At 42.3% G+C, this 57,671-nt stretch carries 58 protein-coding genes (1 of these 58 only partly in view); 29 read left to right on the top strand and 29 right to left on the bottom strand.

Annotated elements, in window-relative coordinates:
• The 4 genes in view from H8B06_RS08490 to H8B06_RS08475 are tightly spaced (at most 22 nt apart) and all read left to right on the top strand, a layout consistent with a single transcriptional unit that may run on beyond the window.
• Nucleotides 1-1,197, top strand: partial view of a sensor histidine kinase gene (locus tag H8B06_RS08490; RefSeq protein WP_190993850.1) — the 3' portion only. The gene continues 183 nt to the left of window position 1, outside the view; 1,197 of the gene's 1,380 nt are visible here — the last part of the coding sequence; its start codon lies off the left edge, out of view; it ends in the stop codon at nt 1,195-1,197.
• Entirely contained in the window at nt 1,187-1,879 is a 693-nt protein-coding gene (locus H8B06_RS08485; protein WP_190993849.1) for a response regulator transcription factor, read from the top strand. The genes H8B06_RS08490 and H8B06_RS08485 overlap by 11 nt, the downstream gene beginning before the upstream one ends.
• A 22-nt stretch (nt 1,880-1,901) precedes the next feature.
• Nucleotides 1,902-3,074, top strand: coding sequence for a nicotinate phosphoribosyltransferase (pncB, locus tag H8B06_RS08480; protein ID WP_190993848.1), 1,173 nt, complete (start codon nt 1,902-1,904; stop codon nt 3,072-3,074).
• Nucleotides 3,074-3,778, top strand: coding sequence for a class I SAM-dependent methyltransferase (locus H8B06_RS08475; protein WP_190993847.1), 705 nt, complete (start codon nt 3,074-3,076; stop codon nt 3,776-3,778). The genes pncB and H8B06_RS08475 overlap by 1 nt, the downstream gene beginning before the upstream one ends.
• 7 nt (nt 3,779-3,785) lie before the next feature.
• Here the strand turns inward: H8B06_RS08475 and H8B06_RS08470 are convergent, their stop codons facing one another.
• Entirely contained in the window at nt 3,786-4,415 is a 630-nt protein-coding gene (locus H8B06_RS08470; protein WP_190993846.1) for a fibronectin type III domain-containing protein, read from the bottom strand.
• Nucleotides 4,416-4,777: 362 nt separating this feature from the next.
• On the opposite strand from H8B06_RS08470, the gene H8B06_RS08465 reads away from it, so the two are divergent.
• Nucleotides 4,778-5,407: a hypothetical protein gene (locus tag H8B06_RS08465; protein ID WP_190993845.1), complete on the top strand. Its 630-nt coding sequence runs from the start codon at nt 4,778-4,780 to the stop codon at nt 5,405-5,407.
• A 17-nt stretch (nt 5,408-5,424) separates the two neighbouring features.
• On the opposite strand, the gene serS is transcribed toward H8B06_RS08465, so the two are convergent.
• Nucleotides 5,425-6,696 carry a serine--tRNA ligase gene (gene serS, locus H8B06_RS08460; protein ID WP_190993844.1) on the bottom strand — a complete coding sequence of 424 codons (1,272 nt, stop codon included), beginning with the start codon at nt 6,694-6,696 and terminating at the stop codon, nt 5,425-5,427.
• Between the two features lie 596 nt (nt 6,697-7,292).
• Here serS and rsmI point away from each other — a divergent pair.
• From rsmI to H8B06_RS08420, 8 genes are all read left to right on the top strand, one after another.
• Complete coding sequence (gene rsmI / locus H8B06_RS08455; RefSeq protein WP_190993843.1) at nt 7,293-7,958, top strand: 16S rRNA (cytidine(1402)-2'-O)-methyltransferase; 666 nt, start codon at nt 7,293-7,295, stop codon at nt 7,956-7,958.
• 33 nt (nt 7,959-7,991) lie between these two features.
• The gene (locus H8B06_RS08450) at nt 7,992-8,654 is read left to right on the top strand and encodes a PH domain-containing protein (RefSeq protein ID WP_190993842.1); all 663 of its coding nucleotides are present in this window, start codon (nt 7,992-7,994) and stop codon (nt 8,652-8,654) included.
• Nucleotides 8,655-8,657: 3 nt separating this feature from the next.
• Nucleotides 8,658-10,277 carry an apolipoprotein N-acyltransferase gene (gene lnt / locus H8B06_RS08445; protein ID WP_190993841.1) on the top strand — a complete coding sequence of 540 codons (1,620 nt, stop codon included), beginning with the start codon at nt 8,658-8,660 and terminating at the stop codon, nt 10,275-10,277.
• 162 nt (nt 10,278-10,439) lie between these two features.
• Nucleotides 10,440-11,288, top strand: coding sequence for a M23 family metallopeptidase (locus H8B06_RS08440; RefSeq protein ID WP_190993840.1), 849 nt, complete (start codon nt 10,440-10,442; stop codon nt 11,286-11,288).
• A 6-nt stretch (nt 11,289-11,294) separates the two neighbouring features.
• Nucleotides 11,295-11,669 (top strand): bactofilin family protein, encoded by a 375-nt coding sequence (locus H8B06_RS08435; RefSeq protein WP_190993839.1) that lies wholly within the window; start codon nt 11,295-11,297, stop codon nt 11,667-11,669.
• 30 nt (nt 11,670-11,699) lie between these two features.
• Nucleotides 11,700-12,734 (top strand): ParM/StbA family protein, encoded by a 1,035-nt coding sequence (locus H8B06_RS08430; protein ID WP_130141303.1) that lies wholly within the window; start codon nt 11,700-11,702, stop codon nt 12,732-12,734.
• A gap of 1 nt (nt 12,735) precedes the next feature.
• Complete coding sequence (locus tag H8B06_RS08425; RefSeq protein ID WP_190993838.1) at nt 12,736-13,326, top strand: bactofilin family protein; 591 nt, start codon at nt 12,736-12,738, stop codon at nt 13,324-13,326.
• Nucleotides 13,327-13,351: 25 nt separating this feature from the next.
• Complete coding sequence (locus H8B06_RS08420; protein ID WP_190993837.1) at nt 13,352-14,488, top strand: cysteine desulfurase family protein; 1,137 nt, start codon at nt 13,352-13,354, stop codon at nt 14,486-14,488.
• A gap of 11 nt (nt 14,489-14,499) precedes the next feature.
• On the opposite strand, the gene H8B06_RS08415 is transcribed toward H8B06_RS08420, so the two are convergent.
• On the bottom strand, nt 14,500-14,916 hold the full coding sequence (locus tag H8B06_RS08415) for a copper resistance protein NlpE (protein WP_190993836.1): 417 nt from the start codon (nt 14,914-14,916) through the stop codon (nt 14,500-14,502).
• Between the two features lie 68 nt (nt 14,917-14,984).
• Complete coding sequence (locus H8B06_RS08410; RefSeq protein ID WP_190993835.1) at nt 14,985-15,320, bottom strand: tetratricopeptide repeat protein; 336 nt, start codon at nt 15,318-15,320, stop codon at nt 14,985-14,987.
• Nucleotides 15,321-15,480: 160 nt separating this feature from the next.
• Here H8B06_RS08410 and H8B06_RS08405 point away from each other — a divergent pair, with 160 nt between their 5' ends.
• The 5 genes from H8B06_RS08405 to H8B06_RS08385 all read left to right on the top strand — a co-directional run bounded on the left by H8B06_RS08405 (nt 15,481) and on the right by H8B06_RS08385 (nt 21,279).
• Nucleotides 15,481-16,218: an electron transfer flavoprotein subunit beta/FixA family protein gene (locus H8B06_RS08405; RefSeq protein WP_190993834.1), complete on the top strand. Its 738-nt coding sequence runs from the start codon at nt 15,481-15,483 to the stop codon at nt 16,216-16,218.
• Between the two features lie 22 nt (nt 16,219-16,240).
• The gene (locus H8B06_RS08400; RefSeq protein ID WP_190993833.1) at nt 16,241-17,215 is read left to right on the top strand and encodes an electron transfer flavoprotein subunit alpha/FixB family protein; all 975 of its coding nucleotides are present in this window, start codon (nt 16,241-16,243) and stop codon (nt 17,213-17,215) included.
• 522 nt (nt 17,216-17,737) lie between these two features.
• Complete coding sequence (locus tag H8B06_RS08395; protein WP_190993832.1) at nt 17,738-18,370, top strand: bifunctional nuclease family protein; 633 nt, start codon at nt 17,738-17,740, stop codon at nt 18,368-18,370.
• Nucleotides 18,371-18,380: 10 nt separating this feature from the next.
• Nucleotides 18,381-19,745, top strand: coding sequence for a nucleoside permease (locus tag H8B06_RS08390; protein WP_190993831.1), 1,365 nt, complete (start codon nt 18,381-18,383; stop codon nt 19,743-19,745).
• Nucleotides 19,746-19,893: 148 nt separating this feature from the next.
• Entirely contained in the window at nt 19,894-21,279 is a 1,386-nt protein-coding gene (locus H8B06_RS08385) for a mechanosensitive ion channel family protein (RefSeq protein WP_223857548.1), read from the top strand.
• 200 nt (nt 21,280-21,479) lie between these two features.
• On the opposite strand, the gene H8B06_RS08380 is transcribed toward H8B06_RS08385, so the two are convergent.
• Complete coding sequence (locus H8B06_RS08380) at nt 21,480-21,980, bottom strand: hypothetical protein (protein WP_223857547.1); 501 nt, start codon at nt 21,978-21,980, stop codon at nt 21,480-21,482.
• An 89-nt stretch (nt 21,981-22,069) separates the two neighbouring features.
• Nucleotides 22,070-22,621, bottom strand: a complete 552-nt coding sequence (locus tag H8B06_RS08375; RefSeq protein ID WP_190993830.1) for a C40 family peptidase — start codon at nt 22,619-22,621, stop codon at nt 22,070-22,072.
• Nucleotides 22,622-22,735: 114 nt separating this feature from the next.
• Here H8B06_RS08375 and H8B06_RS08370 point away from each other — a divergent pair, with 114 nt between their 5' ends.
• Nucleotides 22,736-23,641, top strand: a complete 906-nt coding sequence (locus H8B06_RS08370; protein ID WP_190993829.1) for an EamA family transporter — start codon at nt 22,736-22,738, stop codon at nt 23,639-23,641.
• A gap of 1 nt (nt 23,642) precedes the next feature.
• On the opposite strand, the gene mtaB is transcribed toward H8B06_RS08370, so the two are convergent.
• Both mtaB and H8B06_RS08360 read right to left on the bottom strand, forming a co-directional pair.
• Entirely contained in the window at nt 23,643-24,962 is a 1,320-nt protein-coding gene (mtaB, locus tag H8B06_RS08365; protein WP_190993828.1) for a tRNA (N(6)-L-threonylcarbamoyladenosine(37)-C(2))-methylthiotransferase MtaB, read from the bottom strand.
• A 73-nt stretch (nt 24,963-25,035) separates the two neighbouring features.
• Nucleotides 25,036-25,959, bottom strand: a complete 924-nt coding sequence (locus tag H8B06_RS08360; RefSeq protein WP_190993827.1) for an alpha/beta hydrolase — start codon at nt 25,957-25,959, stop codon at nt 25,036-25,038.
• A 276-nt stretch (nt 25,960-26,235) separates the two neighbouring features.
• On the opposite strand from H8B06_RS08360, the gene H8B06_RS08355 reads away from it, so the two are divergent.
• The gene (locus tag H8B06_RS08355) at nt 26,236-27,057 is read left to right on the top strand and encodes a thymidylate synthase (protein WP_190993826.1); all 822 of its coding nucleotides are present in this window, start codon (nt 26,236-26,238) and stop codon (nt 27,055-27,057) included.
• A gap of 59 nt (nt 27,058-27,116) precedes the next feature.
• Nucleotides 27,117-27,614 (top strand): dihydrofolate reductase, encoded by a 498-nt coding sequence (locus H8B06_RS08350; RefSeq protein WP_190993825.1) that lies wholly within the window; start codon nt 27,117-27,119, stop codon nt 27,612-27,614.
• Here H8B06_RS08350 and H8B06_RS08345 read toward each other — a convergent pair.
• Nucleotides 27,583-28,605, bottom strand: a complete 1,023-nt coding sequence (locus tag H8B06_RS08345) for a D-alanine--D-alanine ligase family protein (RefSeq protein WP_190993824.1) — start codon at nt 28,603-28,605, stop codon at nt 27,583-27,585. The two genes, H8B06_RS08350 and H8B06_RS08345, sit on opposite strands and share 32 nt — an antisense overlap.
• 146 nt (nt 28,606-28,751) lie before the next feature.
• Between H8B06_RS08345 and H8B06_RS08340 the strand changes: the two genes are divergently transcribed.
• The 5 genes from H8B06_RS08340 (at nt 28,752) to H8B06_RS08320 (ending at nt 33,521) form a co-directional block, all read left to right on the top strand.
• Nucleotides 28,752-29,507 carry a PASTA domain-containing protein gene (locus H8B06_RS08340; protein WP_190993823.1) on the top strand — a complete coding sequence of 252 codons (756 nt, stop codon included), beginning with the start codon at nt 28,752-28,754 and terminating at the stop codon, nt 29,505-29,507.
• Nucleotides 29,508-29,512: 5 nt separating this feature from the next.
• The gene (gene mltG / locus H8B06_RS08335) at nt 29,513-30,556 is read left to right on the top strand and encodes an endolytic transglycosylase MltG (RefSeq protein WP_190993822.1); all 1,044 of its coding nucleotides are present in this window, start codon (nt 29,513-29,515) and stop codon (nt 30,554-30,556) included.
• Nucleotides 30,557-30,566: 10 nt separating this feature from the next.
• Complete coding sequence (locus H8B06_RS08330; protein ID WP_190993821.1) at nt 30,567-30,971, top strand: acyl-CoA thioesterase; 405 nt, start codon at nt 30,567-30,569, stop codon at nt 30,969-30,971.
• Nucleotides 30,972-31,047: 76 nt separating this feature from the next.
• Nucleotides 31,048-32,982 carry a 30S ribosomal protein S1 gene (rpsA, locus tag H8B06_RS08325; protein ID WP_190993820.1) on the top strand — a complete coding sequence of 645 codons (1,935 nt, stop codon included), beginning with the start codon at nt 31,048-31,050 and terminating at the stop codon, nt 32,980-32,982.
• Between the two features lie 92 nt (nt 32,983-33,074).
• Nucleotides 33,075-33,521: a sensor histidine kinase gene (locus tag H8B06_RS08320; RefSeq protein WP_223857546.1), complete on the top strand. Its 447-nt coding sequence runs from the start codon at nt 33,075-33,077 to the stop codon at nt 33,519-33,521.
• A gap of 57 nt (nt 33,522-33,578) precedes the next feature.
• On the opposite strand, the gene gyrB is transcribed toward H8B06_RS08320, so the two are convergent.
• Entirely contained in the window at nt 33,579-35,537 is a 1,959-nt protein-coding gene (gyrB, locus tag H8B06_RS08315; protein WP_190993818.1) for a DNA topoisomerase (ATP-hydrolyzing) subunit B, read from the bottom strand.
• A 223-nt stretch (nt 35,538-35,760) separates the two neighbouring features.
• Between gyrB and H8B06_RS08310 the strand changes: the two genes are divergently transcribed.
• Together H8B06_RS08310 and H8B06_RS08305 are read left to right on the top strand one after the other, a co-directional pair.
• The gene (locus H8B06_RS08310) at nt 35,761-36,381 is read left to right on the top strand and encodes an OmpH family outer membrane protein (RefSeq protein ID WP_190993817.1); all 621 of its coding nucleotides are present in this window, start codon (nt 35,761-35,763) and stop codon (nt 36,379-36,381) included.
• A gap of 79 nt (nt 36,382-36,460) precedes the next feature.
• Nucleotides 36,461-37,363 carry a CorA family divalent cation transporter gene (locus H8B06_RS08305; RefSeq protein WP_190993816.1) on the top strand — a complete coding sequence of 301 codons (903 nt, stop codon included), beginning with the start codon at nt 36,461-36,463 and terminating at the stop codon, nt 37,361-37,363.
• On the opposite strand, the gene tsaB is transcribed toward H8B06_RS08305, so the two are convergent.
• The 5 genes from tsaB to mscL all read right to left on the bottom strand — a co-directional run bounded on the left by tsaB (nt 37,364) and on the right by mscL (nt 39,415).
• Nucleotides 37,364-38,065 carry a tRNA (adenosine(37)-N6)-threonylcarbamoyltransferase complex dimerization subunit type 1 TsaB gene (tsaB, locus tag H8B06_RS08300; RefSeq protein ID WP_190993815.1) on the bottom strand — a complete coding sequence of 234 codons (702 nt, stop codon included), beginning with the start codon at nt 38,063-38,065 and terminating at the stop codon, nt 37,364-37,366. It lies immediately after the preceding gene.
• Nucleotides 38,066-38,070: 5 nt separating this feature from the next.
• Nucleotides 38,071-38,325, bottom strand: a complete 255-nt coding sequence (gene yidD / locus H8B06_RS08295; protein ID WP_190993814.1) for a membrane protein insertion efficiency factor YidD — start codon at nt 38,323-38,325, stop codon at nt 38,071-38,073.
• The gene (locus tag H8B06_RS08290; RefSeq protein WP_190993813.1) at nt 38,288-38,698 is read right to left on the bottom strand and encodes a ribonuclease P protein component; all 411 of its coding nucleotides are present in this window, start codon (nt 38,696-38,698) and stop codon (nt 38,288-38,290) included. The genes yidD and H8B06_RS08290 overlap by 38 nt, the downstream gene beginning before the upstream one ends.
• Nucleotides 38,699-38,749: 51 nt before the next feature.
• Entirely contained in the window at nt 38,750-38,908 is a 159-nt protein-coding gene (gene rpmH, locus H8B06_RS08285; protein WP_130141329.1) for a 50S ribosomal protein L34, read from the bottom strand.
• 99 nt (nt 38,909-39,007) lie between these two features.
• The gene (gene mscL, locus H8B06_RS08280) at nt 39,008-39,415 is read right to left on the bottom strand and encodes a large-conductance mechanosensitive channel protein MscL (RefSeq protein WP_130141330.1); all 408 of its coding nucleotides are present in this window, start codon (nt 39,413-39,415) and stop codon (nt 39,008-39,010) included.
• A gap of 208 nt (nt 39,416-39,623) precedes the next feature.
• Between mscL and H8B06_RS08275 the strand changes: the two genes are divergently transcribed.
• Nucleotides 39,624-40,265, top strand: coding sequence for a response regulator transcription factor (locus tag H8B06_RS08275; protein WP_130141331.1), 642 nt, complete (start codon nt 39,624-39,626; stop codon nt 40,263-40,265).
• Between the two features lie 35 nt (nt 40,266-40,300).
• On the opposite strand, the gene H8B06_RS08270 is transcribed toward H8B06_RS08275, so the two are convergent.
• The 14 genes from H8B06_RS08270 to mraZ all read right to left on the bottom strand — a co-directional run bounded on the left by H8B06_RS08270 (nt 40,301) and on the right by mraZ (nt 57,541).
• On the bottom strand, nt 40,301-41,443 hold the full coding sequence (locus tag H8B06_RS08270) for a sugar phosphate isomerase/epimerase family protein (RefSeq protein ID WP_190993812.1): 1,143 nt from the start codon (nt 41,441-41,443) through the stop codon (nt 40,301-40,303).
• A gap of 91 nt (nt 41,444-41,534) precedes the next feature.
• Nucleotides 41,535-43,244, bottom strand: coding sequence for a cell division protein FtsZ (ftsZ, locus tag H8B06_RS08265; protein ID WP_190993811.1), 1,710 nt, complete (start codon nt 43,242-43,244; stop codon nt 41,535-41,537).
• 142 nt (nt 43,245-43,386) lie between these two features.
• The gene (gene ftsA / locus H8B06_RS08260) at nt 43,387-44,745 is read right to left on the bottom strand and encodes a cell division protein FtsA (protein ID WP_190993810.1); all 1,359 of its coding nucleotides are present in this window, start codon (nt 44,743-44,745) and stop codon (nt 43,387-43,389) included.
• Nucleotides 44,746-44,776: 31 nt separating this feature from the next.
• Nucleotides 44,777-45,607: a cell division protein FtsQ/DivIB gene (locus tag H8B06_RS08255; protein ID WP_190993809.1), complete on the bottom strand. Its 831-nt coding sequence runs from the start codon at nt 45,605-45,607 to the stop codon at nt 44,777-44,779.
• Nucleotides 45,600-46,955 (bottom strand): UDP-N-acetylmuramate--L-alanine ligase, encoded by a 1,356-nt coding sequence (gene murC / locus H8B06_RS08250; RefSeq protein WP_190993991.1) that lies wholly within the window; start codon nt 46,953-46,955, stop codon nt 45,600-45,602. Before murC ends, H8B06_RS08255 begins: the two co-directional genes overlap by 8 nt.
• A gap of 3 nt (nt 46,956-46,958) precedes the next feature.
• Nucleotides 46,959-48,065: an undecaprenyldiphospho-muramoylpentapeptide beta-N-acetylglucosaminyltransferase gene (gene murG / locus H8B06_RS08245; RefSeq protein WP_190993808.1), complete on the bottom strand. Its 1,107-nt coding sequence runs from the start codon at nt 48,063-48,065 to the stop codon at nt 46,959-46,961.
• A gap of 131 nt (nt 48,066-48,196) precedes the next feature.
• On the bottom strand, nt 48,197-49,390 hold the full coding sequence (locus H8B06_RS08240; protein WP_130142349.1) for an FtsW/RodA/SpoVE family cell cycle protein: 1,194 nt from the start codon (nt 49,388-49,390) through the stop codon (nt 48,197-48,199).
• A gap of 111 nt (nt 49,391-49,501) precedes the next feature.
• Complete coding sequence (gene murD, locus H8B06_RS08235) at nt 49,502-50,875, bottom strand: UDP-N-acetylmuramoyl-L-alanine--D-glutamate ligase (RefSeq protein WP_190993807.1); 1,374 nt, start codon at nt 50,873-50,875, stop codon at nt 49,502-49,504.
• 1 nt (nt 50,876) lies between these two features.
• Nucleotides 50,877-52,121, bottom strand: a complete 1,245-nt coding sequence (mraY, locus tag H8B06_RS08230; RefSeq protein ID WP_190993806.1) for a phospho-N-acetylmuramoyl-pentapeptide-transferase — start codon at nt 52,119-52,121, stop codon at nt 50,877-50,879.
• 9 nt (nt 52,122-52,130) lie between these two features.
• On the bottom strand, nt 52,131-53,585 hold the full coding sequence (locus tag H8B06_RS08225; RefSeq protein WP_190993805.1) for a UDP-N-acetylmuramoyl-L-alanyl-D-glutamate--2,6-diaminopimelate ligase: 1,455 nt from the start codon (nt 53,583-53,585) through the stop codon (nt 52,131-52,133).
• A gap of 5 nt (nt 53,586-53,590) precedes the next feature.
• On the bottom strand, nt 53,591-55,711 hold the full coding sequence (locus H8B06_RS08220; RefSeq protein WP_190993804.1) for a penicillin-binding protein: 2,121 nt from the start codon (nt 55,709-55,711) through the stop codon (nt 53,591-53,593).
• 19 nt (nt 55,712-55,730) lie between these two features.
• A complete protein-coding gene (locus H8B06_RS08215; protein WP_190993803.1) occupies nt 55,731-56,144 on the bottom strand; it encodes an FtsL-like putative cell division protein in 414 nt (137 codons plus the stop codon).
• A 13-nt stretch (nt 56,145-56,157) separates the two neighbouring features.
• Nucleotides 56,158-57,078 carry a 16S rRNA (cytosine(1402)-N(4))-methyltransferase RsmH gene (gene rsmH, locus H8B06_RS08210; protein ID WP_394370021.1) on the bottom strand — a complete coding sequence of 307 codons (921 nt, stop codon included), beginning with the start codon at nt 57,076-57,078 and terminating at the stop codon, nt 56,158-56,160.
• Nucleotides 57,065-57,541: a division/cell wall cluster transcriptional repressor MraZ gene (mraZ, locus tag H8B06_RS08205; RefSeq protein WP_190993802.1), complete on the bottom strand. Its 477-nt coding sequence runs from the start codon at nt 57,539-57,541 to the stop codon at nt 57,065-57,067. Before mraZ ends, rsmH begins: the two co-directional genes overlap by 14 nt.
• Nucleotides 57,542-57,671 lie beyond the last annotated feature (130 nt).

Here is a 57,671-nt window from a genome sequence, read left to right as displayed (position 1 = left end):
GGTGGGACGATTGTTTCCAATCCACGGTTCCATGAAGGAGATACATCTCGATATATTACCAAAACCATAACACTAATAGATACGTCTTTTCAAGTACAATTCGATCGCTACGATCCTTATGGCGATGTTAAGCTCAGCCAATTCATTCTAAAGGACCATCTCCCCATCAATATCACAATGCTAGACAGTATCTTTAAAAAAGAGCTTTCTAATAGAGGCGTAAAAGAAGCATCGACCTATATCGAATATATTGACTTAAAAAACGACGAAGTCTTACAACACTCCAAACCAGACAAAACAACGGCAGAGTATACCGCATCTGAACTAGTCATTATCGACATTTTTAACACATTAGGCGTCAAAGGATATATACAGATTTCGTCCACAGCTATCCTCATGACCATGGCTATACAACTGGTTCTAACAGCATTATTAATTCTCATTTGTAGCTTTTTCCTGACGATTATCATCCGAACATTCTTTATCCGGGAAAAAACGGAGAAAATGCGACAAGATTCAGTCAACACGATGACGCATGAATTCAAACGCCCCTTATCAGTCGCGGTCTCAAAGATGGCATTGATCCCTTATTATCTTCAAAAAGGGAATACAGATAGAGTTCAACATTATGCCGAGCAAAGTCTGCTGGAATTGCAGAAGCTCAATACCTATACCGAACGTATCCAAAAGCTGAGCAACAATGAGCGGGAAACCATCAAACTCCACAAAGAGCACATCGATATAGAAGATTTCTTCACGTCATTCGTTAAAAAATATGAAGCCGTAGAAGAAAAGACGGTGGTCATAAATCTTCTTATGAACACATCACAAACCAATGTTTACGCCGATTTGCTACATTTCGCTAACATCATGGATAACCTGATCGAAAATGCTATTAAATATTCAAGGGAAGATGGCGTACAGATAGATATCCGTGTGTCTGATGAACGGAATAAGCTGAGAATAAGTGTGAAAGATAATGGGCTGGGCATCGCCGAAAAAGATATTCCCCGGATTTTTCAGAAATTCTACCGCAGCGAAGATAAATCTATACGACATAAAACAGGCTTCGGGCTGGGGCTTACGTATGTGAAGGCTTTGATAGAAGCACATGCTGCGGAGATAAAAGTAGAAAGCAAACTTGGTATCGAAACAAAATTTACCGTATATTTCCCTATACAAAACGATGCGGAATAAAATTTTAATTATAGAGGACGACAAAGAGCTTGCGCTCACATTAAAGGATTTCTTTGAAGAAAATGCCTTGCAGGTCTGGCATGCATCCTCGGGAGAGGAAGGGCTATCTTTATATTATAAAGAGAACCCTGACCTGATTATACTGGACGTCGTGCTGCCCGATGAATCCGGATTTGACGTGATTGCAGATATCCGGGATAAAGATATCACAACGCCTATCATTATGATGACGGGGACGGAATTTGATGAAGATAATCAAATGCGTGGTTACGATGGTGGAGCCAATAATTACATGCAAAAACCGGTTTATCCGCAAGTGCTATTGGCGCAGATAAAAAACATACTCTCCCTCCCAAAGGATCTCCTGCACTATAAGATCGGCGGAATGAAGATACGCCTGCACACACAATACATTGAATTTGACGGGAAATCGCACCCGCTCCGGGAAAGGGATTTTGAGATACTAACCTTGTTGTTCCAGCATCAGGGCCAAGTGGTTGATCGATCCGTTATACTCAAACAGGTATGGAAGGATGACCGTGCCGATAACAATGGTCTGTTGGATGCTGCTATGTCGCGCATCAGAAGGATTGTCAAAGAATACCCTACGGTACAGATTAAGACCATTTATGGTGTTGGTTACATGTTAACAGACAAGATTAATTCCGTAACTTCACGCTAATTTTACATAAAACGGCTTTTACATGGCAACGCTCACCTCCATTCTCGACAACGATTTCTACAAGTTCACCATGCAATTTGCCGCTAGTAAATTGTTTCCGAAAGCACAAGCTAGATACCAGTTCATAAACCGGGGAAAGCACATTTTTCCCGATGGTTTCGACAAGTTGCTAAAAGACGCTATAAACGAGATGGCGGGACTCAAGCTTACCAAAGCAGAAAAAGATTTTTTGCGCACCCGATGCCCCTACATTGACCCCACCTATTTGGATTTCCTACAAGGCTACCGCTATGACCCCGAGGAAGTTCACGTGGCACAGACGGAGGGAGAACTATCGGTTACCATCGCCGGATATTGGTACCGTACCATTCTGTGGGAAGTGCCTATCATGTCGTTAATATGCGAATTATATTACGAAGTAAGCGGCGAATCACGTATTCCAAATGAAGAGGTTTGCCAAGTGGTAGAAGGCAAAATGGAAAAATACGATAAATTGAATATCACCATTGCCGATTTTGGTACCCGGCGTCGCCATTCTTATGAAGTACATGATCTGGTTATCCGCACGTTAAAAAACCATCCGTCCAAGACTTTTATCGGTACATCGAATGTACATTTTGCGATGAAATATGAAACCACGCCCATTGGCACCCATGCCCATGAATGGTTTATGTTCCACGCGGCTAAATATGGGTACAAGATGGCAAATTTGCTCGGGCTGGAACATTGGTCGGATGTATATCGCGGCGACTTAGGAATCGCCCTTTCCGATACTTATACAACGGAAGTATTCTTCAAACAATTCGATAAAAAATTATCCAAATTGTTCGATGGTGTGCGGCACGACAGCGGTGACCCGGTTAACTTCGCCGAAATGACGATCGCGCATTACAAAAAGCAGGGAGTCGACCCCCGCTCGAAGACGATCATTTTCTCCGACGGGCTGGACTATGATAAAGTCGAAAATATCGTTCGCTTTTGTGAGGGGAAAATCGGGTATTCGTTTGGTATAGGAACGGATTTCACGAATGATGTCGGCCTGTCTCGCATGAATATCGTGTTAAAAATGGTCGAGGCAAAACCCGAAGATGGCGACTGGACAGCTGTCATTAAACTCTCCGATGAACGGGGTAAACATACCGGAAATGCCCACGAAATAGCCATTGCCAAACAAATATTAAAAATAGAAGATTGATGGAGCGTGACGTATATGGAGAAGCCTTGTATGATTTCCACATACTTGGCGACTTGAAAGACACCTTATTGCTGCACAGTAGCTATGGCGATATAGAAGAGATGCCTATCGAGGTTTTCTATAGAGATGCAGAAGATTTCCCCGAATTGGAACATATTGCGCTGGCTCTTTGCGATGGACATGTATTGGATGTGGGAGCCGGTGTCGGTAGCCATGCGCTGTATTTGCAGGATCAAGGTTTAAGAGTGGATGCTTTGGAAATATCGGAATCGGCTTGCAGTATTATGAAGCAACGAGGCGTGCGGCATATTATTCAACATGATTTCTTTACGTTGCAGGAAGGAAATTATGACACGCTTCTTTTCCTCATGAACGGAATTGGTCTTGCCGGTACCATTACCGGATTACGGGAATTACTTCGTCATAGCAAAAAGCTGTTATCTGACAAAGGGCAGCTGCTCTTTGATTCGTCTGATATTTCCTATTTATATGAAGAATATCGTATCCCCAAACCGGAACATTACCTAGGCGAGATCCGTTTCCAGTATGAATATAAGGGCATTCTGGGGAAACCGTTCTCCTGGTTATATATCGACCAGCAGGAACTCATTAAAATTGCCCATGAAGAGGATTGGGTGGTACAGATTCTTTTTGAGGATGATAATGATCAATATCTGGTGCGGATGGAGCCGAGACAAAAATAATGTCTAGCTACCTGACCATAAACATAACGGTAGGTGTCCAGGGGCTGCAACCATGCTTGTTTCGCGCACGAACCCGGAAATAAATATACTGGCCGGGTTCGAAACCGTCTTGGTAGGCTTTGAATGAGCGAGATGTAGTTCGTTCCTCTTCCCATACGGGAATATTACTGCCGTCAACCTTTGTTGCAAAACAGTAATCGTACAACATATCCCGTCCAACGGGCTGGAAACCAAAAGCTACCTCACCACTTTTCCGGCCGTCCGTCAAAAAAGGAGAACCGGGCGTATTAGGCGGTTGCCCTTTACGCTTTCCCGTCAATACAGGAAAACCCGAGCTATAAAGTTTCACCAGGTCGCCATCACTTACTACGTTTACATAGAATACTAGTTCTTGCAAAAGGTTACTGAGCCGCTTCTTACTTGCTCGCTTTTCCACCTTCATCAGCCGACTGCCTCCGGCAGATTCTACTAGTTTTTGGTAATATTCCGCATAGGCTTCTTCTATTTCTACGATACTTGGCGTGGGATTGATAAAAATGGTAGATCTTTTCATACAGCGGATAATCCAGGAAGCGGCGACAACGAGCTTATCATCAGGATATCGAAAAAAATTAGCCTTGGCACGTATATATTTCATCTCATAATTCCTTTTCAGTGGTCATTAGCGTCCGTAAGATAGAAATTACAACGATACTATACAAATAGGTCGTGAAAAATTTGGCTGGAATATTTCTTTTCGCCTAATACATTTATGCGCCGAAGAGAGACAACATCAACGCGAACCACAACGACAACAACACAGACAGGTATGGCAACACACCGAAGAACAACGCTTGCAAGGCAAACACAAACGACAACAATACAAACAGTTACGACAATGTCCCAAAGAGCGACGATGTCAACGTAAACACAAACAGCAAGAACACAAACAAGTACGCCGGCGCGTCGAAAACGGGTATCTTTAATGTAAACACAAACGAAAACGACACAGACTAGTATGTGGACACGCCAAAGGGAGGCATGTTTGATGCAAACACAGACGACAACAGCACGGAGAGCTACGTCAACGCCCGGAAGAGAGACGTCGTCTACGCAGACAGTAACGGAGACGAAGCAAATAGAGCCGAGCTCAAGCTCATGCTACGTAACATGCCTTTAACGAAAGACAAACCAAACACTAAGCCGATGCTTTTTAACCTTAAATCAATCGTGGATGCGTTCAAGTTAAACACAGTCGCGATTTTTGCGTTTGCCGCCGCCGCAGTTTGGTTAGACATTTTAATACTTTCGCCTGTGTTTGTTGTGAATTTGGATGTGGAGGACGTCTATTTATTGCACTTTGGAGCAAAAAAGGATGAATACGCGAAAAACAAGGGTGTGCACGCGGAATTTCCGACCATATTCGCTAAAAAAATTAACTACTTTGATAAATTTCGTATTGAAGTTAAAGCAGACGCGGTTATGCCAAACATAAACGCGTCTGCTTCTGGCAAAAATCTGTTTGTGTTTGTTACGCAAATGTCCGTGTTTGTCGCTAATGTGTTTGTGTTCACACCCATGTTACGTAGCAATCCGAATAAGAAAAAGCCCTATAAAGCGGCGAGCTTTACAGGGCATTCGTATGGATAACCGCCGGCTATACCAACTTAATCAATCCACGCAAAACCGGTATAGGGAACCAAAACGGCCGGAATACGGATACCCTTCTCCGTTTGGTTATTCTCTAGAATGGACGCCACAATTCTGGGCAATGCCAACGCCGAACCGTTTAAGGTATGCGCTAATTGCATTTTGCCATTTTCATTTTTAAAACGAACTTTCAAACGATTGGCTTGATAGGTTTCAAAGTTGGATACCGAAGATACCTCCAACCAACGTTGCTGGGCAGCACTAAACACCTCCATATCATACGTCAGTGCCGACGTGAAGCTCATATCGCCGCCACACAGACGCAATACGCGATACGGCAGTTCCAATTGCTGCAACAGGCCCTGGATATATTGGCTCATCTCTTCCAATACTTCGTAGGATTTATCCGGATGGACGAGCTGCACGGTTTCTACTTTGTCGAATTGGTGTAATCTATTCAGACCACGCACGTGTGCACCATAAGAACCTGCCTCCCGACGGAAACAGGGGGTATATGCACAATGCTTGATAGGGAACTGCTCCTCTTTTACGATGGTATCACGGTATAAGTTCGTTACAGGCACCTCGGCTGTAGGGATCAGATAAAAGTCATCACCGCCAACATGGTACATTTGCCCTTCTTTATCTGGTAATTGCCCCGTCGCAAAAGCAGAATCTTCATTCACGAGAATCGGTACCTGCACCTCATTATAGCCCGCTTCAACGGCTTGGTCTAAAAAGAAATTAATCAGCGCGCGTTGTAAACGTGCACCTTTTCCTTTATATACCGGAAATCCCGCACCCGTCACTTTCACACCCAATTCCAGATCCACAATATCATATTTACTCAACAATTCCCAATGTGACAGCGCCGCCTCGGGTAATGTGGGCACCGCACCATGTTCTAAAACCACTTCATTGTCGTCTGCAGAGACGCCTGTGGGTACAGATGTATGCGGTAGATTAGGTAGCTGCACAATCTTGTCTTGCAAGGTTTGTTCAACTTCCGCTAGTTTTTCGGTCAATATTTTTACTTGTTCTTTATATCCGGACGACTTCGACTTTACCGCTTCCGCTTCTTCTTTCTTACCCTGGCGCATCAAATCTCCTATTTGTTTGGCAGCAGCGTTGGCCTCCGCAGCAATAGCATCCGACTCGTTCTGAATTTTACGACGTGATTCGTCTAGTTGAATGACTTCGTCTACCAACTCCACTTCTTTAAAATTCTTTACCGCTAATCGTTCGATGACGGCATCTCTGTTTTCACGGATATAATTTATTTGTAACATAAATGAATAAGTAATTAGAAGGACAAAGATAATAAGTGTTGACTGGTCTTTCTTTTTTTTCCGCAAAAAAGAACAAAAAACCGACCAACGGGAGCTCATGAACACCAAAAATAGACACATGTTCATAACCTCGTCACCTCGGATATTTGAGACAATGGATAGTGCTAAGAATGAATTTCTACAGACCTCAAAGATCCGGATGTGACATCCATCGTTAAAAAGAGGATAGTACAACCCAAAGATCTATCTTTAAAGAAAATATCAACAAAACAATCATAATATTGTAATTATGACACAGAATATTTTTAATTATTGAAAATATTGCATACTTTAGAAACATTATCAATCATATTAACAATTATTTGATATAAGCGTTATTATTAGTTCATACTGCAATGCTAAGTTTGTAGTGTAAAATATAATATAATAAGTATGTTAAAAGATTTAGAAATTTTCGAACAAGACCACTACGTAGATCTCCAGGAGTTTGCGTACGATGGTGACGACTTCATCGATTTTGAAGACTAATCCCCCTCACCCCGAGGGGGATATTTTTTTTATAACTTATCACTCATAACTATTTCTTACCTTTGATCATGCTGTATCTCGTACCTACGCCTATTGGTAATCTGGAGGATATGACCTTTCGGGCTATACGTATTTTGAAAGAAGTCGATATCATATTGGCGGAGGACACCCGTACGAGTGCTCCCCTTCTCAAACATTTTGGTATTGAGAAGAAAGTATTCGCACACCACCAACATAACGAGCATAAGGCCGTCGCCGAGATTATCCGGTTTTTGAAAGAAGGACAAGATATAGCCTTAATCTCCGATGCCGGAACACCAGCTATCTCTGATCCGGGTTTTTTATTGGTTAGGGAGGTGATTAAAGAGGGCCTGCAGGTGCAATGCCTACCAGGTGCCACTGCGTTCGTACCGGCATTGGTCAATTCCGGATTGCCTAACGACAGATTCTGTTTTGAAGGCTTCCTACCCGTAAAAAAGGGACGCCAAACTCGTTTAAAACAACTCGCCGAGGAGAAACGGACCATGATTTTTTATGAATCGCCTCACCGCATCCTCAAAACCATAACCGAGTTTATCGAATATTTTGGCGAAGAGAGAGAGGCTTCTATTTCAAGGGAACTTAGTAAATTGTACGAGGAAACGGTGAGAGGAACGTTGGCAACGCTAAAATTACATTTTGAACAACACCCTATTAAGGGAGAATTTGTATTTTGTGTAGCAGGGTGTTCGTGAAGAGTGAAGTTAGTTACGATTAAAAATAAAAACATGAGTGTAGATAAATTTATTCAGGATGGACAGGATGCCAAAGTGGCCGAAAGGATCCATGATAAGATAGTCGATATGCTGACCGCCGGTGAGTACATACAATACATCTCTCTACAGAAGAAACCTGCGGTGACTTTATTACCGGATAGCATCACGATTAGCAATAAGCGCATTTTTCTTTGCGAGTTTACCAAACTGGGTTTAGCGACCAACTTTGAGATCTATTCGTGGAACGACGTGAAGGATATTGCTTTCAAAGAGGAAATCTTTGGATCGAAGGTCACGGTGATACCCTTCACGGGGGAAAACCTGACGATCGATTATATTCCGAAGGTACAGGCGCGAAAACTGTATCAACTGATCAAAACAGCATTGGAGAATCCAACAGGCCATATAAATGAAGAACCTACTCCGGTTATTCCAGCGCAAAAACCGGTCGAGCACTTCAATCCACCGGTACAACCTGTCGTTGATGAACCAGCTACGCCGTCATTTAGGGAAGAAAACAAAGAGGAGGAAATCATAGAACAATCGGGTATGTCCGCTGTAGAAGATGATGAGCTTACCCAAAAGCTAAAGAAGCTTAAAACACTTTACAACCGACAGTTGATTACACAAGCCGAATACGAAAACAAAAAGTCAGAACTCTTATCGCAACTCTAATTCGTGAACCGAAATTACCTTTTAGCACTTTTAAGCGCCGCCATCCTATGGCTGGCTTGGCCACCTATACCTTATAGCAGTCCACTACTGTTTATTGGTTTCGTTCCCTTACTTATCGCCATAGAAAAAGTCATAAGAGGAGACTATAGCCAAAAAGGTAAAAAGATTTTCTGGTTGAGCTTCTTCACAGGATTTTTATGGAATACAGCTTCTATCTATTGGGTATATAATGCCATGAATGCCTATCTTCCATCCTATGTATCACTCCTCATATCGCTCATTCCGTTCGGACTGGCCCCACTACTCATGGCGCTCGTCTTTCGGTTATACTATCAGCTTCGCAAAAAAACAGCTATAGGTTACAGTTTTATCGGACTGGTTTCTTTTTGGTTGGGATACGAGTTTCTCCATCAGTGGTGGGATTTGGCCTTTCCGTGGATGACATTGGGCAACGGCTTTGCCAATTTCCATCAACTTATCCAATGGTATAGCTTTACCGGCGTCTTTGGTGGTACCGTATGGATTTGGGTCGTTAACCTTCTGGTATTTCTGTTGGTATGGCAAAAACGTGAAAAAATAACGGTATTCAGTACGAAAAAGCTGTCCGTGGCTATCACCACCGCGTTGGTGCTACCGGCTGCGACTTCCATTATACAATACAATACATACACCGAGCATATAAATCCCTCGGAAGTAGTCGTGGTTCAGCCGAATATCGATCCTTATGGAAAGTTTGGTTTTATTCCGGATGCGGAACAATTGACGACGTTATTAGAACTATCAGAAAGGGTTGCCAAACCGAACACCGAATTTTTCTTATGGCCGGAAACGGCTATCTCTTCTGACCGGGGCGGTATTGACGAAGAGCAGTTTAGGAGCTATCCAGCTTACGAACGTGTTATTAATTTTTTAGATAGATATAAGAATGGCAATGTATTATCGGGGATCGAAAGCTATCAAATTTACAACGAGCCGAAAACCCTAACCGCCAGAGATTTTGGAAACGGTGTGTTTCTGGATCCTTTTAATGCAGCGGTTTTGATAGATCAATCCAGCAAACTTCAGTTTTACCATAAGTCTAAGTTAGTTCCCGGCGTGGAGCAGCTTCCTTTCGGCGAAACATTGAGTTTCATGAAACCGCTTTTTGCACATTTTGGCGGCTCTACAGGAGGGTATGGCAGTCAAGAAGAACCATCCGTGTTCTATTCCCAAAGCGGTATCGGAGCAGCTCCTATTATTTGCTATGAATCCATTTGGGGCGATTATGTAGCCGAATATATCCGAAAAGGCGCACAATTTATCGCCATCGTGACCAACGATGGTTGGTGGGGCAATACTTCTGGAAAAGACCAGCATCTGCTCTATGCCAAGCTACGCGCCATCGAAAACCGGCGGTGGGTAGCACGCTCCGCCAACACCGGGATTTCCGGTTTTATTAACCAACGGGGAGATATCATCCAAAAAACAACTTGGTGGACTTCCGACGCCCTGGCACAGGAAATTAACCTAAACGAAGAATTGACTTTTTACACCAAAAACGGCGATTTAGCACTGTATCTGGCGTTATTCGGCGGCCTACTTTCCTTATATTTTCTTTTTAGGATAAAAAAGAACGCGGTATAATGTGTATTATCTCCGTCGTTTTCTCAAAATGACCTTGCTACTCTGTAATCAAGGTAAGACTTGGATTAAAATAGCATTTTCTGAACATTAATTATTAATAGATTTATTTGTAATAAAGAAATACATACGTATATTTGCTGTCGTTGACAACAATCTACCTGTATGACATCACCGAAACCTACAAAATGTACTATCATTATTGTAGACCCCGAGAAAGGGAGTAGTCGTTCCATTAGTATCCCTGCATTGCATTTGTATAACATGCGGTATTATATACTCATTATAGCGGTCGTTACCGGTGTATTGATTACTGCCTGTAGCGTATTGTATACGTCCGTTGGGCAGCAGAACGAAGAACGGGAAAAGCTCCTCTCCGAAATTAATATACTGCAGCAGCAGATACCGGCACCAGACGATACCCTGAATGCACGAAATTATGTGGAGCGTATGGAAGCTAAACTTTCCAAAATCAGCGAATATCTCCAAAAAAGAGGTGTGAAGAGCTTTGTATTAGACGGTGCCGGCGGCCCAGAGTACAAGGATCTCAAGTTGGCTCCAGTAGAATATTATAGCGTGTACGACGAGTACATGGAACAGCTTTTCGAAGGATTGGTGTATACGCCTACCGGTTTCCCAGCCAAACCTAAACTGACCTCCAATTTCGGATATCGTCGCAACCCTTTCCACGGGAAAACGACAGAATTCCATTCCGGAATCGATTTTCGAGGGAACAGAGGCGATAAAATCCGCAGTACAGCCAACGGCGAAGTCGTTTTTTCCGGAAGGAACAGTGGATATGGGATCTATGTACTCATCCGGCATCAAAACGGCTTCGAGACACTCTACGGGCATTTATCGAAGGCTTTGGTCAAAAAAGGGGATAAAATAGCAGCCAACCAAGTTATTGGCGAAATGGGCTCCACCGGGCGCTCTACAGGCCCCCATCTCCATTACGAAGTACGAAAAAACGGCAGGCCCATTAATCCGGTCGATTTCCTAAATTTAGATTAGGTCGTTGTGACAGTATCCATAATAAACAAAAAAGCAAACAGCAAGGGGAAGAAAACGGATTCCAGGATCACCCCCACGTTAATTGACAGACACTGCTTGATAAAAGGGAATATCTCCCAAACGTCTGCTATCCGGATAGAGGGGGTACTGGAGGGCGACATTCTAGAAGTCGGAAATTTGGTAATCGGCGAATCGGGCACGGTAAATGGCAACGTCCATGCCAAGACGATCACTATTTTCGGACAGATCAATGGCGATGTTGTCGCGACGGAATCCGTTGAAATAAAAAATTCGGGCAAGGTAACCGGAAAAGTAAACACCATAAGCCTTACAATAGAACGAGGAGCCACATATGATGGAAGTATCACCATGGGCAAATAAAAAAATAATATCATTTAAAATTATCAACATATGTATTTAATACAATCTTTCTCCAGTCTAGTAGAGAACAACAATACAGTTCTCATCAACACTTCAAAAGATTTGCTCCACGGGCTTAAGATTCTGCACAATGACAAATGGTATATCTGTGGCGACTTAGCCCTAAACGAAGGGCAATCACCCCATAAGCTCATTAATTCATCACCAGATGACACAGACTATCAGTTGCTGGCCAAAGCGGCCCTGATTGTATCCCAGGAAAATCTCGAGCAGCCTATTTCCATTACTACAGGCTTCCCTTACGCAACGTACCATATCCACAAGGAAAAAGCAATCAATTTTTTCAAACGGACACACATATTGGATTTTGACGGTTCCACCTATGGGGCAGGCGGCAAGAAGAAAAATGTCCTTGAAGTACAGCAAGTTGAAGTAATCCCGGAAATCGTAGGCTGTACCATCGGCATCAGAAGAGGAGAACTGCAGGCAACGGGTAGCTTTTTTGTGCTGAGCTGTGGTTTTGGCACGTTTGAATCTATTCTCAGTACTGACTCGGGTATCATCGAACAAAGTATGGTGAGTACGCACGGTATCCGCTATGCGGTTAACATCATGATTAATGAGTTAAAAAGCAAATATTACCTGGAATTTCGGAATGCACACCAGTTTGACGACGCGTTCCAACGCGGATACGTCTATCTCAACCGGCAGAATATCGATCTACGGGAAATCCGTCGCAATGCAATCCGTACATACTATGAAGACATTGTCTCGCCCGTCTTACGAAATATTATCACCGACAAGAACCTCATGAAGACCAACCACATCTATCTATGTGGAGGCGCGATGTATTACCAGGACCTGGTAGAGTGTTTTCGGGAAGAATTTGAAGGCATTGCACAGTTAGAAGTGGTGGAAAATCCCGAAACCATGGCCAGCAAAGGTTACGCACTAAATTCGCTGCGTATCGCACACGGAAAAAGAAAATCTGCGCTGGGGATCGATATTGGTAATGCCACTACTATCGTTACAAGTTTTGATGAGGAAGAAGTAAAAAATTATTAGATTGATCCGTTTTCTAAAAAAAAGAATTACTGACACGTCAAGTACACAGCCGAAGCCACAACCCGCTGGGAGAAATGAGATTATCATCCACGAACAGGATACCATATGCCTGTCGACTATGGTTCTATCCGATAGCAGAAAGGGTAATTTTTTTATCCAGGGAGACGCTATCGTAGAAAAGAACAGCTTTATCACCGGTACTATCGTATCCGCTAACGCGATCATAGGGGGACGCGTAGATGGAGAAATTATATGTACCGGTGAAGTTGTGTTAGCTGCATCTTCGATTGTAGAGGGAAATGTGAAAGCCAGCACCGTGGTCATATCTCCTCAGGCGATTTTCAATGGCGATTTGGTGGTTTCGGGGCAGACAAGTACTACCGCGGAATCTCGGTTATCTGAAAAAATCAACCTGGCTCAACAATTATTGAACAAGGGATATGTCCCCGAAGTAGAGATCTTAAAAGAGCCTGATCCTCCACAAAACGAGATAACAACCTTTACCAAAAAAACAGAAAAAAAGAATAAACATAGCCAAAAAGGAGATGAAAATGCGTCGCCTTCGGGTGATACCATAAGTTCTTGGTGGTAGGTTTAAATTTCCTTAATTTTGCCGCATGCAAGTATATTTTGATAATGCCGCTACTACGCCATTAGATCCGGAAGTGATAAAAGTCATGACGGAGACCATGCAAGAACATTTTGGCAATCCCTCTTCTATCCATGCGCATGGTCGTCAAGCCAAGACGATCGTGGAAAAGGCGAGAAAAACAGTAGCGGGTTTATTAAAGGCTTCTCCATCCGAAATCTTCTTTACGTCAGGCGGTACCGAAGCAGATAATATGGCTATTGTTAGGTCCATCACGGATTTAGGCATTACACACGCTATTACCTCCCCTTTGGAACATCATGCGGTTTTGCATACGTTGGAGGATCTGGCACAACGGAGTGTTATACAGTTGGATTTTGTACAAGTAGACGAACGAGGTCGCGTAGATTTGGATCATCTGCAGGCGTTGTTATCCCAAAATCCACGCACCTTTGTATCCCTGATGCACGCCAATAATGAAATCGGCACATTAACCGACATCCATAAAGTTTCCGAAATATGTCAGACGTTTGATGCCATTTTTCATTCGGACACGGTACAAACCATGGGACATTATGCGCACGATCTTTCTACTTTGCACATCGATTTTCTTACGGGTGCGGCTCATAAATTCCATGGTCCGAAAGGAATAGGTTTTATCTACATCAACGGTAAAAACAAAATCCGCCCCTTGTTATATGGCGGCGCACAAGAGCGTAATATGCGCGGCGGAACGGAAAATGTTTACGGTATCGTGGGATTAGCAAAAGCTATGGAATTGTGTTATCAAGAGATGGAAACGCATCGGGTTTATATTCAAGGGTTAAAAGATTATATGCGTACGGAACTGCAAAAAAATATTCCGGACATCGCATTTAACGGAAACATTACCGCTGAAGACTCCCTTTACACGGTCTTGAACGTATCACTTCCTTGTACAGAAATTGCAGATATGTTGTTATTTAGCCTAGATATTGCGGGCATTTCCGCATCAGGGGGAAGTGCATGTAGCTCTGGCTCGCAGCTCGGCAGCCATGTGCTGCAAGCATTAGGTGCAGATCCCGATAAACCATCTGTCCGATTTTCTTTTAGTAAATACAACACCAAGGAAGAGATTGATTTTGTCGTTAAAAAGCTGAAAGAGCTTTGTGAAGAGCATCGCTAAATATAGGCGTCTCAATTTGCATAATGGAGCAAGTAACGCTCGGCTAATTCGCCTCGAATTTCTTTTCCAGATAGATCAAGCTGCCTTAATTGGTCAGGCTCCACTTTATATTTGTAGTCTAACCCCTCCAAATTAAGTTCCCCATCTTTCAGCTCCCAAGTTCCGGTTTTAGAAAAAGGTTCGGCACTTTTTCCCACGTATATATATTCAAGGGTATAGGCTTTGTCGTTTGCCAACGTTAAAGCCGTTGCAATAGCATCACAATCCGTACAGGGGAGATTCCCTCGATAAGTTCCTACCAACCGGCCCTCCGTTATTTTGCTAACTTTGTGGTTTTCTATACTAGCGTTCGTTCGGGTGTTCACACAACTGATGATGAGGAATAACCCCAACAACAATAGTCCACATATATATACAACCAAACGCATGATATCAAATTTTGTTAAGAACTACAAAAAAGATACCACAAAGCACGTCGTCTACTTTATTTAACGTTTTAGTCCCAATCGTCCTCCTCTATTCCCATCGCCAGATTATAGGCGCTCAGCAACTCTCCGTATGCATGGCGATTTCGCAACCGCTGCGCAACCTCCATCCCTACTTGATAGATTTCCAATGCTTCTTCTTTCCTTCCCTGCTCTTCCATAAATTTAGCAAAATGGTAATATGCACCGACGTAATCCGGATGATTTACGCGCAAATCTTGAAAACCGGCAAGCGTGTTTTCCGTATCGCCCATTTTTTTATACTCCGTCGTTATCGCGTATTTTAAAAAAGGATCATTTGGGCTCTCTTTTAAAAATTGTTGTAATTCTTCTAGTCTGTTGCTCATGATAACAACAAAAATAGGAAATTCCAATTTCAATACACTACCCTATATTACTATGCATGCATAGAAAAATGACAGTTTACTGACCGCTTATACGATTTCCGCTCTTGTTTTTAGCTTTTGAAATTGATAGGTTTGTGTGAAGGCTAAAAAATATACTCCAATGAAGATACTTGTATGTATAAGCAATGTGCCCGACACGACATCGAAAATCACATTTACGGATAATAATACAGCATTCAATACCACTGGTATTCAATACATTATCAATCCCTATGATGAGATTGCTTTGGCACGGGCTGTTGAACTTTCCGGCAATGGACAAGGTACGATAACGGTTATCCACGTCGGTGATGCTTCCGCAGACCCCACTATTAGAAAGGCTTTAGCGATCGGTGCAGACGATGCCGTTCGCATAGATGCCCCTCCACGTGACGCGTGGTTTGTGGCGCATCAAATCGCTTCTTATGCGAAAGCTCAAGATTTCGACTTGATCTTAACCGGACGCGAATCCATCGATTATAATGGTAGTCTAGTGCAGGGCTATATCGCGGAACTGTTGGGTATACCGTCTATTTCTATTGCCAAAAAACTGGACATCAACGGTACAAATGCGACGGTAGAGCGTGAAATAGAAGGCGGCAAGGAAGTTATACAGGTTCCGCTGCCCGTTGTCGTCGGAACAGCCGAGGGCGTAGCAGAGCCGAAAATTCCAAATATGCGCGGAATTATGAGCGCACGGTCCAAGCCGCTCGACGTTATTGCGGCCACTGATATACCTGCATTATCACATATTACCCATTTTGACACGCCTGCTCCTCGGGGCAATGTGAAACTGGTGGATAAGGACGATGTTGCTCAATTGGTGGAGCTGTTACACAGCGAGGCAAAAGTTATATAAATCTTCATAAAAGCGCTTAGTTATGGCCATTTTAGTATATATTGAAAATATTGCAGGAGCATTTAAAAAATCCGGATACGAGGCGGTGTCCTATGCGAAAACTATCGGAGACGCCACCGGTCAGCCGGTGACTGCACTCAGTATCGGAAAGGTAGACGCCACATCCTTAGAAAATATAGGTCGCTACGGTGTAAAAAAAGTAATAGCGGTAAATACCGAACAGTTGCACCAATTCGTTAATCAAGCCTATGCAGCTGTTATCGCAGAGGTCGCCAAGAGCATACAGGCAACGACCATCGTGCTATCCAATTCCTTTAGCGGGAAGGGACTAGCTCCACGTATCGCCGCCAAATTGAATGCCGCACTTGCCGACGGGGCAATCACTCTACCCACCATCACCGGCGAAGCTTGGCAAATTAAAAAGTCTGCCTTCTCCGGCAAAGCTATTGCAACGCAGGAACTCACCGCGCCTATCAAAGTTATTGCATTGACGCCGAATACGGTGGAAGCTGTGGAAGCACCAACAGCTATAGCGTTCGAAACGTTCGAACCACAAATTGCTGCGACGGATTTAACTTCCGTCGTTCAAGATATTGTTCAAGCGACGGACAAAATACCGCTACCCGAAGCTAATATTGTCGTATCTGCCGGGCGGGGGCTAAAAGGCCCTGAAAACTGGGGAATGATAGAAGAGCTGGCCGACGTATTAGGCGCCGCTACCGCTTGTTCTAAACCGGTATCTGATGCAGGCTGGCGCCCGCATGAGGAGCACGTCGGGCAAACAGGATTGGCAGTAAGTCCAAATCTCTATATCGCTATCGGTATCTCCGGTGCGATTCAGCACCTCGCCGGTGTAAGCTCGTCCAAAACCATTGTGGTCATTAACAATGATCCCGAAGCGCCATTTTTTAAAGTTGCCGATTATGGCATCGTTGGAGATGCTTTTGATGTTATCCCCAAACTCATCGATGCATTCAAAGCATATAAGAATCACTAAACAGAAACAATTGAAACAACGTAAAATGGTCGGATTGTAACAGATTACATCTGACCATTTTTTCTTTAATCTTTTTTCCTTCTTCATTTTTTCTTGATAAAAAACGAAGCAAAAACCGAACGGAGTGAGTTCATGGATACCAAAATAAACACAAATCTATAAATCAAGACTGAGTACGTTTCTGCTATTTTTATATTTTCTATTCCTAACAGAATGAAACTCGCTAACGCTCATACAGCATTCTGTTTTAACGGAATATCCATCATAAAAAATGGACGCAGAAAAGCACAAGGTCGTTTTAGTCCGCATTACCGCTATCAGACATTGATCACTTTTGTTTACGCAATTGCACGATCCCTTCCTTAACACTAAAATGCCGCATCCGAATGTTTTACAATTGTACAAACTCATCCCCAGTACTATCTCAAAAGTAAAACATTCGAAGCGGCGACTTTTTTTGATTACTTTTTTTGAGAGAAAAAAAGTAATCTATATGTTTGTAGTATAGTTTAGGCATAAAGAATGAAGAAAATCAAATTAGATATCGTGGGGTTGTCGTACAGTCAAACACAATCTGGTGCTTACGCATTGGTTTTGGGGGAGATGGGAGGTAATCGCCGATTGCCCATTATCATTGGCGGTTTTGAGGCGCAGGCAATTGCTGTAGAAATCGAGAAAATGCAGCCCAGCCGTCCGTTGACGCACGATCTCTTCAAGACTTTTGCCGACAACTTTCAAATCAATATCCAGGAAGTTCTGATCTATAATTTGATCGATGGCATCTTTTTCGCCAAACTGATATGCTCCAACGGAGACAAAACTTTTGATATTGACTCCCGAACTTCCGACGCTGTGGCCCTAGCGGTACGATTCGGTGCTCCGATATACGTATACGATTTTATTATGGATGCTGCCGGCATCGTGATTGAAAGCAATGACTTTGCTTTTTTAGAAAATCTGGAAGGTCTTCCTAAAGAGAATACCATGAGCAGTACTACACCTCCGCCTACGGAAAAAGAACATACGCCTAAATCGCCCTATTTTAATATGAGCGACGACCAGCTGGAGATAAATCTCAACAAGGCAATCGAAGCAGAGCAATATGAGACGGCTGCTAAAATTCGCGACGAAATAGAAAGAAGAAAAAACAGGTAATACCTTCTCCATGCCTATCAAACTTCGGTTGACCATTGTAAGCTTCTTCCAATTTTTTGTTTGGGGAACTTGGTTGATTACCATCGCTAACTATTGGTTTGGCACCAAACAATGGGATGGCACACAATTCGGCGCTATTTTTTCGACCATGGGCATTGCGGCAATCTTTATGCCGACACTCATGGGAATCATTGCTGATCGATGGATAAATGCCGAAAAATTATATAGCATATTGCATTTACTATATGCTGCGACTCTTTTTTATCTTCCTCAGGTCGACAATCCGCAGACATTTTTTTACGTCATGCTATTGGCTATGTGCTTCTATATGCCTACGCTTGCGCTATCCAATTCCATTTCTTATACGACATTGGTCGCTAATGAATACGATGTTATTAAGGTTTTTCCACCAATACGGGTATGGGGTACGATAGGGTTTATCATGGCGATGTGGGTGGTGAATCTCACCGGTAATAAAGCAACGGCCTATCAATTTTATATTGCGGGAATAGCTGCCGTAGGACTAGGTCTATATGCTTTGACATTACCGAAATGTCCTCCTAAAAATCGACAGCAGCAAGAAAAGCAGTCTTGGACGAAAGCACTTGGACTAGATTCTTTTCAGCTGTTTGCCGATTATAAAATGGCTGTTTTTTTTATCTTTTGCATGTTTCTGGGGGGCGCATTACAGCTAACTAATGCTTATGGAGATGTGTTTTTGGACGAATTTAAGTTTTATCCGAAATATATCGATGCTTTCGCCATTAAATATTCTACACTTATCATGTCCATTTCACAAATTTCGGAAACGCTTTTTATCTTGGCCATCCCGTTTTTTTTGAAACAGTTCGGCATCAAAAAGGTGATGCTCATCGCGATGTGGGCATGGGTCGCTCGATTTGGATTATTTGCTTTCGGCGATCCGCAAACAGGCCTATGGATGATCATCCTTTCTTGCATTGTTTACGGAATGGCTTTTGACTTTTTCAATATATCGGGATCGTTATTTGTAGAAAAATCTACAACTCCTTACATTCGTAGTGCAGCTCAAGGCCTCTTCATGATGATGACCAATGGTTTTGGGGCAATACTCGGCAGCCTGATCTCGGGATGGGTGATAGATCACTATTTCACGCTACAATTTTCTTCCTTAGAAACGTTGGCTTCCTATCTGCAAACCGAAACCTCCAATAATACCCTCCTCCAATTTATCCAGTCGCGTGGCATATCGGTAATGTCAAATGGCTTGCTTAGCGAAAATCTTTTATTAAAAGATTGGCATCATATCTGGCTAGCTTTCGCGGCTTATACATTTATAATCGCTATTTTATTCAGCTTTTTGTTCAAACATAAACATGTTAGAAATGCCGATTGAGCTGGTAAAAGCAGCCTAAAACGTCGATTTTCGTTCCATTTTCCCTATATTTGTCTGTTGATATGGAACCATCATGATTTATTCACGACGCAGGGAGTGAATAACCGAACGAAGTGGGCTCATGAATGCCACTTAAAACATATGCTTTATGAATAAACTTGATAGCTCCATTGCCATTAAAGGACAATTTACTAGAATGGAAAAAACAGACATCATTAACATTACCGCACAGCAAACCAGTGCACTTTACAATTGGACATTTAGTATCATTCAAAACGTTGGACTATCGGATCGACACGCACATATCGTAACTTCTGCCAGCTTACTAATTACTACTTTTTTAGTTCTTTACGTTATTCATTTTATTATTAGTGCCATTTTTAATTCTGTCTTAACGAAAATCATCAAAAAGACAAAAACTACCTGGGACGACTTTTTATTAAAGAATAAGGTATTAAATAAGCTTAGTCAGCTTATTCTGGTGATCATTGCCCAACAAATAATACCTTTCATCTTTGTCGGCTTTCCTAATTTTACCGCCGGACTTAATAAATTTCTGAACGTTATTGTCATTTTTGCGGTATACGCCTTTATCAACAGTTTATTAAAGACCGTACGGGATATTTTACGCACCTCCAAAGCCTTTGTGGACAAACCGCTTGACAGCTATCTACAGGTTGTACAAATATTTTTAATATTTATTATTGGTACGCTTATCGTATCTATCGTAACGGGCAACTCTCCTTGGTCATTCCTGGTATCATTGGGAGCCGCATCAGCGATTTTAATGCTGGTATTTAAGGACACCATCCTTGGTTTTGTCGCCAGTATACAAGTGTCGGCCAATGATTCTGTCCGGGTAGGCGATTGGATCGAAATGAGCAAATATGGAGCAGACGGCGATGTGTTGGAAATCAATCTCAACAACGTTAAAATCCAAAATTTTGACAAAACAATCGTGACCATACCAACTTATACCCTTCTTAGCGATGCTTTTAAAAATTACAGAGGTATGCAGGATTCGGGTGGTAGGCGAATTAAGCGCTCCATCAATATCAAGATTTCTTCTATTCGGTACCTTACCGAAGCCGAAATTGCCGAATTAAAGAAAATTGAGCTATTGGCTCCTTACATTGCACAGCGGGAGGAAGAAATTCAGACATACAATCAGCGTACAGGGGTGGATGAATCGGTATTAGTAAATGGTAGGCGGATGACCAATGTTGGCTTGTTTAGAGCATATATCAATGCATACGCCAAGCATAATCCCGATATTCATAAAGGGTTGACCTTTATGGTTCGTCAATTAGCACCAAATGAGCATGGTTTACCACTTGAGCTGTATATGTTTACGAATGGTACACAATGGGCATTTTTCGAAAACACGATGTCCGATGTATTCGATCATTTATTCGCTGCGATAAAATACTTTCACCTTGAAGTATTTGAATTACCCGCCTCCGATGATTTGCGTCATCTTCTGGCGGAAACGGACTTTAGATCAATTGGAAAAGATAAAGATAAGCAAGATTAATCGCACGAAGGTTGACATAAAACAAAAAAGGGTTATCCTCCGGGACAACCCTTTTGCTTTCGGCGTATTTCACAACAAGCCTCAACATAAACACTAACCATTAATTAAACCATTAATGACGAACAAAAATTACTCATCACAAAGGTGAGGTATTCATATGAAGTAAAGATTAGCGTTTTGTTAAAAGAGAAATTATTTCTTTAACGTGCATTGGCGATATTGATTCGTTCCAAAACCGTTTCTATTGTCGTTTTGGCAGCATCCATCATTTTTTGATTTCCCGGATAATCAGCGTCCATCGTCACCGTTTTCCCTTTTTCTTTATACTTGTATTCGAGTATATAACGTGGAACCGCTCGTCCGTCAACGGAGTCTGTTCTCGGTGTTGTCAGATCATCATCTACATTCCAGAATCCCATTTCCATCGCTTTCCGGTGTAGAAAAAGTAGATCGTCATTCGTCAGCTTCAATTTCTTTTTCACAATTTCATTTTCCCGATTCAGATATTGGTAATCTTGTGTCGCCGAATGATAACTGTTCAACATGGAATCGCGTAAACCGTATTGGATGGAAATATATTCAAAATCGGAATAACGAAAAGGTGCATTCTTGATCATATTGGAATAATAATAAACACAATAGATAAAAAAGGAACCGATAATACACAGTGCCAAAAAAATGGCCTTCGCTCTTTTACTCATGACAAATCAATTTGTCGCAAAAATACACATTAGATGGAACTTAAACACCAAAGGCAGACGCTTATTAGAACCGTTTTGTAATTTGAATGTTAGATTTTTGGTGTACCGGCGCGCACAAAGTATTTATAATACCAACTATCTTTTATGTCGGAGATAATAACTCCTCTTCTCGTGGATACATGTACAAATTTATTATTATGCAGGTATACGCCGACGTGATCGATGTTTCTTCCACCAAAAGAGAAAAAGACCAAATCACCTTCCCGTAATTGTCTTTCATATTTTCGCTTGACCTGATCTCCCATATCCCGTGAAGTACGGGGTAGATCTTTACCGTATACCTCACGATATAAAATTCCCACAAAACCAGAACAGTCTATTCCGGAAGGTTGCGTACCACCGAGACGATGCGGACTCCCCAACCATTTATCAATAAAAGAATAAAGTGATTTGTTGTCCAGATCACGTGCAGAAACGCCTAATATAGCAGCATAATTATCTATTCCAGAACCAGACAAAGATTTGTCACTTGCATCACTTGCATCGGTAGGGATGCTGGTATGGGGTTTGCCAGGATGTGAGCCGGCTCCATAGAGTACTTTTCTTTTAGCGCCACAAGATGCCAATAGAAAAATGGCCATAACCCACGATAATAACGTAATATACCTATACGATCGGTGCTGCATAACACAAAAATAAACATCACAAGGCGTTTAACAAAGTTTGCGGAATGATTTTGTATCTTGCGCGCCAAAATGGACAAGGAACAAGTAAAAGGTATTATTGCTGTTGTATTAGGTGCTGCCAGTTTCGGTATATTATCCACCTTTGTTAAAAAAGCCTATGCGCAAGGTTTCACGCTGGGCGAGGTAACCGGAATCCAAGCTTTTTTTGGCATGCTGTTCTTATGGATGCTCATCGGAATAATGTTTATCGTAAACAAAGGTTATTTTTCCAAATATCCTTCCACTTCTCCGAAATGGCACATCGTCGTCAGTGGATTATCCACCGGCGCCGTCAGTATTCTGTATTATAAAAGTGTCCAGCTTCTTCCAGCATCCTTAGCTATCATTCTATTGATGCAATATATTTGGATCGGGCAACTGATCGAATTTATTTTCTTCAAAACAAAGCTTACAAGACGACAAACCATTGGTATCGCCGCCATCTTAGGAAGTACCGTTCTCGCAACCGGTTTAGTAGAACATGACTTCAAATCGGTCAGCGTGGTAGGCATCGGCTATGGACTTCTTGCGGCTACCGCCTACGCCATATTTATTATTGTCAGCGGACGTGTCGGCAACGATCATCCCCCTCTTCAAAAAAGTGCCTATATGATTATTGGGGCATTTCTGTTGGTGTTTGTGTTGTTACAACCGCTTACTCTTTTTACGTCTTCGGTTTTTTCTTCTCTATGGCGTTATGGATTGTTACTCGCCATTTTCGGGACCGTCCTCCCCCCTCTTTTATTCTCGTTTGGAATCCCAAAAACAGGGGTGTCACTCGGAAATATCCTGAGTTATATTGAATTGCCAGTAGCGGTTTGTATGTCTTACCTAGTTTTGAAGGAACACGTATCCTTATTACAGTTTATGGGTGTAGCTGGTATATTGGTCGTGGTGGTATTACTGAATATCCAGAAACGCCGAACGCCACACTAACTTAGTGTACCAAAAGCTCCGGTAATTCTTCAATCTCTACCTCGCATTGATCGGTAATGGTCATGAATTTGACCGGCACGATTTCGTTGACCAATAAAGGATCATACAACGAGCGTACTTTTACATAATTTTTAGAGAAGCCGTGCATATAACCGTCTTTAACATCACTTTCAAACAATACCTCTCCGACTTTCCCTAACTGTTTTTCATAAAATGCTCTCCGCTTTTTCTCGGAAAGGATATGTAACATTTTACTTCTATCGCTACGCTGTGCTCCCGGAACAGCTCCTTCCATCTGTGCGGCAATGGTGTTTTCTCGTTCGGAGTAGGTAAAGACGTGCAGGTAGGAAATATCCATTTCGTTCAGGAAATTGTATGTATCGAGGAAGTCTTCCCGCGTCTCGCCCGGAAATCCAACGATAACATCGACACCGATACAGCAGTCCGGCATCAACGATTTTATCTTCGCGACGCGTTCCGCATAAAGCTCGCGTTTATAACGTCGACGCATTTTCGACAACACATTATTACTTCCCGATTGCAAAGGCATGTGGAAATGTGGTACAAACCGCTTAGACTGTGCTACAAACTCAATGATTTCATTCGCTAGTAAGTTCGGTTCAATAGAGGAAATACGTATACGGTCTATACCTTCCACCTCATCTAACGCTTTCACCAAATCTAAAAAACGATCTTGCCGCTTCCCATCCCGTATACCGTAATCACCAATATTGACGCCCGTCAGTACAATTTCTTTCACGCCCGAGGCCGCAATTTCTTCAGCCTGTCGCACAATATCTTCAATCTTACCCGAACGGCTTGCTCCACGTGCCAACGGAATCGTACAGAAGGTACACGAATAGTCACAACCATCTTGCACTTTTAAGAAGGTACGGGTGCGATCACCGATAGAATAAGCCGAGACAAATTGGTGTGTCTCGTCAATTGGTGCATTATGAACAACCGCTTTTTCCTGTTTCGTCAGGTCGTTGATGTGTTGAATGATATTAAATTTCTCCGCAGCCCCCAGCACCATATCGACCCCCGGAATTTCCGCTATCTCCCTCGGTTTTAACTGGGCATAGCACCCTACGATGGTAATATAAGCGTTGGGCGAATGCTTTAGAGCTTCTTTCACGACCTTACGACACTTTTTATCGGCATGATCCGTTACCGAACAGGTATTGATGACATAGACGTCTGCTTGGCTATTAAATGGAGTGGTTTCATAGCCTGCTTCCTTGAAAATCCTGCCGATAGAAGACGTTTCTGAATAATTCAGTTTACATCCCAACGTATAAAAAGCTACTTTTTTGTTCATGATAATGGTGCAAAGTTACTAAAAAATATATTGTTCTTTTTATACGCGAATGCTTCTAGGTTTTATTATACGGCTAACGTTCGTTGAAAAATGTGAGTGTATTCACCAGTACTTCGTCCCATTTTCCAGGTTCGCTGAATCCATGTGACGCCCCCGAAACTAATACATACTGGCTTGCAATCCCTCTTGCGTCCAGCAAATCTGTCAGTTCTTTATATTGTATTTCACTTACATCGGGTAAATCACCGATGGTATTATCGTTCGGCTTGATGTTAATGGTGGGTATTCCACCATTGTTGTGAGCCACCCAATATGGACTTGCGGCCATATAAGCCAATTTATTTTCATTTGTGGCTTCTGCCCCAATCAATCGGAAAAATAATTCGCGAAACCGAGGGTCAAGCTGATCGACTTCGGATTCGTCATTAAAAGCAAACGTTGTTACACCTGCCCAATTTGCCACCGCTTTTACCAAACCATCTTCATTGTTTTTTCCATAGGCATAAAGCATGGCCAATGTGGCGCCCGCACTGTGTCCAGCAATATACCACTTGCTGTTGCTAATAGCCAATTCTTCACTTCTGGCTAAACCCACCTGAATAGCCTCGTGCACATCTTCCAATTGATGATGGATGGTAATCGCGCTTGGTTGATGTTTTGGAGGATTATCCAGGAGCCCTGTGATATCTACGAAGCGATAGTTCATATTCACAACGGCAAAGCCTTTTTCGGCTAGTTTCGTTGACACTTCGCTGAAATAGGATTTATCCCCCGCCACGAACCCTCCGCCGTGGATGACGACGATCACATTTGTATTGACCGAAGATCTTCCTTTTGGCAGGTACAAATCCATCTTCTGACGTGCATGATTTCCGTAAGAGATGTTCGTCAACACCTCTACCTCATATTTTTCCTGCTCGCTGGGTTCTTTTTCGCAAGCAACCATTGCGATGATCAGGAACAACAATGTTACTTTCCTACATAATTTCCACAACATGAATCCTCCTTTTTTATACTGGTTAGTACATAAGTCTCAAGAATCGCGCCACCAAGATATTATTCGTGACGTTTTATTTTTTGTCATATACATAGAAACAAGTATCTTCGTAGCTGCACTTTTTAGGCATTTCTTTTATGAAATATCCATGAATACGGAGCACAAACCCGAATTGAAAACAATCTGGATATTCCATATGGCCTTTAAAAGACAAACCGAGTGTAACGAGCTCATTTATATAAATGAATACTTACAATTATAAATAATTGTATACATATGAAACAATATTTGAATTTATTGAAGCATGTTTATGAAAACGGGGTTGATAAAACCGATCGTACGGGTACAGGGACGCGCAGTGTCTTCGGTTACCAGATGCGCTTCAACCTAAAAGACGGCTTTCCGTTGGTGACCACCAAAAAATTACATCTTCGTTCTATTATACACGAGCTGATCTGGTTTTTAAAAGGCGATACGAATATCCAGTATTTAAAAGAAAATGGGGTAAGCATTTGGGATGAATGGGCGGATGAAAATGGTAATTTAGGCCCTGTATACGGTTCACAATGGCGCTCTTGGCCAACACCGGACGGCCGTCATATCGACCAAATAGCGCAAGTTTTGGAGCAGCTTAAAAAATCTCCCGATTCTCGTAGGATTATCGTGTCTGCATGGAATGTTGCAGAAATAGAAAACATGGCACTGCCGCCTTGTCACGCTTTTTTCCAATTTTATGTTGCACCTGCTCAACCTGAAAAGGGTATATTGAAGCCACAGCTTTCTTGCCAACTTTACCAGCGGAGCGCAGATATTTTCCTAGGCGTACCTTTCAATATTGCTTCCTACGCTTTGCTGACCATGATGGTTGCCCAGGTATGCGATATGGAAGCAGGCGATTTTATACATACATTGGGAGACGCCCATATATACAGCAATCATTTTGAGCAAACGGAACTGCAGTTGAGCAGAGAACCTAAATCACTGCCAACGATGAAAATAAATCCAGATGTGCACCATATTTTCGATTTTAAGTTTGAAGATTTTGAACTGGAGAATTATCAGTTTCACCCCCATATCAAGGCACCTGTTGCCGTATGAGTAATGAGTAACTATAGAGTTACTGATCACTGGTTACTAGTCACTGATCACTAAATAACATGAACAATCTAAAAATAACATTAATTGTAGCTGCGGCAGAGAACAATGCCATTGGTGAAAACAATCAGATGCTGTGGCATCTACCGGATGATTTTAAATATTTCAAACACCACACCTTAAACCATTCGATCGTCATGGGTCGAAAAACATATGAATCCATAGGCAAACCGTTGCCACAACGCCGTAACATTGTCCTGACAAGAGATTTGAATTGGTCCACGGAAGACATTGATGTGGCGAACTCACTAGATGAGGTACTAACATATTGTCGGGATGAAAGAGAAATCTTCATCATTGGTGGTGCCAAGATTTATCAACAGGCACTTCCACTTGCGCAAAAAGTGTTATTAACACGGGTACATACCACCTTGAACGGCGACGCCTATTTTCCGGAGCTCCCTCAAACAGCGTGGAAAAAAGTCAGTGAAGATAAGCACCCGAAAGATGAACGTCACGCCTATGATTTTACTTTTGAAGTTTGGGAGCGGGCGATATAGCTGCCTCAATTAATTCTGCGTAAAAATCACCCTCTTTCATACCCAATGCGCGAACCTGCTGTGGAATAAAACTCTGTGCTGTCTGGCCGGGAATGGTGTTGATTTCAATAAAGTAAAATTTATCCGTACCAGTTTCTAAAAAGAAATCCACACGCACCATCCCTTTGCAATTCAGACGGACATAGATATCCCGAATAATCCCGGACGCTCGCCTGTGCTGCTCGTCCGTTAAGTCAGCAGGCGTGATTTCTTCCGTTAAGCCGGCCACATACTTCGCTTCGAAATCGAAAAACTCACGTGTCGTACGAACTTCAGTAGCAGGCAATACAATCAACTCCCCTTCCGTATTTCGAAAGATACCTTGCGAAAATTCACGGCCTGTTACAAATTCCTCAACAAGGACTTGCGCACCTGTATTCGCCGCATCAAAAGCCTTATCCAATGCAACCTGTAAGTCAGACAACGCTTTCACTTTAGACATTCCTATGCTGCTTCCACCCGCATTGGGTTTTACAAATAGGGGTAAGGTCAGGTTGTGTTCTACGATATCCACCGCCTCACTTCGATGTGTCTCAAATAACAATACAGAGTTCGCCACATAAAGACCTTGGATATCTCTTACAATAGCTTTCGTGTAGCCTTTGTTCATCGTTAATGCTGACGTCAAAGCATCACAGGAGGTATAAGGCAGTCCAATCATATCAAAATAGCCCTGCAATCGGCCATCCTCCCCCGGCGAACCGTGCAAGATGATAAAAGCGACATCAAATGTAACGATGTGTCCATCAATATCCAACGAAAAATCCTCTCTGCTTACCGAAATCTTAATACCAGCTTCTGTTACGTAGAACCAAGCCTCCAACGTAATCGTTATCGGATATACCTCATATTTTTCTTTGTCGAGCTGCGCCTGTACAAATGCGGCACTCTTGAAAGAAACCTCTGCCTCTCCCGTATACCCCCCGGTAATTAAAGCTATTTTTTTTTTCATTTTTATTTTTGTTAGAGGGTAATTGCAAATTAATGTTAAACGAACGCAAATATAACTTGTGTTACGGGGAAAAAAGAATAATTTTGTCTATTATATTGCATGTTCGCGCATGATATAGATGTGCTTTATTATATTAGGAACAACACATGTCGAAATTATTACTGTATCTAAGAACGGATACGTTTAGAAAAAATTTAATTGGAGCGCTGATTGCACTCGCACTCTTATTTTTAGGCATTTATTTCGGACTTCAATGGTATACGAAGCATGGGGTTTCGATTGAAGTACCGCAGGTAAAGGGATTACATATCGATGATGCCATTCAAACATTAGAGAAAGCCGATTTAGAATATTCGATTGATTATGTATACCAGATGGATGCAAAACCGGGACTTGTCATGGAGCAAGATCCAGACCCAAAATCACAGGTAAAAACGGGAAGGACAATCTATTTAACCATCATCACCGAAACACCACCTGAAGTTGCCTTCCCCGATATCATTGACAAAACGTTTATAGAGGCCTCTGCTATTTTGAGAAATCAATCGCTTAAAATCGCGGACACTGTCTATATCGCAGATATCGCACGAGACGTCGTACTAGATGTTAAATTTGGGGGGCAGCCGCTGAAAGCCGGACGACTTATCCCGAAAGGTTCCCAGATAACCCTTGTGCTCGGTAACGGGCAAGGGGCAGATGATATCGAAGTGCCCAATCTCATCGGTTTATCATTACGTGAAGCACGATTTGCACTTTCAGGAGTGGGATTAAGCTTAGGCAATATCACGTATTCTGGTGTGATAACAGATTCATTATCCAGTACCATCGTTTCTCAACAACCGGATACCACCGCAGGGTTTATCAGCATGGGTAGTGCGGTGAATGTAACGTTAGCGAACTAAAAAACATGGCAGCGAAAAAAAAACGTTTTCGGAAGGTATTTGGCATTGTACTCCTGTTGTTATTCTTTGTAGGAGCTGTAGCGGCATGGATAGGTTATCAGGCTTTTATGGGGCCAAGTGTCACCGATAAGCAGGAATATCTGTATATCAAGACAAACGATACTTTTGAAGATGTACTACACACGGTGACCGAACAACAAATCGTAAAGAATCCAACATTTTTTCGCTATATCGCGGATGCAATGGAATATCCAGGCAATGTAAAGCCGGGACGCTACAAACTTACCGAAGGCATGTCTAACAGGCGTTTAATCGGAAATCTTAGGGGAGGCTATCAAGAAGCGGTCAAGTTTAGGTTTGAAAACATCCGTCTCAAAGAAAACTTCGCCGCCTTGCTCGGAAAAAATTTCGAAGCGGACTCCACGGCTTTTATCGAAATCCTCGGTAATGAAGAGGTCGCCGAGTCATACGGATTTACTTCGGAAAATTTCTTCACCATGTTTGTTCCGAACACTTACGAGGTTTATTGGAATACCGCACCCAACAAAATTATTGCACGTTTTCACGACGAATACAACAAATTTTGGACGCCCGAACGTAAAGAAAAAGCAGCGGCTATTGGTTTAACACCACAGGAAGTGAGTATCCTCGCTTCTATTGTAAAGGGAGAGGCATTGCATACCGATGAGATGCCAGATATTGCAGGACTCTACCTCAATCGTCTGGAAAAAGGGATGTTATTACAAGCAGATCCTACCGTCATCTTCGCGAACAACGACTTTACAATTAGACGTGTACTCAACAGGCATCTCACCATCGACAATCCCTACAACACATATCGATATGGCGGACTGCCTCCGGGACCGATTATGCTTCCCAGCATTGCATCTATAGACGCTGTCCTTAACCATAAAAAACATGATTACATTTATATGTGTGCCAAAGATGATTTTTCCGGTTACCATAATTTTGCGAGAACACAGGCCGAACATTTAGTAAATGCACGAAAGTTTCAGCGCGCATTGACGGAACGGAATATTATGCGATAGGAGGAACAAAATGTTTACACACGAAACCACGCTACGTATACGCTATGCAGAGACCGACCAAATGGGGTATGTGTATTATGGAAATTATGCATCATTCTATGAAGTTGCCCGTACGGAAATGCTGCGCAGCACAGGGATTTCCTATAAGGAATTAGAGGATATCGGTGTTATGCTACCTGTTACCGATTTGGTCTGTAAATATTATCAACCCGCCCGGTACGATGACTTGATAACGATTAAAACCACTATTAAAGAAAAACCGCTGGTGCGTATTCAATTTGACTATGAAATATACAACCAAAATGGTGTGTTGCTGAATACAGGCTATACACAACTTGTATTTGTCGATATGAAAAAGAATAAACCTTGTCGCGCTCCTCAAATTTTCCAAGAAAAGATGGCGTCTTTTTTTTAATATAATCTATTGTAAATAAAAGTTTTTCGTATCTTTGCAGTCCTTGCAACGCAAGGAAAAGGAGAATTAATAATTAATGGCAAAAAAACAAGAAGCAGAAAAAGAGTTAGCGGCGAAAAACGCAGAGCTACAAGGTGCTGACACTAAAGTAGTGAAAGACACTGAACAAATCGAGTCTGAAGCAGATTCAAAATTAATCGAAGACATCAAATCTACCACTTGGAGTACACCTGAAGGTGACTTTGACTGGGATTTAGATGAAAAAGCGTTCGGTAACTACAGCGACACAGAGCGTGCTAAATTAGAAGAGCAATACGCTGGAACGTTCAATCAAATCAACCAAGGTGAAATTATTGAAGGTACTGTGGTTTCGATCAACAACAAAGATGTTGTATTGAACGTAGGTTTCAAATCAGACGGCCTTGTAGCATCATCGGAGTTCCGCGACTTACCTGACTTGAAAGTTGGTGATAAAGTAGATGTGTTTGTAGAATCTCAAGAGGATGCAAACGGTCAGCTTGTATTATCACGCAAACGTGCTAAAACACAAAAATCTTGGGAAGCTATCAACGAGGCATTGGAAAACGATGCAATTATCGATGGTTTCGTTAAATCTCGTACAAAAGGTGGTTTAATTGTAGACATTAAAGGTGTAGAAGCTTTCTTACCTGGTTCACAAATCGACATCAAACCTATCCGTGATTACGACGTATACGTAGGTAAAACTATGGAATTTAAAGTGGTTAAAATTAACCATGAGTTTAAAAACGTTGTTGTATCACACAAAGTATTAATTGAGGACGACTTAGAAAACCAAAAATCTGAAATCGTTGCTAAATTAGAAAAAGGACAAGTATTGGAAGGTACTGTTAAAAACATTACAGATTTCGGTGTATTCATCGATCTAGGTGGTGTTGATGGTTTACTTCACATTACAGATATTTCTTGGGGCCGCATTGAGCATCCGAAAGAAGTATTGGCTTTAGACCAAACAATCAACGTGGTTGTATTAGATTTTGACGATGAGAAAAAACGTATCGCTTTAGGTCTTAAACAACTATCAGAGCACCCTTGGGAGTCTTTAGATACGGAACTAGCAGTAGGTTCTAAAGTAAAAGGAAAAATTGTTACCGTAGCAGACTACGGCGCATTCCTTGAAATTATCCCTGGTGTAGAAGGCTTAATTCACGTATCGGAAATGTCTTGGTCTCAAAACTTACGTTCTCCACAAGAATTCTTAAAAGTAGGGGATGAAATCGAAGCGGAAATCTTAACGTTAGACCGTGAAGAGCGTAAAATGAGCTTAGGTATCAAACAATTGACACCTGATCCTTGGAAAAACATCACAGAGCGTTACCCAATCGGGTCTAAGCAGTCTGCAGTTGTTAAAAATATGACCAACTTTGGTGTATTTGTAGAGCTAGAAGATGGTATCGATGGCTTAATCCATATCTCGGATCTTTCTTGGTCTAAGAAAATCAACCACCCTAACGAATTTACTAAAGTAGGTGAAACATTAGAGGTTGTTGTTCTGGAACTTGATGAAGAAAACCGTAAGCTTTCTTTGGGACACAAACAATTGGAAGAAAACCCTTGGGATACATTTGAAACGATCTTTACAGAAGGTTCTGTTCACGAAGGTACTGTAATCAAAGTTGGCGACAAAGGTGATATCGTTGCATTACAATATGGTGTTGAAGGCTTCTGTCCGAACAAACACTCTATCAAAGAAGACGGTAACCCATTGAAAGTAGATGAAGTTGCGGAATTCAAAATTATTGAATTTAACAAAGAGAACAAACGCTTAGTGATATCCCACTCTCGTATCTGGGAAGACCAAAAAGCAGAAGCTCGTATTGAAGAATTCAATAATCGCAAAAAAGAAGCAAAAGCTGCTAATTCAGCTGTGAAAAAAGTAAAAGACTCTGTTGAGAAATCTACATTAGGTGACTTAGACGTTCTTGCACAATTGAAACAGCAAATGGAAGGTGACGAAAAGAAATCTAAATAATTTTAGGTTATCTGTATACTTCAAAGCCCCGATTGGAAATCAATCGGGGCTTTTTTTGCATTGATGTATCCCGTTTTCAAAAAGCCATTGGTATGCTCGACGATTCCATACAGGAACTGCGTCGTGTAGCACACCATATGATGCCCGAGTCGTTGCTACGTTACGGCTTAAAGGCTTCCCTAACTGATTTCTGTGCGGCGATCCCCATCGCCGACTTTCATTATTTTGGTAATGAAACCCGCCTGTCGGAAAAAATGGAGATCATGATCTATCGTTGTATCCACGAACTGGTCAATAATGCGCTCAAACACGCCCAACCAAGTCATATCAATGTACAATTGGTGCAGGAGGAAAACCGCATATCCTTCACGGTACAAGATGACGGGATCGGGTTTGACCAAGAACAGGTCACCGAAGGCATGGGGCTACAGAATGTACGACAACGTGTGGATGCCTTCCAAGGCAAGATGAATATCTATTCGTCGGGTCAAGGTACAGCCGTATTGGTCAAAATGGCGATTGAACAAAAGCTAATATAAAATCAAAAAAAATCCCGACTTATGATAAGTCGGGACTGTCTTGATAACATCATTTCGTTATACGTCTATCTTCGCATATTTTGCATTTCGTTCGATAAATTCTCGCCGTGGCGCAACCTCATCCCCCATTAACATGGAGAAAATACGATCACACTCCGCAGCATTCTCGATAGTCACCTGACGTAGCGTACGTTGGTCGGGATCCATGGTAGTTTGCCATAACTGCTCGGCGTTCATCTCTCCTAGACCTTTATAACGCTGTACATGGACGGAATCCTCCTTTCCTGCACCTTTCAAACGTTGAATAGCAGCCAAACGTTGATCCTCGTTCCATGCGTATTCAAACTCCTTCCCTTTCTTAACCTGATAAAGCGGTGGCGTTGCAATATATACGTACCCCTTCTCTATCAACTCTTTCATATAACGGAAATAGAAAGTCAAAATCAACGTAGCAATGTGCGAACCATCGACATCGGCATCCGTCATGATAATAATTTTATGGTAACGCAGTTTATCCGTATTCAACGCTTTGGAGTCTTCTGCCGTTCCTACGCTTACACCCAGCGCCGTAAACATATTTTTTATTTCCTCGTTTTCATAAATCTTATGTTCCATGGCTTTCTCCACATTCAGAATCTTACCTCTCAACGGCATAATGGCCTGAAAACGACGGTTACGACCTTGCTTCGCCGTTCCACCCGCAGAATCTCCCTCGACAAAGAAAATCTCGCATGTTGCAGGATCGCTATCCGAACAATCTGCTAATTTCCCCGGAAGTCCAGAACCTCCCATCACTGTTTTTCGCTGCACAAGTTCACGTGCTTTGCGTGCAGCAGCACGAGCTTGAGCGGCAATGATAACTTTCTGTACAATGGTCTTTGCCTCTTTGGGGTTTTCTTCCAAGTAGATGCCCAAGATCTCCCCTACGGCCATATCCACTGCACCCATCACCTCATTATTACCCAATTTGGTTTTGGTCTGCCCTTCAAACTGCGGCTCGGCAACTTTAACCGATACGACAGCCGTTAATCCTTCACGGAAGTCATCCCCCGTAATGTCAACTTTGAGGTTTTTCAACAAACCGGATTTATCGGCATACGCTTTTAGCGTACGCGTCAATCCACGACGAAAACCAGCCACATGTGTACCACCCTCAATGGTGTTGATATTGTTAACGTAGGAGTGCACATTTTCCGAATAAGTATCATTATATTGCAAAGCAAGCTCTACGGGCACACCTTGCTTAATTCCTTCGACATAAATAGGTTCGGGAATAAGCGGTTGGCGGGTACCATCCAGGAATTTCACAAATTCACGTAGGCCACCTTCCGAAAAAAACTCATCCGACTTACGCGAGCCATCTTCATTGATCTCCCGTTCATCTATTAACGATAAGCGTACACCCTTATTCAGGAACGCTAATTCACGCAAACGATTTGCCAACGTATCATAGTTGTACGTGGTCGTCATCGTGAAAATTTCGGAATCTGGACGGAAAGTGACTATGGTTCCGGTGATATCACTTTCGCCAATTTCCTTCACATTATACAAAGGCTTACCCTTTTCATATTCTTGCTGAAAAACCTTCCCCTCCCGGTGCACGACAGCAGATAAATGGGTAGATAGCGCGTTCACACAAGAAACCCCCACCCCATGCAAACCACCAGATACTTTATAGGTATCTTTATCAAATTTACCACCAGCATGCAACACCGTCATCACCAATTCCAAAGCCGATTTGTTCTCTTTCTTGTTAATACCGGTCGGGATACCACGTCCGTTATCCTTAACAGAAATTGAATTGTCGCTGTGAATCGTAACGACAATATCCGAACAATACCCTGCTACAGCTTCGTCAATAGAGTTGTCAACCACCTCATAAACTAAATGGTGCAAACCTTTAACACCTGTATCGCCAATGTACATGGAAGGTCTCTTACGTACTGCTTCCAGACCTTCTAACACCTGAATATTATCCGCCGAGTACGTTGATGAATTCTTATTTTCTTCGCTCATGAAATTAATTTAAAATGAGTATCGTTAAACATTCAAAAATACGATTTTTTTCCCTAAAAATCAAGAGATAATATACGTGCGATAGCTCCGTATTCAAATGATGGATAACCCTAAAATATTCGTAAATACACCACTTTTTAGCGTATAATTTGCTAAGAAATAACAAAGAACTTCTAAAATTTGATTTTTTATCTTAGGTTTGTTTTCTGAAAACTATATTAGAATGAATAAACTATTTAAAACAGTATCAAACGTATCTTTAGGATTGGTGGCCATTCTGGCCGTAGCTTCCTGTAACCAAAATGCAAGCACCGGAACTGCACCTGAAACTGATTCTAGTGCATCCGTTGCGGCTGCCAACGAAGGAGAGAAAATCGTTTATATAAACGCTGATACTTTATCCGAAAAATACGAATACTATAAAGACATTAGAAGTAAACTCGAAGCGAAGGTAAAAAAGGCACAGAGTGATTTACAAAGTAAAGGCCAGGCCTTCCAGCGTGAGGTAGCCGAATATCAACAGAAAGCAGCTACCATGAGCGCTTCTGACCGTCAGGCAACAGAAGAAAGACTAGCCCGTAAACAAGATGAACTGGGACGCCTAGACCAAAATGCATCCGCATCTATTGCACAGGATGAATCAACTGAATTCAACAATGTATATAATACGATCTCGGAGTATTTGAAAAAACATGCCGAAGAAAAAGGTTATGAGTTGGTATTAACGTACTCCGTTTCCAATCCTACGGTGTTGTATGCAGAAAAGAAAAAAGATATTACCACCGAAGTGGTAGCTGCCTTGAATAAGGAATATCAAGACAAAAAAGCCAAAGAAAAGAAATAAGAAAATTCAAACAAATAAGGCTATTCTTGGAATAGCCTTATTTGTTTTTGTGATTTCTCGAATATATTGTTATCTCACTATGGTACGCACCATCTTAGATTCTACCAACGCTTCCTTTGATTGGATTGATATATCCGAGCCTACACTTGAAGATTTCGAAACACTTAGATCCAAATATCAATTACACGAAGCCTCGATTAAAGATTGTCTGCAGATCGGCCAGCTACCGAAGATAGAAGAATTCGAAAATTACCATTTTCTCATTATCCGCTCTATTCCCGCAAGGTTTGACAATTTCTCCGATACCCTAACTGAAATTACGGAACGCATATCGGTATTTTTTAGCGACAAGTTTGTGATTACTGTCCATCGCGGAAATATCGAATATCTGGAAAAACTCGCTGACAACTTTCCGTTTAATAAACTCAGTTCCAGCAAACTTTTTATCAATCATCTTACCTCGGAGGCACTGAAGACTTTTGAAAATTTAGTTATCAACAAACTAAATACGCAGCTGGACAGCTATGAAGAGATGGTGTTTTTAAACAGACGGAAAAAGGACTTCCTACGTCAGCTTTATTACATTAAACGTCAAATCGATCTTATCCGCATTATATTAACACTTTACAAGGATATCGTGGATTTCTTCCACCTGTCGGCATTCAAAAACATTTATACACAGGACTTAAAAGATATTTATGCCCGCTCGTCCACCTTATATCGCAACATCTCCGAAAATACAGCACAGCTTCTCTCTGTTTATTTCAATATAGAATCTAATCACACCAATGATATTATGCGTACCTTGACCATCATATCGGTTTTTTTCATGCCGCTTACATTCATCGTAGGCGTGTATGGCATGAACTTCAAAAATATGCCCGAACTAGAATGGTATTACGGTTATCCGGCGGTCATCTTAGCGATGGCAGTTCTCGCCGCACTCATTTATTATTGGTTCAAAAAGCGTAGATGGTTGTAATTAACGTTTTTTGGGCGTAGTAGCAATAAAGTCCTTCAGGTAGTAAGGTTCAAAATAAATAATATCCTCAAAAGCAACTTGTTGGAATTTTTGAAAAGCTAATATATCAAAAAACGAGGCCGCATTACGAAATCCTACCTCCACCTGAACCATCTCCTGACCTTGAAAAAGCGTTTCCAGTTTATCTGCCCCACTTCCAAAAAGAACATAGCCTGTATTTTCACCCCCTTCGGAAAAAGAGCTTTCATCGATAATACGAGCTGCCGTCTCTGCTATACATTCCAACTGCGCATTGTATTTGGCCATGTATACTTCCATCCGACGAGCATCGATCATCGGCACTAATATACGTGTAAACACGCTCCCATTCTGCCGGGAAACAAATCCAGAAACCATCGCTTCCAGCGTATTAACGGCAATTAATGGAATATCCAAGGCGTAACATAGTCCTTTAGCGGTTGAAACACCGATTCGGAGACCGGTATAGGAACCAGGGCCTTTGCTTATGGCTACCGCGTGCAGATCACTCCTGGTGATGGCTGCCCTTTCCAATACCTCCTCAATGAACAAGGTTAGGTTGCTCGCATGTAAATTAGGTCCGTCAGCTTCTACCGTGGCTATTGTTTTTCCATTTTTCCCGATAGCGACAGAGCATACCGGTGTTGCTGTTTCTATTTGTAAAATATACGTATTCTCTATCATAGACTTTATGGAACAGGATCATGTCCATGCCCTCCGCAAGGATGACATCTCAATATTCGTCGAATCGCCAGATACCCTCCTTTAAAAGGGCCGTATTTCAGGATAGCTTCCTTACCATATTGCGAACAGGTTGGCGTATACCGACAATTGGCCCCTAAAAATGGTGAAATGAAAAGCTGATAAAAACGGATGATAACTACGAAAAACCACTGTAGTGGCTTTTTAATCAGTTTTTCCCATAAGAATTTGAATATGCTCATCTTTCAGCTTGGCTAATACCTTTCCCATACGTTGATAGAGCATTGCATAGGGTTCCTTTTCCTTTCCCACATATTGGAATGCCACCAACAAATGTAGGGAATGTTCTTGAAGAAACTTATATAAATCTGATTTTTGCAGGCGATAAGCCTCTCTTATCCGACGTTTGAGCGCATTCCGATCTACCGCTTTTCGAAAGCGACGTTTAGAAACGGAGATTATACATTGCGCAGGAATAATATTTTGTTGTATAGGTGAGGTATACAGCCATACAACACGGTAAGGATAAACAACAAAAGAAGAACCATTACGGAAAAGACTTTCAATAAGTCTTTTACTGCATAATCGTTCTTCCTTCGTAAATGTATAGCTCATTGTGACTATTTGCCGAAACACAAGCCCGCAGGAGCCACCGACCTGTATTTATTACCCTTTGTGACGGTATTCGTCTGATACAGAAAGACGTTTTCTTCCTTTAGCTCTACGAGCAGCCAATACTCTTCTGCCGTTAGCTGTACTCATACGCTCACGGAAACCGTGCTTATTTCTTCTTTTTCTTAACGAAGGCTGAAATGTTCTTTTCATGACGCTATTATGCTTGTTTTTATATCTAAATCAATCCCTCCCTATACAAGGGAATGCAAAAGTACTGTTATTTTAGAAAAGAAGCAAATTTTACCAAAACTATTTACTCCTTAGTATATCACGAATCTCGGTCAACAACACCTCTTCTTTAGATGGTGCGGCTGGTGCGGCTGGAGCTGCTTCTTCCTTGCGTTTCAAAGAATTAATTCCCTTGATTACCAAAAAGATACAAAACGCAATAATCAGGAACTGAATAATAACATTAATAAAATTACCATACGTAATAGCAACTTCCGTCGTGCCAGCAGCCTCGTTCGCTTCCGTGATAACATACTTCATGTTGCTGAAATCCACCCCACCTGTAATGTAGCCAATAGGCGGCATGATAATATCATCCACCATGGAAGTAACAATTTTACCAAAAGCACCTCCGATTACCACACCGACTGCGAGGTCGATGACGCTTCCGCGCATGGCAAATTCCTTAAATTCTTTTAGAAATCCCATAATTTTAAATTTAAAAACAATGAATAATCAAAAATGACAATTAAATCTACAATATTCAAGAATTTCGTAATATTTTTAACACGCACATAAATCATGGATATGAGGTAGACTTTTTTTATATCATTTACTTAATTATATTTGTTCCGTCATAGCAGACAAGTACATCGCATATCGAACTTACAAAAACACCAGCATAAGCAACCCGTAAATGAAGAGAATATTAATAGCGGACGACCATAGCATTGTAAGACTAGGCGCTTCCATGATTATTAAGGAGTGCATTCCCGAAGCAGACATTCAACAGGCACAGACATACGATGAGGTGTATGATTTTTTGCACAAAGAATCTTTTGACTTACTCCTGCTGGATATTAATATGCCTGGCGGCAATAATATTAAAGTTATCAAGGAATTATTAGATATCCAGCATCAGGTGAAAATATTAGTTTTCTCATCGTATGAGGAAAGTATCTATGCGCTGCGGTATATCAATGCAGGTGCTTGCGGCTATATTAATAAGACAACCGCGATGTCCGAGCTTAAAAATGCCATAGAGAACATTATGACACGCGGAAAGTACATGTCCGAAGCTGTGAAGGAGCTTTACATACAGAAACTCACGTCGAGTAAATCCTCTTTTGACAAAGGGAACCCGTTACATAAATTATCCAATCGCGAAATGGACGTCGCGAAACATCTTACCAAAGGTCTCGGTATTTTGGAGGTTGCCAAACTGATGGAATTAAGCTCTTCCACAGTGAGCACTTACAAGAGTCGTGTTTTCGAGAAATTAAATGTGGGGAATATCCCCGAGCTTATTGAACTGTTCAACCTGCATAGTGAAGCGTAAAAAAGAGAGGTTGTTGAAAAAACAACCTCTCTTTTTTATCTCAGTTCTGCTATGGTGACCTCCGGAATATCTTTTTCGGTTGGTTCTTCCAAGTAACTTCTACGCTGAAAAACATATCCTTTTTCACTATCCAACTCCCACAATAGCGGCGATAGGAAACGAATACAATTTGCGAATCCTTGATTAGTTGCAGCAAGATTGCCCGTATCCTTCGAGTTCTTCGCTTCATTTTCAATTTCAAAAGGCCCGTCAAATCCTCGCCGATGCAAGACTGCAACAAAATCATTCCAGTCCATGTGATCTGTCCCACCAAATCCCGGAAGCATAGCTTCATAATGATGACGGTCCCAATCGTGTTGCGGAATAGTAATCCCTGCTTGCTCTGCCAAAGAAACATCTACATGTTGCATAGGATACATTCCGCCCCACTCCACACGAGCCTTCGTCTTTAAATTACGGGTCGTTTTTACGTGAATGCGTTTTAACCGGTCGATATCCATTTGCTCCATTACCTCTACCGGATCTACATTCTGCCAAATATCATGTGAAGGATCATATATTTCTCCATGTGCCTTGCTTGGGATTAATGCATACATTAATTTCCGTGCGGCCAATACAGCCGGCAGATTATTATACGTAGAGGTATAACGAGCAGAACGCCAACCTTCCATCGGACAGTTTTCGTATACAATGGTAACACCGAGGTCTTCCGCATATTTTACAATCGGTTCGAATACCCGTTTATATTCCTCTAAATTTTTCTGGAATCCATCGATTTCATTTCCAAGATCATGGTTGTACCCTACAAATGTTCCCACTTTCACATCATTTCTATCTCCTCCTAAGAGATGCGCTATTCGAATAAGACGCAATAGGTGGTTTTGATTTTTGACCCGTTGTTCTGGGTCACCTCCGATCATATTTTCAAACGCGCCTAAAGACAAACTCAATTCTGCCACATTAAACTTCTCCACAAGGCGTTTAGCGTCCTCCGGCGAAAAGCTTTCGTAATCCAAATGTGTAGCGGTATGATCTTCACGTGTCCCATCTTTTCTGAATACACATAAATCGATCCCCTGCGCCCCCACTTCTTTGGAAGTAGCTATTAATTCGTCCAAAGACAATTTATCATACGCAGAGCTCATCACCCATATGGGATTATTTAGTTTAGCCAACATATACGTCTAGATTTTAATTTTTGTTTGGGTAAATATAAATAAAAAAGACAGCATTTTTGCTGTCCTTTTAAGTGTATTTTGACCTCCATGATTAATCAACATTGTCGTGTAGAAACGAATTGTTCGGTCGAATCTCGGTCTCTCCATCATCAAATGACAAGGTAAACCGCGACACCTGCGATTGCGAAGAATGGGGCACATCTTCTAACGATTTTTGTCTACGCTTATAAGCCGGCTCATTCTCCAATTCTTGCAAACCATTGCTCGATTTCAGCTTCATGCTGAGCTCTTTCAAACGCAGTATGCGTTCTTTCGTTTTCATCAATTGGTCTTCAAAATCAATTTCCTTCTCCGATGCCGGTTCTGCTTGCGCTACAGGCTCTTCTCTTACTGTATTTATATTCTCCGCTTTTTCCGTTTCTTCCACACCTTGTGCTTCTTTATTATACACATCGAATACCGATGGCAACTTAAACTCAAACACAGAAGGAGAAGTCTTCAGCTCAAAACCTGATTCTTCAGCGGCTTCCTCTTGCTCCGGCTCTTCCAAACTCAACGTATGGCGGATTACTTCCGGTTCTTCTTTTTTCGCCACCGCAACATGAATCGGCTTTGGGGAGGTAAATAAGTCCCCTTGTGGTGTAGTAGGTGTCCCAAAAGAAAGCGTCTTATCCGTTGTATCTTGTGGAGGTTTAATGTAAGGCTGTTGTGTATCAGCAGGCTCTTCTTTCTTTATAAATTGATTTTGGACAACAGGTTTTACAAACTGTTTGGCTGTAGGTTCCGGGGTTAAGGGCAAAGCAACTTTTTCCTTTTCTTTTTCTTTGACACGCTCTTCCGCTGTCTGGAAACCTGTGGCAATGATGGTTACCGACAACTCGTCGTCCAAATTCTCATCGATACAATTACCCCAAATAAGATCCGCAGATAAGCCTGCTTTCTCCTGGATATAATCGGTAACAATAGCAACTTCATCCATCGTCACTTCATTTTTTCCGGAGGTAATATTCAGTAGAATGTAGCGTGCACCTTCAATTTCGTTATCTTTCAATAACGGTGATGCCAATGCGCCTGTTACAGCTTCAATAGCACGATTTTCACCGGTAGATATTCCATTCCCCATGATGGCCACACCACTATCATTCATAACGGTACGCACATCTTTAAAATCCACGTTCACGTAGCCTGGGATGGTAATAATTTCGGCTATACCTTTCGCCGCTGTTGTCAAAATATCATCCGCCTTCGCGAAAGCCGCCTGCATGGTAAGGTTACCAAATATCTCCCGCAAACGATCATTCGAGATAACCAAGTAAGAGTCTACATATTTACGTAGCTCTCCCATACCCTCTTCCGCCTGCGCGCGACGTCGTTTACCTTCAAATGTAAAAGGAGTAGTTACAATAGCGACCGTTAAAATACCAAGCTCCTTTGCAGCTTTTGCCAATACCGGGCTTGCCCCGGTACCGGTACCACCGCCCATACCTGCCGTAATGAAAAGCATTTTGGTATTGGTACCCAGCATACGCTTGATATCTTCAATACTTTCAATAGCTGAATTTTCACCTACGTCAGGATCCGCACCTGCACCCATTCCTTCCGTTAAGCTCGCGCCTAACTGTACCTTGTTCGGAATAGGACTCAACTCCAGTGCCTGCGCATCCGTATTGCAAACGATAAAGTCTACACCGCTAATCCCTTGCTTGTACATGTGGTTTACGGCATTGCCCCCGCCACCACCAACACCAATAACCTTAATTATTGATGATTGTTCCTTTAACATTTCAAATTGTATCGACATAAAATACCCTATTTAACTCTTGCTAAACCACTTAGAAATCCCCGATAGGTTCAACAATTCAAATGTAATAATACCGAATTCCTCACAACAGTTTTCCACATTTGTGAATTTGTGGAAAAAAGACCTGATGTGGAAAACTCACTTACTTTCTCCCAATAAATGTGTCATCATCAATTCCCGTATCGTCCTTAATAAAATCGGATAATAGCTTGGAAAACCAACTTTCCTTTTTATTCTTTTCTTCCGCGATATCTTTCACTTTCCCTCCTTTTTTGGAGACCTCTTCATGTTCTGTAGCTTCCGCTTCTTCCATAGCTTGCACACCTTTAATCAACAAGCCAATGGAGGTCGCATACATCGGGCTTTTCAATTCCTCCAATGCTTGCTTATTCAACATTTCTGTTTTTGCCAAATATTCATTAGGATAGCCGATTCTACAGTCAATCCCAGTGATATACTCTACTAATTGGACCAAATGTTTCAATTGAGCGCCCCCTCCTGTGATGACAATACCAGCAATCAATTTATCTTCATAGCCGGACGACTTGATCTCGTAGTACACGTGCTCAATAATCTCCTCCATCCTCGCCTGAATAATATAAGCTAAGTTTTTCACAGAGATTTCTTTAGCCTCACGTCCACGTATACCTGGCACGCAGATCACCTCATTATCTTTATTCTCATCAGCCAAAGCAGATCCATAACGAACTTTTAGCTGTTCCGCCTGATTACGCAATACCGAGCAACCTTGTTTAATATCTTCCGTTACAATATTCCCTCCTAATGGAATAACCGCTGTATGGCGAATAATACCTTCGTGAAAAATAGCAACATCTGTCGTACCACCACCGATATCAACTAACACGACACCAGCAGTTTTCTCCTCGTCATCCAACACAGCTTCAGATGATGCCAGAGGCTCTAACACCAGGAAAGAAATTTCTAAGTCCGAATTATCCACACAACGCTTGATATTATTTATATCAGTCACACGTCCCGAAATAATGTGAAAATTAGCTTCTACCCGGCGTCCGGCCATACCGATTGGCTCTTTAATACCCGGTTCATTATCAATGGTAAATTCCTGTGGTAATACATGGATAATTTCCTCGCCCGGAGGAAGCACCAACTTATACATATCAGAAATTAATTGCTCCACGTCAATACGGGTCACTTCATCGTAGTCACGTTTGGTTAGGATACCGCGATGTTGAATGCTTTTGATATGCTGACCGGCAATCCCTACGTTGACCACTTTGATATCCACATTGGATTGGGACTCCGCTATCGATACCGCATCCCGTATGCTACTAACCGTTCTTTGGATGTTCGCGACCACGCCGCGGTTCACACCGGAAGATTCGGCTTTCCCTACCCCCAAAAGCTCAATCTTATTGGCTCCGCTACGACGACCCACCGTAACGCAAATCTTCGTTGTTCCGATATCCAATCCTACGATGATTGGACTATCTTTTTCGTTTTCTGCTAATCTTGGCTTCATATGCTGTGTATTTTGTTGCTGTTTATTCAAATTAATTATTCATTTTTAGTTTCATCTGTAAACTATCTAACATCCATCCATCCCGCCGTTCACAGATAATCTGTCCATCATATTTTACATTTACTTTTTCATAAGCACCGGTGCCGACTTTGGGTAAAATATTCTTATAGAATATCTCCAACCGATCTAGCTTCTCATCCAATTTAGCGGCATTACCAAGAACCAACGGTTGTGTTCCCACTCGCGGAATAATCTCAATATCCTGCTGATCATCGACATACAGCTGCACGATCTGATTGCTCCACAAAGGATCATCTTTTACTTGCTCCACAATGGTAACTAGGTCCTTCACCAATTGGGTTCGGATCGTATCCAATGGCTTTTCATATCCTTCGCGTATATTCCCGTTTGCGACCAAAACATGCGGAACGTATTTTAATGTCACCGGCACTTTTGCTCCCTTTGTGTCGATGTAATATTCTTTCCCGGCTCCGTTCACAATACGCAAAATCACCTCCCGCTGCTGCACAACGATTTGTAAAACGCCATCCATATCGGCATAAATCTCTGCACTAGATACGTAAGGGAGCTCCATCAGTGCCCGTTCGATCCTGTCTGTCGGAATATCCTTCAATGGCTTCCCAACAACATTCCCGAATGTTTTATTTACTAAATCGGAAATATCGTGCTGGTCAATAAAGGTTTCTTTTCCTTCCACGATCACCTTCATAGAGACACAGGCCTGTGCCGTATCCTTCTTCTTGACCAAGCTCATCAACATACCTATTCCCACCAAGACAAGGAGCCCTAAGCACATATAACCAAGCTGTCTCCACGGTATGTAACGAACAACCTTAAGCATTTTCCAATATTTCTTTTAAAGGTTTCACCAATTTGTCTATGTCCCCCGCCCCTATTGTGACGACCAGTTCCGGAGCGTTTTGTTTTACGATCCGCAATACGTCATCCGGCGATACAAGCTGTTTACTACCTATCGCCATCTTATTCAATAGCCAACTGGAGGTTATTCCTTCTATCGGCAATTCTCTTGCCGGATAAATATCCATCAGTAGCAATTCATCTGCCAATTCCAACACCTCTGCAAAGCCATCTCCAAAATCGCGGGTCCGACTATATAAATGTGGCTGAAAAACGACGGTCAACTTCTTTGTCGGATAGAGTTTCTTTACCGACGTCAGAAACGCGCGCAATTCTTCCGGATGATGCGCATAATCATCTATATATACATGCGCCGGCGTTTTAACGATATATTCAAATCGTCTCTTTGCCCCTCTGAACGACACCAATGCCGATTTTATCTTCTCCACGGCTATTCCAAGCTGTAGCGCTACCGTAATGGCCGCCACGGCATTTTCCACATTATGGAAGCCCGGTATACCTAATGGGATAGCCTGTATTTCCGTTTTTCCGGCAACATAATCAAAATAAAACACCCCCTCTTCCACACGTATATGGCGTGCGTACGCATCACAGACTTCGTCTTTGGCATAAGCTATATCTCCACTAAAGGGCAGTCCCTTTTTTACGATCGACAAGCCACCCGGGACGACACGTTGTAAAAACAGTTCGAAAGATTCGATCAGATGTCGCTCGTCACCATAGATATCCAAATGATCAGGATCTGCCGAGGTAACCACCGCAATATTGGGATGCAACGTCAGAAACGAGCGGTCGTATTCATCAGCTTCTACCACAACCACGTTGTTCGCACCATATAGTACATTGCTATTATAGTTAGAACTGATTCCTCCCAAAAAAGCAGAACAATCATAACCTGAGTCCTTCAATATATGCGCAATCATGGTCGAGGTTGTTGTTTTCCCGTGCGTTCCCGCCACGGCTATCGTAAATCGACTTGCGCTAATGATACCCAATACCTCAGAACGCTTATATAATGTAAAGTCTCGTTCTAAAAAATAAGCTTTCAGTTTAAGGTCTTTCGGGATGGCAGGTGTAAAAATCAATAACGTTTCCGCAGACGGTTGTTGGTATACCGTTGGCAATAACGCGACATCATCTTGGTAAATCACCTGAATACCTTCTTGCACCAACGCACGTGTCAACTCGGTCTCTGTTTTGTCATATCCCTGCACATCGCAACCGAGGTGTTTGAAATAGCGAGCCAAGCCACTCATACCAATCCCCCCAATTCCGAGAAGGTAAACACGTTTTATATGGTCAAGATTAATCATCTATTTAATAAGTTTCAGTACTTCTTTTGCAATCACTTCATCCGCATCGAGTCGAGCCATTTTCTGTATTTCGGCACTTAATGATGCACATTTAGCCTCATCCGAAAGCAACTCTAACGCCACATACATCATCGTGTCCCGCGCGTCGGCTTCGGAAATCATCACGGCTGCATTCTTAGCGGCCAAAGCTTGTGCGTTCTTCGTTTGATGGTCTTCCGCCACATTAGGCGAGGGCACCAATATCACCGGTTTTCCCACTACACAAAGTTCCGATATCGTGCCAGCACCTGCTCTCGAAATAATCAAATCTGCCGCTGCATACGCTAGATCCATACGATCCAAAAATGGTTTCACCTTTACATTACCCGGAATCAATTCGTTCATTTTCAACATACGTTCCATATCCTCGTAATACGTTTTTCCGGTCTGCCAAATAAATTGTACATCGTCTTTTTCGCCTAGCTCATGTATCACATCCAACACGTAACCATTCATCTGTTTTGCACCCAAGCTACCACCGATAATCAATATGGTCTTTTTGTGCGACTGCAGACCAAAAATTTGTAAAGCAAATTCTCGTTTCCCCTCGATATCGACAGAATCGCGGCGTACGGGATTACCTGTCAACATGATTTTTTCAGCCGGAAAGAATTGATCCATCCCTTCATACGCCACACATATCTTTTTAGCTTTCTTTCCCAAGCTCTTATTGGTTACACCCGCATAAGAGTTTTGTTCCTGAATCAGCGTAGGTAGCCCCATATTGTTGGCAGCCATTAACAAAGGTCCCGACGCAAACCCACCCACACCTACTGCGGCATCGGCATTAAACGCCTTTATCGTTTTCCGCGCCTTTATCAAACTATTTATCAGCTTAAAAGGCAAGGTCAAATTTTTCAACAGGGAGCTCCTATCAATGCCCTGTATATCTAATCCTACGATTTTGTAGCCTGCCTCGGGAACACGATCCATCTCCATCCGTCCATTTGCCCCTACAAATAAGATTTCGATATCCGGCGCTATACGACGTAATGCATTCGCTATTGCAATAGCCGGAAAAACGTGTCCCCCTGTTCCTCCTCCGCTTATGATTACTTTGTTTGCCATATTCTAGTATTTAGTATTTAGATATTAGTATTTAGACTTCCCTTCTAACGTCCTATATCCAAAATCCTTATTTTCCTATATCGTCCCCACCCTTTAACTTTCTAACTCTCTAACCCTCTAACATTTCATTTTTAAATCGTTCCAACAACCACTTTTGGATTCTTTGGAATTTCGTTTAATTCTTCTTTTCCTTTCAATTCTTCTATACTCCTACTTACACTTAAAATGATCCCTAGTGCCACGCTGGTAAACAAAATGGAGGTCCCCCCCATACTGACCAATGGTAATGGCACACCAGTAACGGGTCCCAACCCTACAGCAACCGCCATATTGGCTAGCGCCTGTATGGTCAAGCTAAACCCTAGACCCGCAGCTAGAAAGGCCCCGAACGCGCGTGGGCTTAGGGTTACAATACGTATACAACGGTACATCAATGCCACATACAAGAAAAGCAGGATCGCTCCACCGATCGTTCCGTATTCCTCCACAATCACGGCGAAAATAAAATCGGAATAGGGATGTGGTAATAGATTTCTACCTACGCTATTCCCTGCACCCTTGCCAAATAACTGACCCGAAGCAATGGACATCTTCGCCAGATTCGCCTGGTAGTTTTTATCTTCTTGAAAAGGTACGGTGTTTTGCACCGTTTGCTCTGTCTTAAAGAAACTTTCAAAACGACTGATATAGGTGGCACGTCGAGGCCCGATAAATATCACTAACAACAAGAGGAAAGCCCCCCCGACACATACGATACCTATCTGCTTAAAACTTACCCGACCAATCAACAGCAGTAACACACTCGTACCAAATAGCATTAAAGCCGTCGATAAGTTTGCCCACGCAATCAGGACAAAAACCAAGCATACCGTTCCCATAATGGGGATAAATGATTTTTTAAGATCTTTTATCTCATGTGCTTTGCGTGAAAGCATACGTGCCAAAAAGGTAATCAGTGCTAGTTTTGCCAGATCCGATGTTTGAAACGTTTGGTTGATGACGGGAATCGTTACCCAGCGGCTAGCCTCGTTTACTTTGTTACCGCCAATCAACGTAAAAAGTAACAAGGGTATAGCGATGATCATCAGCAGCTTAGAAATACCGGCATAATAACGATAATCTAATTTGTGTGATAGATACATCAACACCAAACCCACAGCAATAATGGAAAAATGCTTGAACAGGTACAATTCTGTTCCTTTGCCTTCCTTGTAGGCAAGTGTACCTACTGAACTATACACCGCCAACAAAGACCAGCCGGACAGGACAATCACAATAATCCATATCCACTTGTCTCCTTTTAATTTACTGAAAATCTGATCCATCATCGTTTCCACATTTTATTTACCCACTTCCTTTCTGTCATATTGAGGCTTGCCGAAGTATCTAAACGATTTAGATCCCTCCTAGCGTCGGGATGACAGCCGGGTGTACTATTACAAAGACATTACTGCTTCCTTGAATTTTTCACCACGTTCTTCATAATTTTTAAACCAGTCAAAACTTGCACAGGCCGGCGATAACAGCACCGTATCGCCCTTTTTCGCTAAATAGGAGGCAATCTCTACCGCGTCTTGCATAGACGAGCTATTGATAATCACATCCGTATCATCTTCAAAAGATTCATGAATGCGCACCGTATCTTTACCGATACATACAATTGCTCTAACCTTAGACTTTACCAAATCACGCATCATCTCGTAGTCATTACCTTTATCTACGCCCCCCATAATTAAGATAATATCGGGTGAAAAGCTTTCCAAAGCATACCAAACAGAATTCACATTGGTTGCTTTCGAATCATTGATATAATTCACCCCCCCAATACAAGCAACATGCTCTAGACGATGCTCGATATTCACATACGATTCCATGCTTTCTTTCATCGTTTGGTTGCGCAGTTCTTGAACCTTCGCAATCAAGCCCGAAGCCATGTTGTTGTATGCGTTATGTTTCCCTTGTAATGATAACTCTTCCATATTCATCGCAAAAATGTCTTTGTTAGGTACTTTTATTATAATATTCTTTTCTTCGTCTACATATGCGCCCTGCCCCACCACTTGTTCTTGTGTAAAGGGCAAATGCTGGGCGTCTGTTTTAAATACAGCTAAGCCTTTTACCGTTTCCTCGTCGTCCAAACAGTAGATAAAATAATCGTCTTTTGTTTGATTTCGGATCATACGAAACTTAGATGACCTATAGTTTTCCATCTTATTATCATAACGATCTAGATGGTCTGGTGTAATGTTCAAAATGACCGCTACATCAGCACGGAAATGATACATATCATCCAACATAAAACTGGATATTTCCAATACATACACCTCGTAATTTTCGCGTGCTACCTGCAGTGCAAAACTTTTCCCAATATTTCCGGCTAATCCCACATTTACACCACCACGCTGCAACATATAATATGTCAGCATAGTTGTTGTCGATTTGCCGTTAGAACCGGTAATGCAATAGAACTTAGCTGCTGTATACTGCGCCGCAAATTCAATCTCCGAAATCACCGGAATATTGGCGGCCTTCAAGGCCTTTACCAAAGGTGCATGTTCCGGAATACCAGGACTTTTGACAACCAAATCTGCTTGCATAATCTTATTTTCACTATGCAGTCCCTCTTCAAATGCAATTCCTTCTTGCTGTAATGTGGCCTTATATTCATCCCGTATCGCCCCCTTGTCGGAAACAAATACGTCAAACCCCTTATCCTTTCCTAAAATAGCCGCACCAACACCGCTCTCCCCCGCGCCCAGTATCGCCAGAAAGCCAGATTGTGGATAATATGTATGTGCTATATTAGACATCTTATCTTACTTTTAATGTGACTATCGTTAAAATTGCCAGAATAATAGATACAATGAAAAACCGCATCACAATCTTCGATTCGTGATAACCTTTCTTCTGATAATGATGGTGCAAAGGAGACATCAAAAATATCCGCCGCCCTTCTCCATATTTTTTCCGTGTGTATTTGAAATACGACACTTGCATAATTACCGACAGATTTTCTAACAAGAAAATCCCACATAACATCGGAATCAACAGCTCCTTTCGGATAAGGATAGCGAATGCCGCAATGATACCACCAATCGTCAAACTCCCCGTGTCACCCATAAAGACCTGTGCTGGATAAGCATTATACCACAGGAAACCCGTACAGGCTCCTACAAATGCACCTGCGAAAATCACGAGTTCGCCCGAGTTGGGGATATACATAATATTAAGGTAATCCGAAAAAATCACGTTACCGGACACATAAGCCAGAATTGCCAGTGTAATACCAATAATAGCGGAGGTTCCCGTTGCCAGTCCATCTATCCCATCGGTGATATTTGCGCCGTTAGATACCGCCGTAACGATAAACACAATCACCACTAAAAACACCATAAACGTAGCCAGATTGCTGTTTAATCCAAACATACTTAGCACTTCGGCATAATCGAACTCGTTATTTTTATAGAATGGAATATTCGTCTTTGTAGACTTCACATTTTCCGCATAATAACGTTGGCCTGTTTGGGTATCCATCATAATCTCCACTGCCTTGGTCGAAGTCGGGTTTTGTACTTTTTCCCGAACAACAATATCCGGATGGAAATACATGGTGATGGCAATTAATGTCCCTAGTCCTACTTGCCCGATAATTTTAAAGCGACCGGCAAGTCCCTCTTTGTTTTTACGGAATACTTTGATGTAATCATCCAGAAAGCCAATCGTACCCATCCAAATGGTTGTGATAATCATGATGATGACATAAATATTATCCAGTTTGGCAAACAAAAGTGTGGGTACCAAGATCCCGCCGATGATAATCAACCCACCCATTGTCGGCGTACCTACCTTTTGCTTCTCGCCCGCTAAGCCTAGGTCACGGATCGTCTCCCCAACTTGCTTATTACGTAAAGCGCGAATCAGACGGCTTCCGTATACCGTCGTAATCATCAACGACACAATAACGGCCATTGCCGTCCTAAACGAGATGTATTGAAACAATCCCGATCCCGGCAAATGCATATGTTCTTGTAGCCAACTGAATAGATAATATAACATCCGTATTTCTTATTGTTCGTTAAACGTTTCTATTAAAATTTCCTTATCGTCAAAATGGTAACGCACACCCTGAACTTCTTGATATTTTTCGTGTCCTTTTCCGGCGACTAATACAATATCGCCAGCTTGTGCTAAATGACATGCAGCTCGAATAGCTTCTTTGCGCTCAGCAATGGTAAAGACGTGTTTGCGATCTTTCGAATCCACACCCGCTTCCATATCCCGAATAATGGCCATCGGGTCTTCTGTCCTTGGATTATCCGAAGTAATGATAACTTTATCGCTTAAACGTACTGCGACCTCTGCCATTTCGGGGCGCTTAGTCTTATCGCGATCGCCACCACAACCTAGTACCGTAATAATCTGTTGGCCGCCTTTCCGCAACTCCCGGATAGTCGAAAGAACATTCTCCACCGCATCGGGTGTATGCGCATAATCTACGATGCCTACGGTACCATTTGTCGAACGCACCACATCAAATCTGCCTTCTGCTCCAGCAATATCGCTCATAGCCGTTAACACCTTCATGGTTTCTTGCTCCAACAAAATCGCGGCGCCATAAACCGCCAACAGATTGTATGCATTAAATCCGCCAACCAGTTTAACCCACACTTCATGTCCGTCTACCTGTAGTAGCATACCATCTAAATGGCTTTCGACAACCTTCGCCTTGAAGTCCGCCATCGTTTTTAGCCCGTATGTCTTTTTATGTGCAAATGTATTTTGCAGCATCACTGTTCCATTACGGTCGTCTACGTTGGTCAATGCAAAAGCAAATCTATCTAAGTCATCAAAAAACTTTTTCTTAGCCTTGATGTAATGATCAAACGTGCCGTGAAAATCTAAATGATCGTGTGTGATATTAGAGAATATGCCTCCGGCAAAACGTAGTCCGGCGATACGTTGTTGCACGACAGCATGTGAACTCACTTCCATAAAGCAATAATCACATCCTTCATCCACCATCTCCCGAAGCAACATATTGAGTGCTATCGGATCCGGCGTTGTATGCGTGGCCGGGATAACCCGATCTCCGATTTTATTTTCCACGGTTGACAGCAATCCGACGTGATACCCCAAACTCTTAAACAAATTAAAAAGAAGCGTGGCAATCGTCGTCTTACCATTTGTTCCTGTAATACCAACAAGTTTTAATCCTTTGGAAGGATCACCATAAAAATTAGATGCTAATAAACCCAATACATACGATGTATCCGCCACGACGACATAGGTTATCTCCTCGTGCAATTTCTCCGGCAACGTATCCAAGACCAGTACCTTGGCGCCGTTTTCAACCGCTTTATCAAGATATAAATGTCCGTCGGTATGCACACCCCGAACGGCAACAAAAAGACTATCTGCAGAAACTTTCCGCGAATCGAAGCATACCGACAACACATCAACTTCAAGGAGCCCCTCAAGCTGTTGTACTGGAATCGCATGTAATAATTCTCGTAGTTTCATATCTTTTAATTCAGCGCCAATGTTATGGGCGTACCTACTTTTAATTTTGTACCAGCAACAAGCGATTGGCTGACAACTTTACCCCAACCAAAAATCTTCGTTTTGAATCCGGCATTCTCCATGGTGAAGATCGCATCCGACAAGCCCATGCCCAACACATCCGGCACCACTCCTTCTTTCACCTGGGTCTCCACAAAAGGAGCAGCTTTGGTCGACGAATCCGTGGCCTGCACTATCGTATTCCAATTCGACGGATTAAATCCCAATGCTTGGTACACCGCACTTGAGGCCTCTTTCGAACCTCTTAATGTGAGCGGTAATTTTGTTCCGGCTGTATTTACTTTTCTGCTTGCCAATGTTCCGTGCAAGGCTAAGTCATTTGCATAAATCATATCCGCCAATTCCTTAAATACCGGTCCGGCAATTGCTCCGCCGTAATATCCCTTTCTTGGATTTCGGATCACGACAATCATAGAATATTTTGGATTCTCGGCTGGAAAATAACCGGCAAAGGATGATTGATAACGGCGTTGCCCATATCCGCGAGCGCCATCGTTCATTTGTGCCGTACCCGTCTTACCTGCCGACGAATATAACGGTGAACTTAAGCGCCTACCTGTCCCCTCTGTCATTACCCCTTCCAACATACCCTGCATTTTGCGGATAGCTTCTTTCGAGGCAATCTGCTTATTAAGCACCTTCGCGTCAAAACGTTCTACGGTATTACCTAGATGCCGGATCTCTTTCACAAACAAAGGCGCTAACAATTTGCCATCGTTGGCAACCGCGTTGTAAAGGGCTAACATCTGCAACGGTGTTAGTCGTAATTCATAACCATACGCCATTTGCACCAAGGATAACTTACTCCACGTTTTGCTATCCGGCATCTTTACCCATGGCGTTGCTTCCCCAGGAATTTGTAACCCTAAAGGCTTGCCTAATCCAAAATGATGCAACTTTGCTGTATATTTCGCCGGCTTGTCGCCATAATAAGTGTTTATCAGTTTCGCCACACCTACGTTTGAAGACTCTTCAAAAGCCTCTTTTACCGTCAAAACCGATTTTTTTGGTGCATGCGAATCCCGTATAGTATGTGCTGGCACTTTATACGTACCGTTTCCGATATCCACCGTGCTTGATGTATCTACAAAACCATCATCCAACAACGCCAAATAACTCGCCAGCTTGAATGTTGATCCCGGGTCTGCACCCTGGGCAATAGCATAATTGTATTTTTCCCGAAAAACACCCTCTTTATCCCGTGTAAAATTCGCGATCGCCCTTACCTCTCCTGTTTTCACCTCCATAACAACCACACAGCCATTATCCGCATCACTAGCTATTAACTGCTTTTCCAGCGCTCGCTGCGCCATATCCTGCATATTTACATCTAGGGTCGAAATGATATCCGAGCCATCGACCGGCGCAACTTCCACCTCCCGGTTGACAGGCACCCAAACCCCACCCGCAATACGCTGCATTAACTGTGAACCACTCTTTCCATCGATATACTTTCCGTAAGCCCCTTCCAAACCAACCAACACCGTATCGCCCTTAATGTTCTTATAACCAATGGTCCGAGCTGCCAAATTTGTAAATGGTAAAATCCGTTTATTTTCACGCACCGTAACCAAACTAGTAGGATAGCGCTTCTTGCCATCCCTGAATGCATGAAACAATGGAAAAGTCTTAATAATTTTCAAATCTTGATGGGAAACAGCTCGTTTAATCAAGACATAGCGCTGCTTTTTTGCACGGGCATTTTTCAACAACGTTAAATACTGTCGGGATGATTTATCCTTAAAGTGTGCAGACAACCGCGCCGCCAACGAATCGACTTTAGAATTAAACACATCACTTTCCTCCAGGGGTATCGACATCGCATCAAAACGAAGCTCATATTCGGGAACAGAAGTAGCCAACAAACTACCATCATTGGAATAGATATTGCCGCGAGCTGCCTCAATTCCCCGCTCTTGAATCGTTAAACTATCCACCATCGCACGCCACTCTCCACCATCTACATATTGTAAATGCAAGAGCTTACCAAAGACCGTTAGCGCAAAAAGCACCATAAGGCCAAATGCCACGTACACGCGAATAAGTATAGTTTTTCTAATATTCATACAACTCCGTGCTGCTTGTTTACTTCTTTATTTCCTTTATCACCTCCAGCTTAATAGGAGGTTCCATGCGTTCTTTCAACCCGAGGGTATCGGCCCGCTTCGCAATTTCTGTTTGCGTTGTTAGCTTCATCAATTCGGCAGATAATGACTTGTAGTCCCAGCTCAATTCTTTTACCTCACGCCCTACCTGATCAATCGTCCGCACCGTTCTTTCTGCCAAATGTCGATTGGAGATATACAATAGCCCAAGCAGTGCTACAAATGCCGCAAAAGGCAAATTCCTAGCCACCAGATAGCTGGACAAGTATTTTGTAGAGAAGATAGACCGAAGAAAATGCTGTGTTTCCTCCACTTTTTCTTCAACCGACTCATTCATTTTTTTCTGAACCTCTTCACTTAATTCGTTGTTTCTGACTGTGTTTTTGCTAGACATATCTCTCCAAAAATTAAGCTTCCCGTTCAGCTATACGTAGCTTCGCGCTACGTGCCCTATTATTTATCGCCAATTCATCTTCGCTTGCCGTCACCGCTTTACGGCTGATGACATGGAATGGTTTTATTTCATTGCCAAAGAAATCCTTCTCCACCTCTCCCCTAAACTTACCCTTCTGCATAAAATTCTTCACTAATCTATCTTCCAACGAATGGTAAGACATCACCACTAAACGCCCCGCCGGCTTCAATACCGCTACCGTCTGCTCTAAAAAGTCCTGCAACGCCTCCAACTCCCCATTTACTTCAATACGTAAGGCCTGAAATACCTGTGCGTGATATTTGTGCTCTTTCCCCTTTGGCACTTGGCGTTTAATCACTTCTTTCAACCTGCCAACGGTTTCGATCGGTTCACCTAATCGCGCTGTCACGATCGTTTTTGCTAATGAACGTGCATTTTGTATCTCACCATACATCCCAAAAATGCGATGCAACTCCGCCTCTGCATATGTATTCAACACTTTTTTTGCATCTAAATCAGCCACCTGATCCATCCGCATATCCAAATCCGCATCGTAACGAATGGAAAAACCACGTTCAGGCGAATCAAACTGATGCGAAGAAACACCTAAATCAGCCAGCACACCGTCCACCTGCCGAATTCCCAATAATCGAAGATTGTTTTTCAAAAATCTAAAATTATGATGCACTAACGTAAAACGCGGATCATCCAGCGTATTCTTCACAGCATCCGGATCCTGATCGAATGCGATCAATCTTCCGTTATCACCCAATCTTTTTAAGATCTCCCGTGAGTGACCACCACCGCCGAACGTCACATCAACATACACACCATCTGGCTTAACAGCCAATGCATCCATACATTCCTGCAACATCACAGGCACATGATAAACAGCCGGGTTACTCGCCATCATGTCCTCCTTCCATATCAAATTCACCCATCACTTGCGCCGCCAAATCTGAAAAATCATCTTCCGATATCGCATCCAACTGTTTTTCATACGTCGCCTTCGACCAAACCTCTATTTTTTCCAAATTACAAGCCAACACTAATTCGCTTCCCACTTCCGCATATTCTAACAACCCTTTCGGCAATAAAACCCTTCCTGCCGAATCAAGCATTAACTCTGTCGCTCCACTCATAAACTTCCTCACAAAATCTCGATTCTTGGGTTGGAACTGATTAAGCCTCGACAATTGCTTCAAAATCTTATTCCACTCTGCACGGGTATAAATGACCAAATTTTTCTCGAAGCCACGATTCACTACAAGCCCATCCCGCTCCACATCAGGCAGTTGCCTTTTGAGCGCGGCAGGAACCACCATTCTACCTTTGGCGTCCAGCTTGCATTCGTATTCTCCGATTAAATAGTTCACAGTCTATACAGCTAATCAAAATTTTCAATGTAAAAGTATACACTTTCTCCCACTTTCCCCCACAATATAACACAAAAAAGTTTTCCACATAGCGAAAAAGCTACAAAAGTCGCCACGACCATTTCTATAC

Origin of the sequence: Sphingobacterium micropteri (assembly GCF_014692515.1) — a bacterium.
In the GTDB taxonomy this organism is placed as follows: Bacteria; Bacteroidota; Bacteroidia; order Sphingobacteriales; family Sphingobacteriaceae; genus Sphingobacterium; species Sphingobacterium micropteri.
The sequence above is the reverse complement of the archived record's forward strand: the minus strand, read 5'-3'. Positions and strand labels throughout refer to the sequence as shown.

Coding starts and splice junctions, on each gene's coding strand:
- mraY (WP_190993806.1), bottom strand. CDS start 52,121: ATGTTATATTATCTATTCAGTTGGCTACAAGAACATATGCATTTGCCG.
- H8B06_RS08415 (WP_190993836.1), bottom strand. CDS start 14,916: ATGCGTTTGGTTGTATATATATGTGGACTATTGTTGTTGGGGTTATTC.
- H8B06_RS08485 (WP_190993849.1), top strand. CDS start 1,187: ATGCGGAATAAAATTTTAATTATAGAGGACGACAAAGAGCTTGCGCTC.
- H8B06_RS08375 (WP_190993830.1), bottom strand. CDS start 22,621: ATGGCCATTTTTCTATTGGCATCTTGTGGCGCTAAAAGAAAAGTACTC.
- H8B06_RS08410 (WP_190993835.1), bottom strand. CDS start 15,320: ATGAGCAACAGACTAGAAGAATTACAACAATTTTTAAAAGAGAGCCCA.
- H8B06_RS08475 (WP_190993847.1), top strand. CDS start 3,074: ATGGAGCGTGACGTATATGGAGAAGCCTTGTATGATTTCCACATACTT.
- H8B06_RS08440 (WP_190993840.1), top strand. CDS start 10,440: ATGACATCACCGAAACCTACAAAATGTACTATCATTATTGTAGACCCC.
- H8B06_RS08320 (WP_223857546.1), top strand. CDS start 33,075: ATGCTCGACGATTCCATACAGGAACTGCGTCGTGTAGCACACCATATG.
- ftsA (WP_190993810.1), bottom strand. CDS start 44,745: ATGAAGCCAAGATTAGCAGAAAACGAAAAAGATAGTCCAATCATCGTA.
- serS (WP_190993844.1), bottom strand. CDS start 6,696: ATGTTACAAATAAATTATATCCGTGAAAACAGAGATGCCGTCATCGAA.
- H8B06_RS08470 (WP_190993846.1), bottom strand. CDS start 4,415: ATGAAATATATACGTGCCAAGGCTAATTTTTTTCGATATCCTGATGAT.
- H8B06_RS08310 (WP_190993817.1), top strand. CDS start 35,761: ATGAATAAACTATTTAAAACAGTATCAAACGTATCTTTAGGATTGGTG.
- H8B06_RS08380 (WP_223857547.1), bottom strand. CDS start 21,980: ATGAGTAAAAGAGCGAAGGCCATTTTTTTGGCACTGTGTATTATCGGT.
- H8B06_RS08220 (WP_190993804.1), bottom strand. CDS start 55,711: ATGAATATTAGAAAAACTATACTTATTCGCGTGTACGTGGCATTTGGC.
- H8B06_RS08255 (WP_190993809.1), bottom strand. CDS start 45,607: ATGCTTAAGGTTGTTCGTTACATACCGTGGAGACAGCTTGGTTATATG.
- rpsA (WP_190993820.1), top strand. CDS start 31,048: ATGGCAAAAAAACAAGAAGCAGAAAAAGAGTTAGCGGCGAAAAACGCA.
- murG (WP_190993808.1), bottom strand. CDS start 48,065: ATGGCAAACAAAGTAATCATAAGCGGAGGAGGAACAGGGGGACACGTT.
- mtaB (WP_190993828.1), bottom strand. CDS start 24,962: ATGAACAAAAAAGTAGCTTTTTATACGTTGGGATGTAAACTGAATTAT.
- H8B06_RS08240 (WP_130142349.1), bottom strand. CDS start 49,390: ATGGATCAGATTTTCAGTAAATTAAAAGGAGACAAGTGGATATGGATT.
- H8B06_RS08450 (WP_190993842.1), top strand. CDS start 7,992: ATGAGTGTAGATAAATTTATTCAGGATGGACAGGATGCCAAAGTGGCC.
- H8B06_RS08395 (WP_190993832.1), top strand. CDS start 17,738: ATGAAGAAAATCAAATTAGATATCGTGGGGTTGTCGTACAGTCAAACA.
- gyrB (WP_190993818.1), bottom strand. CDS start 35,537: ATGAGCGAAGAAAATAAGAATTCATCAACGTACTCGGCGGATAATATT.
- mltG (WP_190993822.1), top strand. CDS start 29,513: ATGGCAGCGAAAAAAAAACGTTTTCGGAAGGTATTTGGCATTGTACTC.
- H8B06_RS08340 (WP_190993823.1), top strand. CDS start 28,752: ATGTCGAAATTATTACTGTATCTAAGAACGGATACGTTTAGAAAAAAT.
- H8B06_RS08215 (WP_190993803.1), bottom strand. CDS start 56,144: ATGTCTAGCAAAAACACAGTCAGAAACAACGAATTAAGTGAAGAGGTT.
- rsmI (WP_190993843.1), top strand. CDS start 7,293: ATGCTGTATCTCGTACCTACGCCTATTGGTAATCTGGAGGATATGACC.
- H8B06_RS08330 (WP_190993821.1), top strand. CDS start 30,567: ATGTTTACACACGAAACCACGCTACGTATACGCTATGCAGAGACCGAC.
- H8B06_RS08275 (WP_130141331.1), top strand. CDS start 39,624: ATGAAGAGAATATTAATAGCGGACGACCATAGCATTGTAAGACTAGGC.
- H8B06_RS08360 (WP_190993827.1), bottom strand. CDS start 25,959: ATGTTGTGGAAATTATGTAGGAAAGTAACATTGTTGTTCCTGATCATC.
- H8B06_RS08430 (WP_130141303.1), top strand. CDS start 11,700: ATGTATTTAATACAATCTTTCTCCAGTCTAGTAGAGAACAACAATACA.
- H8B06_RS08350 (WP_190993825.1), top strand. CDS start 27,117: ATGAACAATCTAAAAATAACATTAATTGTAGCTGCGGCAGAGAACAAT.
- yidD (WP_190993814.1), bottom strand. CDS start 38,325: ATGAGCATATTCAAATTCTTATGGGAAAAACTGATTAAAAAGCCACTA.
- H8B06_RS08420 (WP_190993837.1), top strand. CDS start 13,352: ATGCAAGTATATTTTGATAATGCCGCTACTACGCCATTAGATCCGGAA.
- ftsZ (WP_190993811.1), bottom strand. CDS start 43,244: ATGTCGATACAATTTGAAATGTTAAAGGAACAATCATCAATAATTAAG.
- H8B06_RS08385 (WP_223857548.1), top strand. CDS start 19,894: ATGAATAAACTTGATAGCTCCATTGCCATTAAAGGACAATTTACTAGA.
- H8B06_RS08270 (WP_190993812.1), bottom strand. CDS start 41,443: ATGTTGGCTAAACTAAATAATCCCATATGGGTGATGAGCTCTGCGTAT.
- rsmH (WP_394370021.1), bottom strand. CDS start 57,078: ATGATGGCGAGTAACCCGGCTGTTTATCATGTGCCTGTGATGTTGCAG.
- mscL (WP_130141330.1), bottom strand. CDS start 39,415: ATGGGATTTCTAAAAGAATTTAAGGAATTTGCCATGCGCGGAAGCGTC.
- tsaB (WP_190993815.1), bottom strand. CDS start 38,065: ATGATAGAGAATACGTATATTTTACAAATAGAAACAGCAACACCGGTA.
- pncB (WP_190993848.1), top strand. CDS start 1,902: ATGGCAACGCTCACCTCCATTCTCGACAACGATTTCTACAAGTTCACC.
- H8B06_RS08370 (WP_190993829.1), top strand. CDS start 22,736: ATGGACAAGGAACAAGTAAAAGGTATTATTGCTGTTGTATTAGGTGCT.
- H8B06_RS08225 (WP_190993805.1), bottom strand. CDS start 53,585: ATGAAACTACGAGAATTATTACATGCGATTCCAGTACAACAGCTTGAG.
- rpmH (WP_130141329.1), bottom strand. CDS start 38,908: ATGAAAAGAACATTTCAGCCTTCGTTAAGAAAAAGAAGAAATAAGCAC.
- H8B06_RS08290 (WP_190993813.1), bottom strand. CDS start 38,698: ATGAGCTATACATTTACGAAGGAAGAACGATTATGCAGTAAAAGACTT.
- H8B06_RS08390 (WP_190993831.1), top strand. CDS start 18,381: ATGCCTATCAAACTTCGGTTGACCATTGTAAGCTTCTTCCAATTTTTT.
- H8B06_RS08345 (WP_190993824.1), bottom strand. CDS start 28,605: ATGAAAAAAAAAATAGCTTTAATTACCGGGGGGTATACGGGAGAGGCA.
- H8B06_RS08400 (WP_190993833.1), top strand. CDS start 16,241: ATGGCCATTTTAGTATATATTGAAAATATTGCAGGAGCATTTAAAAAA.
- H8B06_RS08355 (WP_190993826.1), top strand. CDS start 26,236: ATGAAACAATATTTGAATTTATTGAAGCATGTTTATGAAAACGGGGTT.
- H8B06_RS08305 (WP_190993816.1), top strand. CDS start 36,461: ATGGTACGCACCATCTTAGATTCTACCAACGCTTCCTTTGATTGGATT.
- H8B06_RS08405 (WP_190993834.1), top strand. CDS start 15,481: ATGAAGATACTTGTATGTATAAGCAATGTGCCCGACACGACATCGAAA.
- murD (WP_190993807.1), bottom strand. CDS start 50,875: ATGTCTAATATAGCACATACATATTATCCACAATCTGGCTTTCTGGCG.